This window comes from Paenibacillus sp. FSL P2-0136 (assembly GCF_037975325.1).
GTDB classification, from domain to species: domain Bacteria; phylum Bacillota; class Bacilli; order Paenibacillales; family Paenibacillaceae; genus Paenibacillus_AQ; species Paenibacillus_AQ silagei.
Map to the genome: position 1 here is coordinate 7,605,758 of NZ_CP150244.1, position 57,671 is coordinate 7,663,428.

Genomic DNA, 57,671 nt, shown 5'->3' on the forward strand with positions numbered 1-57,671 from the left:
TCAGGGTCAGGTGCAAAATCAGAATCAGGGGTATGACGGCAAGTGGGCGGTCACTTATATGACTCCGCAGTGGAGCATGGGCTCCTTCACCCATAGTGATCTGTGGAACCAAAGACGGCCGCTGCTGATCTATGCCAATAATAACGGACAGCCCTCATATCTCCGGCTCCGCTGCCTGCATGACGGCTATGACTACTGCTCCGCACGCTTCCAATCGCTGCAGGAAGCAGGCCGTGTGCTGTTCGGGATCGATTTCATGACAGATGGCGGGGATACCCATCCGAATCTGGACCGGACCGGCGGTGTGATTGCGGCTTCGGACCTGCGGCTGCGGCTGGAGGTTGGCGGCGCTCTGGAGGGAGTTACAGCCACATTAACAGAAGAAGGTACGGTTATCACCATTGCAGGGACGGAGTTTGGCCTGACAACCTGGTTCGCGGCATTCAGCGGGCAAGCGGATACAGGCAACCGATTGGTGTGGGAACTTCATAAGGCAGACGGCCAGATGAATATCGATATGATTCTCTACGCCGGTCCGCGCAGGATGCTGGACTTCACCTCCATGCAGCAGGCTGCGCTGGTGTTCTCTCTGGCGGCTGGGGAGGAGGGGAGATTGAACTCTGCCCCGCTTCTGGAGCTGACGGATGAGGGCGGCCTGCGGGTTAGCAGTGGAAGCGAGCACGAAGGGGGCAGAGCGCAGGGAGTTGCAGGAGGGAAGGCGGCGGGAGCGAATAAAGTCAACGAATGGAATGAAGCGAATGAAGTGAATGAAGTGAATGAAGTGAATGAAGTGAATGAAAATGATGAAACGAATGCTGCGAAGGGAGAGCGGGGTGTAAGAGTCGTGAACAGCATGAACAGCGCGAACAGCATGAATAGTATGAAGGGAGGTTTCGTACTTAACCTGCGGCCCGCTCCGGGAGAGTAGCTGACATCACCGCTCAAAGGCTGAATATATGCGAAATACCGAACACCATTTGTGGCTACAACGGCCGATGACCGAATGTATGCGGAAAACAGCATACATTATGCTCGCAAGCAGGCAGACGGGCCAAATGTATGTGGAAAACAGCATACATTATGCTCGCAAGCAGGCACACGGACCAAATGTATGCGGAAAACAGCATACATTATGCTCGCAAGCAGGCACATGGGCCAAATGTATGTGAAAAACAGTATACATTATACTCGCAAGCAGGCCCACGGGCCGAATGTATGTGGAAAACAGCATACATTATGCTCGCAAGCAGACCGGGCCAAATGTATGTGAAAAACAGCATACATTATACTCGCAAGCAGACCCACAGGCCAAATGTATGTGAAAAACAGCATACATTATACTCGCAAGCAGGCACACGGGCCAACAATGTATGTGGAAAACAGCATACATTATACTCGCAGGCAGGCCCAAGGGCCAAATGTATGTGGAAAACAGCATACATTCAATAGGCAGCGTGCCGCACATGCACCAAATGTATGCGAAGAGTCGAATACAATCGCTGCAGCAGCGTGAGGGATTGGCCCCACGCTCCGCAGCCCGTAACATCGTAGAGGAATCCTGCAAAATGTGCAACAATGCTATCCATACAAGCGGTCGGTGAGAGAGATTACTCAGAATGGGCAAGAGATAGGCGGAGCACCGCCTGGAAAGGAAGAAGCACTTCAGAACGAATGCGATAACCGGTTACAAGGTGTGGCCAAAAAGGCATATGACTGGAGGTATGTCGCCAGAAAGCGATGAGGCACCAGTATCGTTCACCCGCAGGGTAATTTGATCCTATAACCTCATGGACAACACAAGGAGCTGGCCCCGTAATGCGGGGACCAGCTCCTGTGACTTTCAGCGATTTTATTGTGGCAGCTCTACAAAATCATCTCTGAACCGCTCGTAATCGGCGGTCCGGCATTCCAGCTTCAGGCGTGTGCCCTGCTCTTCGTAGCTGACGGACTGCACATCGGCATGTTCGTTGAAATAGGAGACAATGCTGCCCCGGTCGAAGGGGACCAGGATCTCACACTGTACATAGTCGGTGAAGATGCGGCTGCGGATCAGAGTGACCAGCTCGGCGATCCCGCGGTTTTTCTTAGCAGACAGGGTTACAGAGTTCTCCTCCACCTCCGGGTAAGGGTCCTCCCTCAGATCAGCCTTGTTGTAGGCGTACAGGGTAGGGATTCCGTCAGCGCCCAGCGCCTTCAAGGTCTCATTCGTTACCGCCATATGCTGCTCATGCTGCGGATCGGCAATATCGACGACATGAATCAGCAGATCGGCTTCCGTTACCTCCTCCAGGGTCGAGCGGAACGCCTTCACCAGATGATGAGGCAGCTGGCTGACGAAGCCTACGGTGTCGGTTAACAGGAAGGTCTTGTGATCGGGCAGCACAATGCTGCGCACTGAGGTCTCAAGCGTCGCGAACAGCATATCCTTGGCGAGCACGCCTTTGCCCGAACCGGGATGATAGGTCTCCACCAGGGTGTTCATTAAGCTGGACTTGCCGGTGTTGGTGTAGCCGACCAGACAGACCACAGGCACCTCATTCTTATGCCGCTGCTTACGCTGGATCTGACGCCTTGCGACCTGCGTCTGCAGCTCTAACTGAAGCGCCGAGATCCGCTCTTCAATCCGTCTGCGGTCCAGCTCCAGCTTCGTTTCCCCAGCTCCCCGGTTCTTCAAGCCGGCCCCGCCGCCCTGTCTGCCGAGAGATTCGCGCAGGCCGCTCAGGCGGGGAAGCATATATTGCAGCTGTGCGACCTCTACCTGCAGCTGGGCTTCCTTGGTCTTCGCCCGTGAGGCGAAGATATTCAGAATCAGAATGGTCCGGTCAATAACCTGGCGGTCCAGGGCGGACTCCAGATTGCGGATCTGGGAGGGGGACAGCTCATCGTTGAAAATAACGATCGGTGCTTCATGCTGCTCCATCAGCAGCGCAAGCTCCTGGATTTTGCCGGTTCCGATGTAATGCGAGGGGTTCACCCGGCTGGATTTCTGGCTAAGCTCAGCCACGACCTCAATCTCGCAGGCGGCTGCCAGATTGCGCAGCTCCTCCATCGAATAAGCGAAGTTCGTGTCGTTCTGCAGCTGCATGCCGACGATAACGGCTTTCTGTAGTATGGGTTCCATATATAGATCAACCTCCATAGTGTAATTTGAGCATCAAAAAAGCACAGGCAGTCTGCCTGTGCTAACAGTAGTTGGAGGAACAACAGAATAAAGTCTGGTATAGCCCGCTGCGCGGGAGCAGCTATACGGCCATGCTTGCCATAGACACCATGAAGGTTCAAGCGGCAAGGGCGAGGGCCCCGGCAACTTCAAAAGATATAGAGCTAATCCTCCCGGTAAACACAGAATCTGGCGGAGCGGATACAGGCCTTATTGGGCACAGGGTACCGGTTCCGGGAATCAGTGTACGGGTTGCGGATTAACGGGTGTATGCTATGGGTTACGTGTTATGGACAGACTTATCCTGAGTCCTCTGCACAAGGCAGAGCTTTCGCGCTATGGGAAAATAATTAGCCGCGCAAAGTGCGAATCCGGATATAGTCTATCACACGCAACCCTCCGTTCTAAAAAAGTTACATTGATTTTAGCACAGTGTCTGTGAATTGACAACTGCCATGGTCTGTCAATCGACCAGAAACTTCCAATTATATCTGCATATCCTATTGAATACAGCTCTAACGGAGGGTGATAACTATGCCTATACTGACAACCAATATGTTAACAAAGAACCCTACCCCGGGAGCAGGACTCATCAATCAGGCAGTAGTGAAGGTAGTAAACAATGGGATGGCCCAGGGATCGGTCTATTTGACTGGTTACAACAACGATGTAAGTCCCTCCACGCTGTTCGCGCAGGAGTTGTTCGAGTCGAACTATCGGGAGGTTGTGACCAAAACGTATAATATTACGCAGAATTTTTTCCAATTCAATATCTCCTACTCCCAGGAGCAGGTACGGGTGCGGATCTTCCTTGTGGACAGCAGCGGGCTCTGGAGTCCTGTTACCCTGCAGCCCACGGCGCTTAGCCGGATTACCTCAGAGTTTCGTAACAATATCCCCGTAACGAGCAGCGACACCGCAGCCATCAGCTTCCGCAGAAGCACCACGATCGCCGTTCCTGAAGCAGTGGCTGCCGAGATCGTTCCAGACGGGCTGGAGATTCTGGCCTCTACCCCTATCCGCTATAAGGTGATAGCCGGGGGGACTGTGAATGGAGCTTTTGTGAATTACCCTACGCCGACTACGGCTATTCCAGTCACTGAAACAGCGCTGCTGGTGAACTATACCTGTACAACAGTCACCGGCGGACGGGTGCTGACTCAAGGCATCGGCTCCGGCATATCCGGAGCCTACCAGAATGTGGCGGTGAATCTGCTGAATCAGCGGCTCGCCTACGATCTTCAGCAAGTGCCGGTCACGCTGGTGGTCAGCTCGCTTGCCGGTGAGGACAATGTGGCGGCTACCTTCAGAATGTCCGAGCAATGGTGAAGGCCGAAGGGTGAAGGTCCAGTAATGCCACGCTGGCTGACAGGTAATAGACCGATGCCAGACTGATGCCAGACTGATGCCAGACCTGTAGCAGATAAAAGATAGCCGGAATAGGCGGTATCCACAGTGGCGGGTTATCCCACCCATTCCCGGCGCAGCGTGAACAGATCCTTCAGCGCGTCTGTGGACAGCTCGGTGATCCAGCCCTCGGAGCCGGAGATGACGTCGTCGCTGAGCTGCTGCTTGCTCTCCAGCATCTCGTCAATCTTCTCCTCCAGCGTGCCGAGCGAGATGAACTTATGCACCTGTACATCCCGGGTCTGGCCCATACGGTAGGCACGGTCAGTGGCCTGGTTCTCCACCGCCGGATTCCACCAGCGGTCGAAATGGAACACATGGTTGGCGGCCGTCAGGTTGAGGCCGACTCCGCCCGCTTTGAGTGAGAGGATGAATACATTCGGCTGATCGGACGGCTGCGCACCGGCAGCTGCATCTGCATCTGCAGTGGCTTCGCCCGCAGGCAGCGGGGGAGCCTGGAACCGCTCAATCATGCGGTCGCGCGTGCTCTTCGGCGTGCTGCCGTTCAGGTACAGCACCGGTTCCTGAAGCTCCTGCTGAAGTACGGCCTGGAGCATTTTACCCATGCCTACATACTGGGTGAAGATCAGGCAGCGCTCGTTCTCCTCGCGCAGCTCGCGCACCATCGCGAGCAGCCGTTCCAGCTTGGCGGAGCGTTCGATCAAGGAGGTGGTGTCCAGAGCGCTGCCGTCTTCCTGCTCAGGCAGTGCCTCCTTGGTTAGCAGCATCGGATGGTCACAGAGCTGCTTCAGGCTGGTCAAGGCGGCGAGAATGGCCCCCTTGCGTTCGATGCCCTCCAGCTTCTGCATCCGTTCAAGCAGGCTGTTCACGTTCTGATCGTAGAGTGCGGCCTGCTCGGCCGTCAGGTTAATGTAGGTCTTCATCTCATTTTTATCCGGGAGATCAAGCTGGATCGCCGGGTCCTTCTTCTTGCGGCGCAGCATGAACGGCTTGACCAGCCGCTGCAAATCAGCGGTCCGCTCGGCATTGCGCTCCTTCTCAATGGCATTTGCGAACCGGTCCTGGAACCCCTTCGGGCTGCCGAGATAACCCGGTGTGATGAAATCGTAGATCGACCACAGCTCGGACAGCCTGTTCTCAATCGGCGTACCAGTCAGGGCGATCCGGTGCAAGGCCGGGAAGCTGCGCACGGCGGCGGACTGCTTCGTTCCGGCGTTCTTGATATTCTGTGCTTCATCCAGGCATACGGTTGCCCAGGTGAACTGCTTCAGCAGCTCCTGGTCCAGTGCAGCGGTAGCGTAAGAGGTAAGCACAACATCCGCCTGCGAAGCCGCGCCATAGAAATATCCGGCATCCAGCCGCCGGCTTCCGTAATGAAGCATCACATTCAGGGAAGGCGCAAAGCGCTGCAGCTCCTTCTGCCAGTTGCCCAGCACGGAGGTCGGACAGATGATCAGCGAAGGCCAGCCGGCCGGCTCGGTCTGCCGCCGGGCCACGGGTGCGCCGGAAGCTGCGGCTTCCTCCTCCTGCTCCTTCAGATGGAGCAGGTAGGAGATCAGCTGCACCGTCTTGCCAAGCCCCATGTCATCGGCCAGGCAAGCGCCCAGCCCGAAGCGGCGGAGGAAGACCAGCCAGGCGAAGCCCTCATGCTGGTAGCTTCGAAGCTCGGCATGCAGACCGGCCGGCACCTCCGGCTTCGGCCACTGGCTACGCTGCCCGAGCTGTCCGATCAGCTTCAAGAGGTGCTCGTTCAGTTCGACCTCCAGCCGGACGCGGACCGCTTCTTCCTCGGCACGCTGCGCTTCCGCTTCCTCCGAATCGCCGTCTGCACCTTCGTTCAGCAGGTGCAGCTGCAACACATCCTGGAAGGACAAGCCACGCGACTTGTCCATCCCGGCCATGGCCCGCTGAATCTGCGCCAGCAGCGCAGGGTCCAGCGGAATCCACTTGCCGCGGAACTGGACGAGGCGTTCCCCGCGCGCTACGAGGTCGGCGAACTCCGCCTCGGTCAGGTCGGCGTCGCCGATGGAGATGCGCCAGTCGAAATCAACGAGCGCATCCAGGCCGAACAGCGACTGCCCGCGGCTGCCCTCAGCCGTGCCGGAGCTGATCTTCGCGCGCAGGCGCGGCTTCCTGCGGCTGGCGGCTTCCCACCACGCCGGCAGCAGCACCTGCCAGCCCGCCTCCAGCAGAGCGCGGCTGTCGGCCGTAAGGAACCGCCACGCGACCTCGTCGCCGAGCGGCTCTGCCAGCACATCGGCGCCGCGCCCGATGTGCTCCGGAAGGCTGTCACGCAGCCGTGACAGCCACCCGCCCGCGCGCTCGTGGACATGCGCTGTCCACGCTGCGGGCCAAGTGCCCTGCGGCTCGCCGTCCCCGGTGAGCCGCAGCGGCACAAGCGCGGACTCGTCGCGCTTGTCCTGGAGGAGCAGCTGGAGCCGCCAGTGCGGCAGCTCATCGTCAGGCTCAAGCAGCTGCAGCACCGGCCGGAACGGCGCGGTGTCTGCCTTCCAGCCGATGGACATCAGCCAGCTGTCCTCGTCCATACCGGCTGCGCTTCTCCCGCCTGCGCTGAACAGCAGCGGGAATTCACTGCGCAGATCACCGGCCTGCGCCTCGGTGCTGTAGTGCCGCTGGAAGACTGCCGCCGAGAAGGCGGCCTGCAGCCCTTCGGCGAACCCGCTGCGCTCCTGAAGACGATGCAGCGCGGCCGCATCGTCCCAGTCTGCCTCGGCGGCTTCCGCAAGCACTTGCTCCGTCCAGGCCCAGCGGAGCTGGCCTTCACGGTAGGCTGCGAAGCTCGGGGCATACTGACGGGCCTCCAGCATTCCGGCCAGCAACGGGGCCAGCCGGGTCAGCAGCTGGGCATCGCCCTGCCAGCTCCAGCCGACATGCCGGAGCAGCCGCAGGTCCGCAAAGAACGGCAGGACCTGCTCGGCAGGCAGCACCACCAGCTCGACCTCATCGGCCTTCGAGGTGCTGAGCTCCGTGCCGTAGAAGGATTCCTCGTGCCAGGCGAACAGCTTCTGCTTGAGCTGGACACCGGGCATATAATCATCCCGGTCATCCACACCATAGATCAGCGCATCGCCATACTGGGTAAGGGCGAGCTGGACGGTAATATTGCGCATCTTCATATTCATGGGATCAGTTTTCCTTTCCGCAGCTCCTCCTGTAGGGCGCGCAGGCGGCTGTGTCTATCTGTGAAGCCGTCCAGGAACACTTCCCAGCGTGCTTCGCGTTTCAGTTTTTTATACAGCTTGGCGAGCCGCTTCAGCAGCTTCACGGCCGCTTTGTAGCTGTGCCGGTTCTTCTCCAGCACGAAGCGCTCCACCGCCTGATGATAGAACGGCAGGAGCAGCTCCGGCGCATTCTTCTCAATCGGCTGCAGGTCGCTCACCCGGAAGTCGGAAGGCTGATGGCCGGAGGAGATCTGCATATCCATCCATTCCTGCCATTTGCCGTAGGCAAGTAGCTGGGCTTCATAGATCTCGCGGGACAGCGGCAGCATACCGGACAGCGTATCCCACATCTGCGGCTCCGCTTCGGGCAGGCGGCGCACCGCCTCATCCCAGTAGCCCGCATAATCCAGCAGATTGTACATTCGGCTGTTCAGCAGCGGGCCGAGCGCGGCCAGCCACAGGGCCAGGCGTCTCCACTGGCCGGCTTCGGCCAGCGGAGGCAGGAAGCTCATCAGCTCCTCCGGGTGCAGCCCGGGCCGTTCGGACGCTGTGTGCAGCTTCTCTATAGCCGCAGCATCCTCATGAAGCAGAGCGTACATCCGGCTCTCGGCCAGCAGCAGGGCGTGGCGGGGAGCAGCGGCGCTTAGCCCTTCTCCGGCTTGTTGCAGCTCCTTCAGCTCTTTGGTGTACAGCTCCGGTCCGCTTAGATTCGGGGTAATCCAGTTGATCCACAGCAGGCTGTAACAAGCAGAGAAATAAGGCTGTTCTCTGGCGCGGTCGCGGGCCTCCGTCAGCATCTCGCTCCGCAGATAGGCAATCGTATCGTAGACTCTCGGCCACTCCTCAGGGGCCTCTGCCAGCGGCAGCGCCCGCTGCATCAGGTCTGTAATATGCTTTTGCAGCTCGGAAATCGCAATAGAAGTGTAGTAGCCCACAGAATAACCAAGGGAGGAGAGGTTGGCCGAGAGCGGCTGTCCGCCAGGCCGGATCAGGCTCTCCAGCACACAGAGATGAGCATGGAGCTTGAACAGCATGGCGGCAGCGGGAGGCAGCTTGGGCTGGCCCCCTGTGATGGCGGCGAGCGCCCGGTCGGCATACTGCGGGTTGCGTACCGTATGGGCAAGCGGCTCCACCAGCAGCGCCATGTATTCACGCCACTGCTGCACCGTAGCCTCAGGAATCAGGGCGGCCAGCTTCTTCAGTTGTTCCCCGCGCCGTCCCGGAACAGCGGATGCCGGAGCAGAATGAAGCTTGGGCTGGTCAATCAGCGCCTTGGCGTTCGCGATGGAATGCACAGGCCGCTCCTGTTCCTCGGCGTATTGCATCAGCACAGCCGCCATATGCTTGCACATCCCGGATACAGGGCAATCGCAATGGCTCTCCTGCAGATCGTCCAGGTCAATGGAGACCGCATAATCCTCCCGCCCTTCGACCAGCGCCATGATTCTGTACGGCGTGACCATTCTGAAGGCCTGCACGCGCTGCTGCTTATAATATTGAAATCCCCGTTTCAGGGTCAGATCATCGAAAGAATGGGCAACCTCCGAGATGAGCTTATCCCACCCGGCAGCATCCATGATATAGTTTGACTGCATCGCTATCGTTCTCCTGTAGCAGATTGGGTGAATCCATCGTTCCATTATATCATTATTGTATAGCGTATCCCGGAAAAGTCTGAAATCCTGGCAGGTATGATATGCCCCATATTGAAAAATTAGGGGAACATGCTAATCTGAAATCTAAACCTATGAGCAACCGCTGGAAGGATGAAGCTTAAGCAATGCTGCGATTTAAAATGAAATACCTGCTGCACAACAAACAGAACCGTCTAATCCTGATGCTGACAGCCGGGGTATCCCTTCTGATTACTATGATTGGTCTATTCTCCTATAGAGAGTACCGTAATGCACTGGACACCGAGCTGAATACACCGAATATTGAACTGCTGCAGATTAATGTAGATGTTACGAACCGGGCCTTCCGGGAATCCGACAACAAGGCAGTGGATCTGTCCTTCCATCCCGCTGTACTGAGCTATATCGATGCGTCTGAGGCGGATAACCGAGGCAGAGCCGCAACGGCGCAGGAATACCTTAAGGCGCTGGCGACAGAGCCGGATGTACACGCGATCAGCGTGGTCAAATTCAAGGACCGGTCTGTGCTCTCCAGCCGCTACGGCTATGTTCCATCCTGGGGGGAGGCGCCTGAGCATGAGTGGGAGTCCTGGATCGGGGGAATGAAGGAGAAGCCGCTTTTGATCAAAAGAAGGCTGTATACCGGCCCCGGCTCCCGCCCCGGTGATACTGAGCTGTTATCGCTCGCCCGGCCGGTGGTGGTGAACGGCGAAGTGGCCGGTGCCGTGCTGATTGATCTGGATTACGATACGCTGTTCTCCAAAATGTACACCCATCTCTCCAGCTACCAGCTCGTCTATAACCTGGAAGGAGAGCTGATCTACCCCAAGCTGAATCTTCCGTTCCCGCAGGCGGAGCTGGGAAAGGTGCTGGAGGACATCGATGTCAGTCCCTTTGCCCATGTCACCATCGGAGGCCAAGCCTACATGGCGAATCAGACCTTCTCCAATGTGACCGGCTGGCGCCTGCTCTCGCTCGTACCCATGGAGCAGCTGCTCAAAAATGTGAAGATTGCGCGGAATATGATGCTGATGCTGTCACTGATCTCCATCGCCGTAGGTCTCGCTGCCATGTATTATTACAATTTTGCAGCCTTCCGGCCGCTCAAACGGATTAACAAGCTGCTGCTTCCTGAGCAGAAGGCAGCCGGGCAGGGCGGACTGTACGATCTGGAGCCGGTCATCGGCAAGCTGGTCGGTGATTTCCGCAGTAAATCGCTGGTGGCGGACTGGAGTCTCCCGGAGCTGCGCTCCAAATTCCTGCAGGACCTGATCACGCGGAGTATCGGCACACAGGAGACACAGACCCGGTTTGAGCACTACTTTACCGGCTGGAAGGAAGGTCCGTTCGAGCTGCTGGTCTTATCCATAGACCGGCATACCGAGTGGTCCGCGGGCTTTAAGGAAGAGGATCAAATGCTGCTCAAATACGCGATGATTAATATGGCCTATGAAATCTGCGAAGCTTCCTGGCGGACCGTGGTCGCTGCACCGCAGCAGGACAGTCTCGTCATCCTGTTACAGGCGGCAGGCGGAGAGGAGCAGGAGCTGTATGCAGATGCCCGGCGGCTGGCGGCTGCCATGCTCGATGTGCTGAAGATTCCGGTGTCCGTTGGCATCGGTGAACAAGCGGGCTCAATTACCCATATCGCCCAGTCCTACTTAGAGGCGCAGACTGCGCTCTCCTACCGGTTATATGAAGGGTATTCCCATGTACGGGTCTATTCCCGCGCAGAGAACAAATATGAAGAGAGCAGCGGGGCGGCAGATGAGCTATGGAAGCAGGAAATGCTGAACGCCCTGAGAGTATCCGATGCCGCCGCTGCACAGGATTGGATCCGCAGAGGGATTGCCGAGACCCGCAAGCGGGGAATTCAGCCGCAAAAAGTATTCCGCTCGCTAAGTGACCTGCTGGAGGAGATTCTGCATATGGCGGCTGCCGGGGGATACCCGGTGCCTGCGGAGCTGGCTGACTACACCTGGCATCAGGTGACAACGATGGAGCTTAATGAGATTGAGCAGATGCTGTGCAGCATAGCGGTTCAGCTATCGGACGCCTTCGGGGCGCACCGGCAATCGAAGGAGTTCCTGCTGGTTCAGAATCTTATAGAGTATATGAAGGAGAATCTGCAATTCAATATCGGGCTGTCTGATATCGCCTCCCATGTGAACATGGGGGTATCCTCGGTGAGCACCATCTTCAAGGAAGAGACCGGAACTACCGTCTATGACTATCTGACCAACTTGAGAATCAATAGAGCCTGCGAGCTGCTGCAGGACAGCAGTCTGAGAATTGCCGAGATTGCCCAGCAGGTGGGTTATCAGAATGAGAACAGCTTCATCCGGGTCTTCCGCAAGATTAAATCGACCACACCCGGCAAGTTCAGGGAGAGCAGCAAATCTTCCAAGGAGTATGCAGATCGGCCAAAACCGCGCCATTCCGGCGTTTCTGAGGATTCAGAATAAGATTATGCGATTGAAGGCATACCCCCGGTTGCGATAAAGTTCTATTTGAGAAAACTTTCACATCCTCCATGGCAGGCTGCTGATACTCAAATAAAACGGGGGTGAGGGCACGGGCGCAAGGCTAGGCATCAAGCATCTGCAGGCTGCCCGATTACTTCTATATTAGAGAAGAGGGATGGATTTGAAACGATCGACTCAAATAGGACTCTGTACAGCGGCAGTAGCAGCTCTGGTCCTGTTGATGCTTAGAATCGGGATTCCCGGGGGAGGCGGCCCGGGCCAGGAGACTGCCGGCACAGATTATCCCGGACGGCCAATCACACTGCTTGTGCCCTATGCCGCTGGCGGGGGAACGGACGCCACCGCGCGAGCACTCGCCACCGCGACAGAGAAGGTGCTGGGCCAGCCGGTAATTGTGGTTAACCGCACCGGGGGCGGTGGCTCCGTAGGACTTATGGAAGGCGCGAATGCCAAGGGAGACGGCTATACCGTGACTTTTTTGCCGGCCGAGCTGACCATTCTTCCGCATCTGGGATTATTGCCGATTACCTATGAGAGATTCAAACCGATCGCTCAGACGAATTTTGATCCTTCCGCCATCACCGTAAGACAGGACGCGCCATGGCAGGACGTCAATGAATTTCTCGACTTTGCGAAAGCGCATCCAGAGGAATTGAAAATGGGAAACGCAGGAACGGGGAGCATTTGGCACTTGGCCGCCGTAACGTTGGAGCGGGAGACCGGTGTGAAGTTCGCGCATATTCCCTTTGAAGGTGCAGGGCCGGCCGTCTCCGCCTTAATGGACGGATTCGTGGATGCGGTACCGGTCAGTCCCGCCGAGGTGAAGAAGTATGTGGATGAAGGGAAGCTGCGGATTCTGGCAGTCAATGCCGATAAGCGCTCAGATGCGCTGCCGGATGTGCCGACCATGGAAGAGCAGACCGGAATCCATGTGAACTTCACGGGAACATGGAGAGGGCTGGCGGTGCCGAAGGATACGCCGGATGCGATTGCGGAGGTATTGGCCGGGGCATTTATCAAAGGGACCGAAGACAGGGAATTCCGCGAATATATGAATTCGAACGGGCTGGGGCTGCTGGTGAAGGACGGCAAAGCCTTTGCGAAGCAGCTCAAGGAGAGCGATGATCTGTTCGCCGCCATGATTCCCGAGCTTGGACTAAGCCGCAAGTAGAACATACACACTCATCACGAGTAAGAAAGGGTAGGGTAATCATATGAAAATCAAAAAGACACTGGACCGGATTCCCGGCGGAATGATGCTCATTCCACTATTTCTGGGAGCGATCATTCACACTGCTTTTCCTGATGCGGGCGAATATTTCGGAGGGTTCACCAAAGGCCTGATGACCGGCACCGTGCCGATTCTGGCCGTGTGGTTCTTCTGTATGGGAGCCGCGATCGATGTCAGAGCTACCGGAACCGTATTGCGCAAATCCGGTACGCTGGTATTGACCAAGATCGCCGTAGCTTGGGTCGTAGCTATGATCGCGATCCAGTTCCTGCCTGAGGGCGGGGTGCAAACCGGCTTCTTCGCCGGACTGTCGGTCCTCGCCATCATCTCCGCTATGGATATGACCAACGGCGGGCTGTACGCTTCCATTATGCAGCAGTATGGGACCAAGGAAGAATCCGGTGCCTTCGTGCTGATGTCACTAGAATCCGGGCCGCTCGTAACCATGCTCATTCTGGGCAGCACCGGTGTGGCTGTATTTGAACCGCATCTCTTCGTTGGCGCTGTCCTGCCGTTCCTCGTCGGGTTCATCCTGGGGAACCTGGATCATGATCTGCGCGCCTACTTCGGCCGAGCTACTCAGACGCTCATTCCCTTCTTCGGCTTCGCTCTGGGAAGCTCTATCGATCTTGGCGTTATCGTTGACACTGGCCTGCTCGGTATTCTGCTTGGTATTGTCGTTATCATTATTACCGGTATCCCGCTGATTCTGGCTGACAAGTTCATTGGCCGCGGCAACGGAACTGCCGGACTCGCCGCTTCCAGTACCGCAGGTGCTGCGGTCGCCAACCCTATGCTGGTAGCGAACATGAAGCCCGAATTCCTGCCGGCCGCCCAGTCCGCTACAGCGCTGGTAGCCGCATCCGTGATCGTTACATCCATTCTCGTCCCGGTCATCACCGCCTATTATTCCGACTACATGAAGAAAAAGAACCCTCCGGCAGCAGAGGGACCTATAGATGCTAAGGCTCAGAAGGCAGCGGGTTAAACATCGGATAACAACGTAATTAATTCATGTTAAGTGCGATTAAGTTCTATGTTAATTAGAACCTCCGGACAGCGTTAGGGCTGTTCCGGGGGCTTTTTTTGAATCATCTGAATGAAGGAAGAGTAGATGGAGAAATCCTGCAAGAAGTGCAGCAATACTGCCCCATAGAAGCGCCAGAAGCTGAAATCCTGCATAAAATGCAACAAAGCCAGCGCTAACTTGCTTTAAACACCGGAATTCCTGCAAATGATGCAACAATGTACCGTAGCACGTAACATTCTTAGAAGAATCCTGCAAAATGTGCAACAATGTGATCCATACATGCGATCGGTGAGAGAAAACGCTTAGAATGGGCAAGCGAAAACCGGAGCAAATAATTACATAATATTGATTTTATAGAAACAAATACGCTTGAGTGGCGTCTAAGATAGAAATCTATCATCCATGGGGAGATTAAAAATGAAAAAACTATTGAAAATTGGCCTATCAGGATTAGCCTTGACCCTAGTGTTTAGTGCAGGAGCCTTTGCCGCAACAGTAGCTCCCAAAATAATCGTAAATGGTAATCAAGTGAAAACTCAGACGCAGCCTAAGATTATTAATGGTACCGTATATGTCCCGATCCGGGCCGTTGCAGAAGGATTTGACGCCAGTATTCAGTGGGACAATAAAAGTAAGATTGTGTATGTGGATTCTGATCCGAATTTCGGACTGGAAGGCAGCAGCGTAGCTTATGTAGGGAACCGGAATTTGGCATACAGATGGATTATGGCGTATGACGAACGCAATCATCAGGGAGTGCTCGATGTAGTTACGCCTGATTTCAAGACGGACCTCTATAACGAAAGTTTCCCGGCGGGAACGTATAATATGGAAACCATTATTGATATGAAGCCTGTTGCAAGCACAGACAGCACCTTAACCGTGCGGATTGTTCAGAGAGTGACTGCAGAAGATGAGTACAAGGTGAAGGTGGAGCGGTGGAATTTTGTTTTTGGGCAGGGGGCAATCAAGTCCGTGAAAAGGGTACCGGATACTGCAAAATATCTGGACCGGTACACCCTTTTCCCGGGAGCTAACTTTGGCATATAAGTTCCTTACTCCGGGATTGCCCGGATCAGCTCAGTATAAGAGAGGCCGGGGAATTTAAAGGTTGTTACAGTACCGTCGCTAAGCGTGTGATAACCACTATATACACCTTTGTTGTAGCTAAAAGAATCCTGAAACAGATCGGAAATATACGCTGGCTGCACACCGCCGAATGTAGTAGCAGGATAACCGGGGATATCTGCCTCCGAAGCCTGCCATATGGCTGTGGCCGTTGTGCCTGCAATCTCAACCACTGTGGTTATTTCTCCATTGCTGTAGGCATAACGGGTGGCGTCCTTTGAGGCAAAGGAGTAGGTGAAGTATTGGGATTGATCACTTTGTACACTTGTACCGGGTTTAAAAGCGTAGCGCACCGGCAACGAAATGGCCGCCAGGCGGGCCTGCTTAAGGTCTGCTGAATGGACGGCCTGGGCATCAGGAGTGAAATTCTTGGATTGAATGAAGATGATTTCCCTTATCTTTTCATAGTACACACTGTATCCAAATGCTTCACTGACAAACTTTGCGGGAACCATGATTCGCCCGTTGTAATTATTGGCTTCACTGTCCATCTGTACAGGCTGGCCATTCTTATAAGCATTAGACTGTCCCTGAGTCATTTCAAAGAGGTCGTTAGAGGAATTCGTGATCGTGACCGTATGGCGGGTAGCGTCCCAAGAATAGTGGAGCCCCAGGGAAGCAATCGTGCGGATGGGAATCATCGTTCGGCCAGACTGTATAAAAGGACTGCTATCAGCAGAGATAAAAGCACCATTGATGTTGACTTGTATAGGTCTTGTGGTTGACCGGGCCGGGCTGGAAGCAGGGGCTGCCAGAATAACGTTGGGAAGCATAAGCATTAACAGCATAATGCAACAGGCAGGAAGCCACCTTTTTAATGAAGACATAGACCAATCATTCCCTTCCAGTAATTTGTATATATTGATTATAACGTGAGTATTGAGAGGTTAACAATCCGTTACCCTGGCCCTCAAAAAAGCCCTCCAGATGCCTTTATGGCTGGTAGAGGGCTTATCAGAAATGCTGTATTTTATTTCTTCGCCACAGGAATCCATACCTCGCAAATACATTCATCGTGCTCATCATTCGTCCAGAAGTATTTCTCAATGCACGGACCTTCTGCTTGTTCAAAGCCTGACGACGGGAACCATTCCGAATAGATCCGCCGCCAGACGTTCAGAATCCCCAGCCCCAGATCCTGGTCCTCAGGAAGCTTTTCCCGGCAATCGAATACAGCATACGTCTGGCCTTGTATAGTCAAATTAACCAGCTCTGCTGGTACCTGCTGACCTTCCGGCAGCTCGGTTCCCATCAGATAGCGTTTCGTCCCATCCTCACGGAAGTCATAGTAATAACCGAACAGCAGCGAACCGGAAGGCCTTCCGGCACATTCGTTAATAAGGTCATGCGTCCCATCGTTCCAGATTTTCTCTACGAATGCAGGGATTTCACTATAAGCATCCTGGTGGATAACAACCTCCTTACCCATGACGCCATAGCCCTTCTCTTCAACCATTCTGTAATTCATTTCGCTTTCCCCTTTGATCTGAATTTGAAAGGAGAGGCGGGAGAACGATTTGAGCTTCACGTTCTTTTTCTTCGCCATATTGGGGGTTACTCCATGCACCCGCTGAAACGCTCTGGCGAAGGCCTCCGGCGTCTCGTACCCATACTTCAGTGCAATGTCGATCACCTTGCCGTCCGTTCCCGCCAGCTCTTCCGCCGCCAGTGTGAGCCTCCGGTTACGTACATATTCGGTAATAGTGAACCCTGTCAAGGCATGGAACATCCGCTGAAAATGGTACTTCGAGGTCATCGCCGCTCCGGCAATATCCTCGACGCCAATGGCGTTATGCAGATTCTGCTCTACGTAATCAATCGCCTGCTGAAGCAGCCGTATCGTCTCCATTCCCTCACCTTCCTTTCATGATTCATTGTAGAGAAGCGGGCAGGGAAGGGCCTGACCGGGAATGCTCTGAGTTGTCCGGACTTTTTATCATATACTCCATTCGATGCGTTTCCTGAAATCCAAGGCTGTTATACAAATGTATGGCTTCGTTCCCAACGACGCAGCACAGGATAACACTTGTGTAGCCGCGCCGATGGATCTCATTGCACAAGTACTTCACGAAGGTTCGTCCGATTCCGCGTCCCTGAAGGTCAGAACGTACACTTACACTGCTGATTTCATTCCCGTGGATGTGGCTGTAAGCCGCAATTTCCCCGTCAAGCTCATAGACCAGCCGGTCCTGTGCATCTGCTGCCCAGGCTGTTCGTCTGCCTTCATTAGGCTCTGCAACCACAGAATCGGGGAAGCATCCGACGCGTACCCGCATTTCATGAAAAGCAGTAGCATACAGCGAATGGGCAGCCACAAAGTCCTCATCTCTATACAACCTTGCAGAGGATGTTTCCTGAGGAAAAGAACCGCCGGTTCGTTCCATATAAATAAGAGAATAGTATGGGGTATAGCCAAGGCTGCGGGCAAACGCAAGGGAAGGGGATACCCCGGACCAGACGGAAGTACTGATCTTACGGGTTCCGCCTGCCTGTAGTTGAGCTTCTGCCACCTGCATCAAAGCCCTGCCAATGCCTTGCCGGCGATACTGCGGGGCGACGAATACATTTAAATGAGACTGGAGTGCAGACGCTTCCATTTGGACTAATGCAATAAGCGTCTCTTGCACATAAGCGGCAATAAACACTTCCGGCTCCTCTTCCAGCACCTGCAGGAGGTCATGACCGGTGTCCGCGTCCAGGCTTAATAGTTTTGTGGCGGTGAGAGAATCCTTCTCGCGCAGGCGTTCGCAGCGGATGTCTGATAGTTTCATTGGGTTCTTAGTCCTCCGAATAAAGATTGTAGTTGGATACACCACTTAGAAGCCCTAATTATAATCCAAGTAGTCAATACTAGCATTAAAATAGCTACTGGTTTTCCACTTCTGCTTGGCGAGAAAAACCCTCTGCTTCACTGTCGTAATCTTGCTCTCCTATTGCAATAGGCTGCATATGTCAAAACGAATCGTTTATACTGGCGGTAAGAGGTGATGGGGATGGACCCGCAATTGTTCGAGCGTATCTATGAAACGGTGGTGCGGCGCGAGCCGACCTATGACGGGATCTACTATACGGCGGTGCAGACGACCCATATTGTCTGCCGTCCGTCCTGCCGGGCGAGAACGCCGAAGGCAGCAAATGTTGTATTCTATGGCTCCTTGCAGGAGGCTGTTTCGGCAGGCTTCCGTCCCTGCAAAAGATGCCGTCCCGAGGAAGGCGGCACCCTCCGTCCGGACGCAGTCCTGGCAGCGCAGGCGGATGCCATAATGGACGGAAGGTTCGGCAGCAAGCTGACTCTGAAGTCGATGGCTGAAGAGCTGAAGGTCAGCCCGTTCCACCTGCAGCGCACCTATAAGCGGGTAACCGGCCAGTCACCTGCTGCCAGATTGGACATGCTGCGCATGGAAGAAGCCCGCAGGCTGCTGACGGAGACAGCGGCGGAGATGGGTGAAATCGGCCGGGCTGTGGGGTTCCGTACGCCCTCTCATTTTGCCGCCTGGTTCGTGAAGAAGACGGGGCTGTCCCCTACAGAGTACCGTAGCAAGCATAACGAAGGAGGAAACCAACATGAACCCAAGCCCAAGCCGGAATAACAGCCGGAGTACAAATACGATCACGATTTATCATCATACCCTGAACCTCGGGAACGGGGAGTGGACCCTGTGGGCTAGCGATAAAGGCCTGATCCGGGTATCCTTCCCGCAGGACGAAGGGCAATTACCCGCCTCCTGGTTAAAAATGTACGCGCCTGCCCATGAGCTCATGGAGGATGCCGGGAGATTTGAGCAGCTTGGGGTGATCACGCTGCTGGAGCGGTATTTTGCCGGAGAGCCGGTGGATTTCAGCAATGTGGAGCTGGATCTGTGGGGCACCCCGTTTCAGCAGGAGGTGTGGCGGGGGCTGCTTACCATCCCGCATGGGGAGACGGCCAGCTACAAGCAATTGGCTGAGCGGATTGGCAGACCGCTGGCGGTTCGTGCTGTCGGTGCGGCCAACGGGCAGAACCCAGTGCCGGTCATTGTGCCTTGCCACCGGGTCATCGGCGCGAACGGCACCTTAACCGGCTTCCGGGGCGGACTCCAGATGAAGCAGGTGCTGCTCCAGTTGGAGGGAATTCTCAATGTAAAGGCGGCTGGTCATGAACGATTTGCTTTTTGAGCTGCCGCTGCCGGAAGACTTCGACCTGGGGGCCTGTCTGGAGTACATGAACCGCTCGCCGCTGGAATGCCTGTTCCGCACGGATGAAGCAGGCGTCAGCCGGATGTTCAGGATAGAGGGTGGCCCGCTGCTGGTGCGGCTCAGTGTGTCCGAGAATCACAAGCTGAGTGTAACCCGGCTGCATGGGGCGATTCCCGGTACATTGGAGCAGGAGGTGTTGGCCCGCTACATTGTGGAGTGGTTTGATCTGGATCGTGATCTTGCCCCGTTCTACTCGCTGGCGGCTGCGGACCCGCTGCTCGGGCCGCTGGCCAGCCAGCACCGGGGGCTACGGATCATCGGCATCCCAGATCTGTTTGAGGCGCTGTGCTGGGCGATTTTGGGCCAGCAGGTGAATCTGGCTTTTGCCTACAGGCTGAAGCAGCGCCTGACCGCAGAATACGGCGAAGCGCTGGAATGGGAAGGGCAGACCTACTACCGTTTCCCTGGACCTGAGGTGTTCACAGAGGTGCAGGTAGAGGAGTTATGCGCCTTGCAGCTAACCCGCAGCAAAGCACAGACAGTGCTCACCGTCGCCTCGCTGATCACAAGCGGGGAGCTAAGCCGGGAGGAGCTGCTGGCGCTACCGTCCCCGGCTGCTGCCGAGCAGCGGCTGTTGCAGATCCGCGGGATCGGCCCGTGGACCTCGCAATATGTCCGTATGCGCTGCCTGCGCGATGCGTCCTCTTATCCGGTCGGCGATGTCGGCCTGCAGAACGTGGTCAAGCATCTGACTGGCATGGACCGCAAGCCGACATCGGCGGAGCTGCTGGAGCTGGCCCGGCCTTGGCAAGGCTGGGAAGCATACGCCACCTTTTACTTGTGGCGGGCGTTATATTAGAACAAAGCCCTGTCTCGCCGGTTGTTTCGGGAGACAGGGCTTTTTAGGTGACATGTAGAGTGTTGTGGTGCCGAATGTAGCTGAAGGATCGCCGGGAGGAGCAGGAGTAGGTGCTTGGTTCCATTGGTCAAAGGCCGAATGTAAGCGAAAAACAGGCATGACAAGACAGAGGCCTTGTCACCCCCAGGAATGAAAATAAGTCGGGTGCATCAGTCGCATCCCGACTTTTATTTTCGTATTAAACCGAACACAATTCGAGTTGGGACGGCATATGGACCAAATGTATGCGAAAAACCGAACACATTTGCAGCCGTGTCCTATGATCAGCCAAAGGAGGGGGAAACAGGTGGATTCCTCCATCTGCTTGCCGCAAAGGCCAGCTCCTCCTTCCCCGCCAAGTCACTCCCTACTTTCCGCCTAATTCTACTTCCTATTATCCATAAAAATCTGGAAGCATACGCCGAACTTGTCGGTCACCATGCCGTAAGCGGGACTGTAATAGGCTGGGGCCAGCTCGATATCGACGGTGCCGCCAGCCTTCAGCGAGGTGAATAGCTGCTGTGCTTCGGCCTCGGTCTCCACCGTGAGACAGATGTTGATGCTGTTGCCCCGGCTGCGCGGCATACCCGGCTCATAATCCGCCACAAAAAACTTCGTTTCTCCCGCCAGCAGCACCGCATGGGCAATCTGCGCCTTCTCCTGCTCCGTCATCGGGGCGTCCGGGTTCTGCGGGCCTTCGCCCATCGTTTGCTTGAACAGCACCACAGCGCCAAGCGCCTCCTGATAAAAAGCTATCGCCTCCCGGGCAGATCCGTCCACCAGAATATAAGGGTTCATTTGCAGTTTCATGTCTTGTTCGCTCCTTGGAAGGTATATTTGCCTGTACTAACCGGCTATGGTTATAGTGTAGACTATAATAGTGACAGGTCTTGTCATAGTTAAAATATAATTGGAGTGAACCCTGTGTCGAAATCTAAAAGGCTGCTGGACCTCATGATGACCGTCAACCGCAAGCGTAAATTCACCGTCAGGGAGCTGGCTGACGAATTCCAAGTTTCTTCACGCACAATCCTCAGGGATTTGCAGGAGCTGGGGGAGCTGGGCGTACCGCTCTATTCCGAAGTGGGGCCGCATGGAGGGTATCAGGTGCTGAGCGAGAGAATCCTGCCGCCGATTGCGTTCACGGAGGAAGAGGCAGTGGCGATATTTTTTGCCAGCCATGCCCTGCGCCATTATAAATATCTTCCCTTCAAGGAAGAATCCTTATCCGCCCTGCACAAATTCTATAATTACATGTCTAGTGATGTCCGTGACCGGATTGATGAGATGAAGAACAGGATTGATTTCCTGACCCCGTCGCGGCAGGCGGAATTTCCTTATCTGCCCCAACTGCTGGAGGCGGCTACCGGGCAAAAAGTGCTGCTGATCGATTACCAATCGAAGGGCCGGCGGCAGCAAAGGTGGATTCAGCCCGTCGGCATCTATGCCAGTAACGGCCTGTGGTATTGTCCGGCGTATTGCTTCCTGCGGGGCGGCATCCGTACTTTCCGCTGCGACCGGATTCAGTCTGCCGGGTATGATGAAGCGGGACCGGCCGCGCTTGATCTGCGTCATATCCACTTGGACAATACGGAGCATTACGGCAGCCCGCCGCAGGAGCAGGCCGAACAAAGCCTTATCCGGCTGTACGTGGAGCTGGGGAATGAAGGGGTCCAGGCCTGCGAAGGGGAGGTATGGTCCCCGCAGCTGCTGCATATCCGTGCAGACGGCACAGGCTGGCTGGAGGGAGAGATTCGGGGAAGCGATCTGGGCTTCTTCGCGCGGTTTGTGATTGGCCTGTGCAGCGAGGCTACTGTGCAGGAGCCGCCGGAGCTGGTGGCCGAGGTGAAGCAGATGCTTGCGGATATGCTGGAGAAGTATAGCTGATCTAAAAGCCTGGACATGAACATTGAGAAGATATTAGGCAGATCCTGCACCTGCTACCGGCCTCAACTCTGGAAATAAAAGCAGCTGATTGTATTTCCTGCAATAGAAAACTTATATCTGAACGTGAAATGTTATTCTATTGTATTTCGTACATTGGAATGTTGCATTTTGGGCGAAAAATGTCCTTTGTTCAACATTCAATTGTACCGAATACAATAGAACCTATTTGGAAGCTATTTTGACATCATTCCATTGTACAAAATACAGTTACTGCCGTTCCAGCGCCTACAGCATCCGAATGACTGCGCGGGAGTGACGCGCTCTTAAACCTGATGCTGTACTAACCCAGCCATATCCCCGCCAATCTGCGGATGCCTTCATCGATCAGGTCCTCGGCGATCCCGCCGAAGCCCAGGATGAATTCCGGTTCATCGTAGTCCGGCTTGGCCCACCACGTATAGGACATGGGGGTAACGCGGATGCCTTCGGCTTCCGCTGCGGCAGAAAGCTCTCTGGCGCTTGTGCTATTGCTAACTCTGTTGCTAACTCTGGAGCCCGCTTCTGCTGAGGGCGGCTTAAAGGTCAGCAGCAGATGAAATCCGGCATCCGTTCCGCTGAGCACTGCGGCATCGCCGAAATGCTGCCTGACCGAACGCAGCAGCAGGTCATGCTTACGCTGGTAGAGCAGGCGCATCCGGCGCAGGTGCTTCTCAAAATGACCCCGCTCCATGAAATAATGCAGCGCAATCTGATGAAGCCGTGCGGCCGAATGCTCCAGGTACAGCTCGCTTCTCAGGCTGTGATAGTCCGGCAGCAGCTCCTCCGGCAGAACCATATAGTGAATACATAAGGCAGGGGTCACCGACTGTGCGAAGCTGCACATATAGATCACCGGACTGCCCTCAGCAAGCCCTTGCAGCGCGGGGATCGGCCGCCCGTGATAGCGGAATTCCCCGTCATAATCATCTTCGATGATATATCCGCCTGTGGATCGGGCCCACTCCAGCAATGCGAGGCGTTTGGTGATCGGCATGGTCATCCCCCGGGGAAACTGATGGGACGGCGAGATGTACACAGCATCTGCCCCGCTGCTGTACAGCTTGTCTATCTGCAATCCATCCTCCTCCAGCGGAATGGGCAGGATGCTGTATCCGCTGCGCCGGAATGCCGCAGGCAGCAGGTGGTACCCCGGATCTTCGATACCCAGCCCGCTCACCCGTCCTTTCAGCAGCAGACACAGCAAAGAACACAGCGTATACTGGTCACCGCCGACTACAATCTGCTTCTCCGTGCAGCGCAGCCCGCGGAATTGCCGCAGATGGGCGGCGATGCTCTCACGGAGGGCCGGCTCCCCCTGGGGATCGCCGTACTGGAGCAGGTCTGGATTCGCGAGCTGCTCCTGGTAGAGGCTGCGCCATATTTTGTGCGGGAACAGGGAGAAATCATTGCGCGACATATGGAAATCATATGTGTAGTGCCGTGGATCACGGGGCGTAATCGGGCGGGGTGCCGGACTGGGCCGTTCCCCGGCCGCAACAGGGCTGCCTTCCCGGCGGACGGGCAGGATGTAGTAGCCGCTGCGCGGCTTGCTGGCGATGAAGCCCTCTGCCAGAAGCTGCTGGTATGCAAGCTCCACCGGAGTGGCGCTGATTCCGCATAACACCGCCAGGCGGCGGATAGAGGGCAGGCGCGTCCCGCTCTGGAGGGTGCCGCCCAGGATTGCTTTTGCCAGATAATTATAGAGCTGTATGTAGTACGGGACCTCGCTGTGTTCATTCAGATCAGGGACAAGCAGCATCCTTCACCTTCAATCTGTCCTTTGAAATTAGACGTTTTTGTATATTTTATAGTATGCAGTACTGCATTACCATAAGAGCTATAACAACAGGTGGGAGATGACGGGAATGAACAGGCATTCAGAACTTGTAACAGGGGAAAAGGTATATCTGCGCCCGCTCAACGGGGAAGATGCAGAAATGTATTATCATATGTTCTACGGCACGGAAGTCCGCAGGCTTACAGGAACGAAGAAGCATATCACCAAAGAGCAGATTGAGAATTATATCGCGCGTAAATCCGGAGATGACAGCACGGTGCTGCTGCTCATCGCGCTGAAGGAGAATGATGAGGTTATCGGCGACATCGCTATTCAGGACATCGATGGGGATAACCGGAATGCCAATCTGCGGATCGCCATCGGGGACGAGCGGCATCAGGGACAAGGATATGGGCGTGAAGCGCTGCTGCTGATGCTGGATTATGGCTTCGGCATTCTGAATCTGCACAGGATTGAGCTGGAGGTCTACAGTTATAATGCCCGTGCTGCGCATGTATATGAGTCCATCGGGTTCGTGCAGGAGGGGGTGCGGCGTCAGACGCTGTTTTATAACCATGAGTATCATGATGTGATAATGATGGGCATGGTGGAGAGTGAATACCGGGAGCGTTATTTGAAGTAGAGCAGGAAGGTCAAATAAGGTCAAATCCTTAATAATGTTAAAATTTATTATAAAAAAAGAGCCGAAACGCCGGATTTTCCCGGATTTTCGGCTTATACCGGTTTTGTTTTCTCCGGGGGTGCAGGCTATAATAAAGCCATAGGTCAGACAAAGTCAAAGTCTTAGCAAGACCGAATTCAAAAAATCAAAAATCAAAAGTCAAATGAGAGGAGAATGAAAGATGTTTGATTTGGTTCCTTTTGGTAAACGCAGAGATGATGCTTTTGGTGTGCTGGCGAAGTCGCTGAACGAAATGTTTAATGATGATTTCTTCGCACCGCTGACAAGTAACGCGCTGTCTTTCCGGACCGACATCCGGGAGAGTGAAGGGGCATATCTGATCGAGGCCGAGCTTCCGGGCTTCCGCAAAGAAGAAATCGACATTGATTATTCCAGCCCTTACTTGACGATCAAGGCGGTTCGCACAGAAGAGAGCAATGAGGAGAACAAGGATCATCAGATGGTGCGCCGCGAACGGCGGTATGGTGAATATGTACGCCGGTTCTATGTCCAGGATATTGACGATGCGGGCATCCGCGCTTCGCTGAGAGACGGGGTATTGAGCCTGGAGGTCCCGAAGCGGCAGAAGCCGCAGGGCAAACGGATCGAAATTCAGGATGGCGGAAACGATAATTCAGACCGGAAAGAGCTACAGTAAGCGGAAGGACAGCCTTATGAGGAAGATGGACATCCAAGTCCGGCTGAAGCTGCCGCTTCCGCAGGAACTCCGGGCTTAGCGGCTGTAGCCGCTGGCCTATCCGGTTCACCGGGCGGCAACAGGATTTTACCGGGCTTTTCATATAGCACTTCATAATTAGACGCATTGTAGTGGGGGTTCCGGCTATAATGCGTCTTTTCCCGGGGGAAGGCAGAAGGTTCCCATTACACGAAAGGAGGAGGTTCCGGTGGCGGCAAATTATTATGAGCGTCTTGGGGTAGACAAGAAGGCCTCGAAGCAGGAGATCAAGAAGGCCTATCAGAGGCTGGCCAAAAAATGGCATCCCGATGTCAACAAGGCCCCGGAGGCAGAGGCGAAATTCAAGGAAGCAGCCGAGGCATATGAGGTGCTGGGCGATGAAGACAAGCGCAAAATCTATGATGAGGAGCTCCGCTATGGAGCCGGCGCAGGCTCACGGGGTCAGCGCAGCTACGGATCGGCCTCCTCTGCGTCATGGGAATCGCCGTTTGGCGCGGGCTGGAGCAGCGGAGCCGCTTCTTCCGGCGGTATACCGGAAGAGGATCTGTTCGGGATGTTCTTCGGCAGCCGGGGCGCGGCTGACCGCACCGGCTTCTTCTCGGGCAGCAGTGGTGCCCGTCCAGGCGGAAGCCCGTGGGGGGATGAGTTCAGTACGATGCAGGCCCAGCTTGAGATTACGCTGGAGCAGGCCTACAAAGGCGGCAATATCAGCGTTCAGGCGGCAGGCAAAGACCTGAATGTACAGATTCCGGCACGCTCGGCGGAAGGGACCGTCCTCCGGGTACCCGGCGGCGGAAGCGGAGCGGCGCAGGGCGGCGATCTGCTAATCTCGCTGCATCTCCTGCCGCATGAGATCTATGAGCCGGACGGCGGGGATCTGCTCGGCACGGTTGAGATCGCCCCTTGGCAGGCTGTGCTTGGCGGGGAAGCCAAGGTAGCACTGCCGGATGGCAGCAGCGTGAAGCTGAAGATCCCTGCCGGAATAGCAAGCGGCGGAACGCTGCGCCTCTCCGGCAAGGGGCTGAGACGTCCGGACGGAACGAATGGTGACATCCTGTTCCGGATGGAGATGGTCATTCCGTCTGATACATCGGAGGCAGAGAAGAAGCTGTACCGTCAGCTGGCGGAGTCCGGCAGCTTCCAAGCCGGTGCGAAACGGCGTACCACAGGCGGAGCGCAGCGGCGAAGAGCGGCAACACGGTAAAGAACATTTAAGTTCAGCATATATAACAGCCGGGCATCCGGTTGATTAACCTATACATTAGAAAGGCGATGATTTTATGGATTTCAATAAGCTTACCCAGAAGCTGCAGGAAGCGGTAGCAGAGGCGCAGTCGCTGGCGGCTTCCGGCGGGCATCAGGAGATTGACAATCTTCATCTGCTGAAAGCCTTACTTCAGCAGAATGAGGGCCTGCTGCCCCGGCTGCTGCAGAAGATGAATGTTCCCGCAGCCGAACTGCTGCAGGGAACCGATGCGCTGCTTCAGCGCAAGCCCAGCGTAAGCGGGAGCGGAGCGGGCACCATGCGGCGCTATGCATCGCCCGCGCTGATTGCCATGCTGGAACAGGCGGAGCAGGAAGCGGCCAAGATGCAGGACGAATTCGTCGCGGTGGAGCATGCCGTCCTGGCGATGGTCTCGGATGCGAGCAGCGGGAACCGCGAGCTGCGCGGGCTGTTCACCAGCCGGGGCGTTACCCGGGAGAAGCTGCTTGGAGTGTTAGCGGAGATTCGCGGACACCAGCGGGTGACCAGCCGGGAGCCGGAGGCCACCTATGAGGTGCTGGAGAAGTACGGCCGCGATCTCGTGGCTGAGGTGCGGGCCGGCAAGATCGATCCGGTCATCGGTCGCGATGCCGAGATTCGCCGGGTGATCCGCATCCTCTCCCGCAAGACCAAGAATAACCCTGTCCTGATCGGGGAGCCGGGTGTCGGCAAGACGGCGATTGTCGAAGGGCTGGCCCACCGGATTGTCCGCCGGGATGTGCCGGAGGGACTGAAGGACAAGACAATTTTCTCGCTGGATATGAGTGCGCTGATTGCCGGTGCGAAATACCGGGGGGAATTCGAGGAGCGGCTGCAGGCGGTGCTGAAGGAGATCCGCGAGAGTGACGGACGGATTATTCTGTTCATTGACGAGCTGCATACGATTGTCGGTGCGGGCAAGACGGAGGGGGCTATGGATGCGGGCAACATGCTGAAGCCGATGCTGGCCCGGGGTGAGCTGCACTGTATCGGGGCGACCACGCTGGATGAGTACCGCAAATATATCGAGAAGGACCCGGCGCTCGAACGCCGCTTCCAGCAGGTGCTGGTCAGCGAGCCGGATGTCGAGGATACCATTTCGATTCTGCGCGGCTTGAAGGAACGCTTCGAGGTGCATCACGGAGTCAAAATCTATGACAGCGCTCTGGTAGCAGCCGGTGTGCTGTCTAACCGTTATATCACGGACCGTTTCCTGCCGGATAAGGCGATTGACCTGGTCGATGAAGCCTGCGCAATGATTCGCACGGAGATTGACTCCATGCCCGGTGAGATGGATGAAGTAACCCGCCGCCTGATGCAGATGGAGATTGAAGAAGCCGCGCTCAAAAAAGAAACCGACGACGCCAGCGCCCGCCGCCTGGAGAACCTCCAGCGGGAGCTGGCTGACCTCAAGGAGAAGCATCTGGGGATGACGGCCCGCTGGGAGAAGGAGAAATCGGCCATTCAGGGCATCCGCGACCTGAAGAAGCGGCTGGAGCAGGCCCGCAAGGATCTGGTCGATGCGCAGGAGATCTATGATCTCAACAAATCGGCTGAATTAAGCTATGGCATTATTCCTGATCTGGAGCGGCAGCTTAAGGCGGCAGAGGAAACGGCGCAGCAGGACCAGGAGACCCGGCTGCTGCGTGAAGCCGTGACGGAGGAGGAAATCGCCGATATTGTCTCACGCTGGACGGGAGTTCCCGTAAGCAGACTGGTGGAAGGCGAACGGGATAAGCTGTTGCGGCTGGAGGAGACGCTGCATGAGCTGGTAGTCGGGCAGGATGAGGCGGTCCGGCTGGTAGCCGATGCGGTTCTTCGGGCTAGAGCCGGCATCAAGGACCCGAACCGTCCGATCGGCTCGTTCCTGTTCCTCGGGCCGACCGGGGTCGGGAAGACGGAGCTGGCCAAAGCACTGGCGGTCTCGCTGTTCGACCGCGAGGACGGCATGATCCGTATCGATATGTCGGAGTACATGGAGAAGCACAGTGTCTCCCGTCTCGTAGGTGCTCCTCCGGGATATGTCGGCTATGAAGAAGGCGGCCAGCTGACCGAAGCGGTCCGCCGCCAGCCATATACCGTCGTGCTGCTGGATGAGGTGGAGAAGGCGCACCCGGATGTGTTCAACATCCTCCTGCAGCTGTTGGATGACGGGCGGTTGACCGATTCGCAGGGCCGGATGGTCGACTTCAAGAACACTATTGTTATCATGACCTCCAATATTGGCTCACCGCATCTGATTCAGGGCACGGATGATAACGGCGAGCTGACCGAAGCCGTCAAGGATCGGGTCATGAAGGAGCTGAGCGGGCACTTCCGTCCGGAGTTCCTCAATCGTGTAGATGATATCGTAATGTTCAAGCCGCTGACCCTGAATGAGACGGAGCAGATTGTTGTGAAGCTGGTCGATGGCCTGCGTCTGCGCCTCTCAGAGCGGAATATCGGTCTTAAGCTGAGTGACCAGGCGGTCCGCTTCATTGCCGAGGAAGGCTTCGATTCCATCTATGGGGCCAGACCGCTGAAGCGGTTCATCCAGCGCAGTCTGGAGACCCGGGTAGCGCGCGCGCTGATTGCCGGAGAAGCGGAGGAAGGCTCAGTGATGACGGTGGACGAAGCGGACGGCGAGCTGACTGTTGCAATAGCGAAATCAGAGTCTGCGAAGCCAGTAGGATCGATGTGAAATGTAATGGGCCCCGGCGTCACCTCTTAGTACAGTGTCAGATTTAAAAGGGTGGATAAGCTTGTGAAACTCAGGGGTTCGTGTAATGAAACCCTATCATCCCAAAAAATCTAACGGACCGAAGAGACCTTATCCCCACGAGAACGCCACCTTTTGCAACGTAACGGACTCAGTGGACCTTATCGTCTTTCTGCGAGACGTTTTGGAGCTGAATTGCAGGGGATAAGGTCCTTGCGGTCCGCTAATCGCCTAAGTGACGACTTTCTTCCCGGATAAGAGCCCCTGTGTCCGTTACGCTAAGCCAAACGCCCCCAAATAACAACCATCTATTGAAAAAATATGTAATTTGAAGGGTAATTTATTCTACTCCACTATTTTAAATCTGATGAGGTACTAGGATAAATCTTATGTCAAATAAGGTTCGTTAGAAAGAGACAAAAGCATATCTTTGTAGATGATATAAATATGGACTGGAACTGCCGTTGGAAGCGGTGCGGGGCAAAGCGAACATGGGCCTTTGGCGCTTTTACAGACCTCCCGGCTAGGTCTTTGGTATGGTCCAACCAGCATCCGATTGAGACTATGCGACGATTTTTTGTAAATATGTGGTTGAAATGTTGTCATGGCGGGAGCTGCCGGGTAATAGAAATGATTAGAACTTTCGAATATGGCTGGATTTGCAGCAGAAGCCAAGGAAACGGAGGGAGAGATCATGGCGGCACAGACGGTATCCGGTATCAGCCCGGTACAGGCCACTACAGCTTACGGCAGCACACAGAGCGATGTCAGTTCTCTGGAGAAGCAGCGCAACCGGCTGCTGATGGAGCTGGACAAGGTGAACGCGGCGCAGGGCGGAGAGATGCAGACTCCTTATCGCCGGGAGCAGCTGCAGCGGCAAATACGGCAGCTGGAGGCCCATCTGGTGCAGAAAAGCGGGAGTACCGCTTCGGCTTCATTTGTACCTGCTCCCCCGCTTCAGGATCATACTCCGTCCTGGCGGACTGAGGGAAAGGGAGGCCTTAAGGGCATCGGTCTGACCGATCCCCGGACAGCGACGGTAGACGCAGAGGGCCATTTCGACGCGTTGATTTAGATAAGGGAGTAGTGAACCCAATCCTTCCCTTTGACCGCGTTCATGTTTTCAAAGAAGCTTTGAGCGCGTTTGTTGTTAGTAGAAGTAATCCAAGTCATGTTGGCATTATCCAAAATCTAAAGGATTCTCACTATATTGTTAGAAACGGCCGGATAGTGTTCGAATATTTGCAGATCATGGAATGGGAGCGGAATTAATCCGCTGTGATGAGCCTCATTTAGAAACCGTTCGTTATTTTCTGTACTGGAAAAAACCCCGTTCGGCCGATTGCTTAGCAAATTATCGCACCAGTAGCATTCATCGCCGGTGATTATATAGTTGGTATTAACCGATTCAAAGTAAACCACCGATGAACCAGGGCTATGCCCGCCGATCACCTTGAATCTGAACTGGTTGTCGTAAATATATTCGTTGTCTACGGTGACAACCGGGCCTTGAAGCAGCTTCTCCTTGATGGCCGGCGGGCACTGCTGTAGCGCAGTTTCATAGTCGGTTTTTGAAATAATGATTTCAGGCTTATCAAACAAGTCAAGATTCTCAATATGGTCAAAGTGACTATGCGTAATGATGACTGTATCTACGGAGCTTAGATTGCCAATGATGCCTCTTAACTCGTCTGCAACGTCTGTTAGTGTAATCCCCCATTGCTGTGCCACATTCTCATCGCGAAAGCCTGTATCGATACAGATTGTTTTATTATTATGCTTGGCAATATAAAATGACCACGCAATCTGGACTAATTCCTCCGAATGATGCATATCGCGGTATACGTTGCTTAAGCGAAATGAAGATTCACCAAATTTTACGGCGTAGAGTTCCATGGATGGGTTCAACCCCTTCTCGTGGCATCCGAGTTATGCAATGTACGATTCAATATTTAATGAGTTTACCCCATTTCTCCGTGCCCGGTCTAGAGTCTCGATGGAAGCCTCGATAATGATGCGGATATCTGTGCTGGCTCCGAACGGTCCGACCAGACCTCCGATGTAACATCCCGTGGGCCTCAAGCTGCGAACTCTCCGATCTTCAACGCATGAACACCCTTTCATAAGTTATTCCGGCCGGAACTTCTTATAGTAACCATAAACCTTACCCTAGCAGGAATGTCAATACCTAGGGTGCAGGCGGCATGAATGCTGGTCTTGCCTGATAGATTAGCTATTCCCAATGAATGACAAGCGGGCAGCGCCACGATAGGTCGGCGTTTGCCCGCTTGTTCATGTGCTATCCCCCGCCTGTATGAAGTTAAGAATCTCCGTCACAATATGTGAAATGGCATCCTCCCGCGGGAGGAGGATGCATTGACTGACTATTTCGATGTCCTCCTGAAATAGCTCAATGATCTGGAGCATGGCCTCCGGCTGTTTCTGGCGGACACCTGTCAGAAGGTCTGCGAATTCGCTGTCTGTGATAGCTGCTGGAGCATTTTTTGCTTCCATTTGTTAACCCCCTGTTGACTCATATGCAGCTGTGCCGCGACCTCAGCCTCTGTCATTTCCTGCAGATAAATCTTTTGCAGAATCACCTTTCCTTTGGCTGGAAGGGTATCTAATAGCTGCTCAACGGACAACCGGTTAATCATGTCCTCCGCTTCATCCCGCTGAGCCGGGCGGATATCCATGAAGGTACATTCATGCCGGCGGGTTCGCTTGCTGCGGTATTGTAAGCGCCAGCCGATTCGATAGATTTCCTGCCGGTAACGCTGTATCATTTGCTGTTCCATTGCCCTTACGCCTCCTCTTCTATATATCTTTCTAATAATAGGGAAATATTAGGATGTATTTTACAACCAAAATACGAACTTATGTTCTGTTATTTTAGCATATTTGCCTGCGGACCTATAGTGATATATTTCCTGAAGCTTATTTGCAAAAAAAGAAGAAGCTCCGATAAGGAGCTTCTTTCTCTCTTCTTATGACTTAGCCCTCCGCCTTATTCGCTCCAACTCACCAGCCGGGGCTTCGGGTCAAGGATAGACTGATACTGCTCCTTCCAGCCGTACTCAGCATCCGGGTCCAGCAGCATATAACGCAGATACTTCTCCAGCCGGAATTCCGGCTTCGACCAGCCAAGATGCTTCAGCCGCAGGTTGCTTAACTGATGGGGCAGCTCGAAGATATTCTCCGGCAGCCGCCCGCAGTGCTGCGGAAGATCATTCCAGGTATAGGTGAAGTCTTCCCGGTAACGGAGCAGGAACGGGCGGTAGCTCTGGTGGGCCTGCCAGTACATATCCTCGCGGTAGCTGGCCTCATCCCAGAAGTCGTAGAGCCGGAAGCAGAACAAGTCGCAATCCGCTGTCCGCAGCAGGGAGTCAACCTCCTCTGGAAAACAGGACTCGAACAGCTCATCCCCGTCCAGATTAAGAATCCACTCCGGACGGGTTGCAACCACCGCCTCCCACTGCTGCTTGCGCAGCTCTGATTCATTATGGAAGAGGGAGACAGGATTCTGTATCAGGTGGAGCGGAATCCCCTCAAGAGCCTCCCGGCAGATATCGGCTGTATCATCTGTGCTTGCGTCGTCGATAATGACGGCCTCATCAATATACTTGCGGTGCTCCTCGAGCACCTGGCGCAGGAATCTGGTGCCTTCATTCTTGACGATCATCGTGAGGGTCAGCTTGGGCCGGCGGGAAGCAGCTGCCGGAGTGACCGGGGACGCTGCAGAAGCGGATTGAGGCTTCTGCAGCCCTGCTCCTCCGTCCCCGCCTGTGCTGGCTCCTTCTGCCGTCTCGCCTGCGTCAGCAGGCAGAGGCTCCTTGGACAAGCGCTGCCGGGCTTCGGCTTCGGTCCACAGCACATCCCACTGCGCTGCTGCCTCTTGTACTCTTTTGTCAGCAGGGGACGGAGCCGTCTCTGCATGGCCCGGCAGATCAGCAGCGGCTGCTGTATCGCCGTCCTCCGGGACAGCTGCTTCAGTCCGGGCTCCGTATGCTTCATTGTCATCCCCGGTCCCGGGCACCCCTTCTGCTATAGGAGCAGCTTCCGCGCCCGAGGTGTGCCGGATGAACTCCGCGACCAGATCCAGATCACTGTCTCTGTAGAGGTGCAGCGCAGGGAAGTGGGTATCCACGAAGAGCGGAAGGCCGAGGGCCGCTGCACGGATGCAGAAATGACGGTCCTCTCCCCAGTAGGAGATGTTGTGTACCCGATCATAGCTGATCCCGGAGCTGAGGGCTGAGCTGCTGATCAGCGTGCAGGCGCCAAGTCCGCCAACCTCATAGATTCCAGGCTGCTGCATCTTCAGCAAAAAAGCATGGAAACGGCGCTGAATCTCCTCCGGCGAGAGCTGCTCCCCCGGATGAATCTCCCACTGGTTGTATTCGTCATGCATCCATACCTGCGGCTGCAGCAGTGTATTCGGCTGCCACTGTGTCCAGAAAATCTCGGAGATAATATCCTTGCCTGTACCGATCAGATGCAGCAGCGTATCCGGGTGCAGAATGAGGTCGGAATCAATCAGGAACAGGTAGTCATAGCCGAAGGCCTCCGCCCGCCGGATCATCAGATTCTTGAATCCGGCCACCTTCCAGACCAGATTGGAATGCCAGACATGAGTATGCTCATCTCGGATATAGTCATCATGGTAGCCGGAGGATTGCAGGAAGACGGATCTGCCGTTCCGGGCGAACTGCAGCAGCAGCTGGCTTGCGGCTTCATCCGGGTTATCGTCAATCAGATAGAAATCAAGATCGATATCCTTCAGGTTCAGACGCAGCAGAGAGTTCAGGAATTGCTCCAGGATCGCCGGTTTTTGATGGATCGGGCTGCCCAGCAGCACCCGGGTTCTATTCGGATTCATAGCAGCCACTCCAGAATAAGGTCAACATGATAGAACATCCCCTTGGATTCGCAAATAGTTGATATAAATTATATGTATTCGATATTTTTAGAGAAGTACCAGACTTTCCCCATTTCCCCGAAATAATCACCTGCATGTATAGAAGAGAGCCGTATTGCCGTTTGCCCTGAGCTATTGTACAATACCGCTAATATATATAATCCCCGGAAGAGGGCTGGCAGGAGTGAGAGGATGGACAAGCCAACGTTAAAAGTACAGCAATTGATCAATGTCCTCCTGGCGATGAATCCGCGCGCTGAGGTGTTCCTGCATATGGAGGGCGGAGTGCTAAGGCCGCTCGTGGACGAGGATATCGAGGAGATTTATGCGCCGCTGCATGCTGCCAAGACGGCCGTCTATATCGGTGTACCGGCAGATACTGCAGCCCGTGTAGAGGAGGAGGCGCCATGAAGCAGGCTCTGATCCGTCTGGAGCAGGGACCGGAGGTTCGGCTGGAGCTGTTCGATCAGGAAGCGCCGGGAACCGTAGCCAATTTTGAAAAGCTTGCGAACAGCGGCTTTTACAACGGTCTGGCCTTTCAGCGTGTGGTTCGCGGCTTTGTTGCCCAGGGCGGCTGCCCGGACGGCAACGGCAGAGGCGGCACAGATCCCATTCCCTGTGAGACGCAGGGGAATCCCCATAAGCATGTGCGCGGGGCGCTGTCTATGGCGCATTTTGGACCAGGCACGGGGTCCTGCCAGTTTTTTATCTGTTATGATACGTTCGATTATCTGGACGGCTGGCATACGGTATTCGGCAGGGTTACGGAAGGAATGGAGCATGTCGATGCCCTGCGGCGCGGAGCGGTCATGCAGGAGGTCCGCGTCTGGTAAAGCCCATGGTAAATTCATACATTGTAATTCCTAGTATTCCGATATATAATGACTCAACAACGAGTGGGAATGCTCATAGACATGGAGGAAGAGACAATGCGTAAAGGGATAACAGGGGTTGCTATTCTACTATTATTAACACTGATGATCAGTGCATGTTCGAGTGGGAATAACACTTCATCTACCAATGCCGCACAGACACCGGCTGCATCACAAGAGCCTGCTGCCGGCGAACCGAAGGATGGAGGCAGTCTGATTATAGGGGTAGCTTCTGATCCGGTGGTACTGAATCCGAACTATGCGGGTGACCGTGTCAGTCTGACGATTGACCAGGCGCTGTATGCTCCGCTGTTCCAGGTGAACAACGGCAAGAAGACCTTCTATCTGGCAGACAGCCTGACACCGTCAAGCGATAATCTGACATATACATTGAAGCTTAAGGATGGACTGACTTGGCATGATGGAGAGAAGCTGACGGCGGATGATGTGGTATTCACCATCGACAGCATTCTTGATGAGAAGCAGAACAGCTTCCTGCGGGCCAACTTCCTTGTCGGCGACAAGGCGATCAAGGCCGTCAAGGTCGATGACCTGACTGTGGAGTTCAAGCTGCCGCAGGTCAGCCCGGCTTTTGAAGCCACGCTGGTACAGGTATTCCCGATTCCGAAGCACATTTACGAGAATGAGACCAACATTGAGAAGAGCACGAAGAACGCTTCTCCTGTCGGCTCCGGTCCCTTCAAGTTCAAGGAATACAAGGCGGGCGAATATCTGACGCTGGAACGCTTCGACAACTACTTCGGCGGCAAGCCGCATCTGGATTCGGTCACTTACCGGATTGCCAAGGATACCAATGCTGCGAATCTGGCTCTGCAGAACGGCGAGATTAATGTACAGTATCTGGACCCGAAGGATGTTCCTACGATTCAAGCGACGAATAATTTTGAGATTCTCCCGTATAGCGAAGGCCGCCTCGCTTATCTGATGTTCAATGCGAACAGCGATACCGGCGCCCTCGCCAAAAAAGAAGTCCGGCAGGCCCTGTCTTTGGCCCTCAGCCGCGACGAGCTGATTCAGACGGCGTACACTTCCAGCGAATATGCTGATCCGGCAAAGTCCTTCCTGACTCCGGATGCACTGTACTTCACGAACGATGTCCCTACCTTTGACAATGATGCTGCCAAGGCGAAGGAACTGCTGGCCACTGCCGGTGAGAGCAACCTGAAGCTCCGGTATATCGTACAGAGCGGTAACAAGGCGCAGGAAGCCATCTCGCTGTATGTGCAGCAGAAGCTGAAGGCAATCGGCGTAGAGGTTGAATTGCAGAATATGGATTCCTCGGCCTGGGTGCAGAAATTCATTGATCTGAAGGCGACCGACTATGAGCTGGCTCTGACCGGCTATATCATGGGCTATGATCCGGATGCGTACCGTATCCTGTTCACTACGGACAGCTCGTCCAACTACTCGCATTATTCCAACAGTGAAGTCGATAAGCTGATGAATGACGGTGCAGGCGAAGCAGATCCGGCTAAGCGTGCAGAGATCTACAAGAAAGCACAGGAGCTGGTAGCCGAGGATGCACCGATCTATCCGATCGCTTATACGAAGACTGTTGTAGCTGTCTCTAAGAACTACGGCGGAGTTGATGAGGCTGTCCTGAAGCCAGTCGTTATCTTCGAAGACCTGTCCAAGATCTACAAGAAATAATCTGCCTCACAAAATAAGCAAGGCAAAAAAATAAGCTGGTTCTCCCAGCTTATTTTTGCCTGTTAAGAGCTGGGAGAAGCTGCGTATGAGACAACTCATCGTCCGAAGGTTGCTGCAAACATTGCCGATGCTGTTTTTTGTATCGGTGGTCTGTTTTACCATGATTAAGCTGGCTCCGGGAGATCCGGTGCTGTCTTTCGTGACGCCCAATATGCACGCTGATGATATTGAGCGCATCCGTCATAATCTGGGGCTGGATAAGCCTGCTTATATCCAATATTTCATCTGGATCAAAGAGATGGTCCAGGGCAATTTCGGGTACTCGCTGGTCAATCACCAGCCTGTGCTGGATCAGATTCTGGACCGCCTCCCCGCAACTGCGGGTCTGATGGGCAGCGCCATTGCCCTGGCCGTCCTTCTGGCCATTCCGCTGGGCCTCGTGGCCGGTGCGAACCGCAACCGCTGGGTAGACAAGCTAATCAATTTTATCGCTTATATCGGCATCTCCATCCCCTTATTCTGGCTGGCGATCCTGCTGATGTATCTGTTCGCGATCAAGCTGCACCTGCTTCCAAGCATGGGGATGCGCACCATTGGTGTGGAATCGCCGCTGGATGTGCTGAAGCACGGGATATTGCCGTGTACGGTGCTGGCCTTCAGTTTCCTGTCCGGGTACGTGCGCTATATCCGCTCCAGCACTATCGGACAGCTTAAGGAGGAGTATGTGCAGATCCAGTACGCTTTTGGCTCGAAGAAATCCACCATCCTGTTCCGGCATGTGCTGAAGCATGTGCTGCTGCCCGTGATCACGCTGATCGGTATGTCGATGGGAGATCTGGTGGCCGGGGCGATTGTTACGGAAACGGTGTTCTCTTGGCCGGGGATCGGCTCCCTGGGGATGACGGCGGTGAAGGGGATGGATTATCCTGTCATTATGGGGATTACCCTGTTCTCTTCCTTAATGCTGATCTTCGGTAATCTGGTAGCAGATATTCTCTACAGCGTTGTCGATCCAAGAATCAAACTGAAGGGGTGACCTCATGAATCGCAGTAAATGGAAAAATCTGCAGTCCGAGCTGTTTACGAACGGTCTGGGTGTCGCTGCTCTTGTCATATTGATGGTGTTTACACTGGGGGCGGTCTTTGCCTTCCTGTCCGGTCATGATCCGAATGCCATGGATGCCATGGCCCGCCTGACGAAGCCCGGCGCCGCGCATCTGTTCGGCACCGATGATTATGGCCGCGACTATCTGTCCAGAGCCTTATACGGAGGCCGGGTTTCGCTGCTGGTCGGGTTTGCCTCCATGGTCGTAGCAACCTTTGTGGGCGTGCTGGTTGGGGTGATCAGCGGATATTTCGGCGGCTGGATCGATAATCTGCTGATGCGGATGCTGGATATTATCATGTCGATCCCGTCCTTCCTGATCCTGCTGCTGCTCAGCGTCTATCTGAAGCCGAGCATCGGCAATCTGATCATTATTATTGCTCTCTTGATGTGGATGAATGTGGCACGTGTCGTCCGCGCGGAGACCCTGACGATCAAGGAACGGGAGTACGTGTTATATGCCAAAGCCTCGGGACAGAGTGCCTTCGGTATGATCTGGCGGCATATCCTTCCGGGGCTGATACCGGTGATTATTGTAGGGGCGACGAATAATATTGCCTCGGCCATTATGATGGAATCGTCGCTCAGCTTCCTCGGCTTCGGGGTACAGCCGCCGAATGCCACGTGGGGGAGTATGCTGAACAGCGCACAGGGGTATATTGCCCAGGCACCTTATCTGGCGCTGTTCCCCGGGCTGATGATCCTGTTTACGGTGCTGAGCTTTAATGTGCTGGGAGATATTTTGCGGGTCGGCTTTGAACCTAAGCTGATCCGAAGATAGGAGGGCTTAACATCATGACTGAACGGCTGCTGACTGTTGAGAATTTACAGGTTTCCTTCGCTACCCGGGACGGGGAGAATCAGGCCGTCCGTGGCGTTAGCTTCCATATTGATGCGGGTGAGACCGTAGGCATTGTCGGGGAATCCGGCAGCGGCAAAAGCGTTACAGCCAAGGCGGTCATGTCACTGATCACACCGCCGGGGCATATGACTGCCGGGAAGCTGGAGTTCCGCGGCAAGAGCCTGAAGGGGCTTACGGAGAAGCAGTGGCGGTCCTTGCGGGGCAACCGGATTGCGATGGTCTTCCAGGACCCGATGACCTCGCTGAATCCGGTCAAGCGAATCGGCCAGCAATTGACAGAGGTTATCCGCAGACACCGCGGACTGGATAAAGCGGCGGCGTATACCGAAGCGGCGGAGCTTCTCCGCCAGGTCGGCATCCGTGATCCGGAGCAGCGGCTGAAGCAATATCCCCATGAATTCAGCGGAGGGATGCGCCAGCGGGTGATGATCGCGATGGCGCTCTCCTGCCGCCCGGAGCTGCTGATTGCCGATGAGCCTACCACCGCGCTGGATGCGACCATCCAGGCGCAGATCCTCGATCTGTTCAAAGAGCTGAAGGAACGGGGAGATACAGCTGTTGCGCTTATTACTCATGATCTGGGAGTGGTAGCCCAGGTCTGCACGCGCGTCATTGTCATGTATGGCGGACTGGTGATGGAGGAGGGGACGGTGCAGGATATCTTCTACCGGCCTCAGCATCCGTATACGCAGGGCTTGCTGCGTTCCATACCGAAGCGCGGCGGCGGTGAACGTGAGCGGCTGATTCCGATCGAGGGCACACCGCCCGATCTGCTGAATCCCCCGCCCGGCTGCCCGTTCATGGACCGTTGTCCGCATGCCTTCGCCCGCTGCAGTGAACGTCCTCCGGTAGTCGAGTTTGCACCGGGGCACCGCTCGATGTGCTGGCTGACCGAAGGTACAGAAGAGAAGACAGCAGTTACAGCGGGGAGGGATTTCACTTGAGTGAGCGCAAGGTGCTTGTGGAGGTTAGCAATCTGAAGAAGCATTTCCCGAAGGGCAAGGATTTGCGCGGACGGGATAAGGGCGTACTTAAGGCTGTGGATGGGGTCAGCTTCCAGATCCGTCAGGGCGAGACCTTCGGACTGGTTGGTGAATCCGGGAGCGGCAAGTCCACGGTCGGACGCTGTCTGCTCCGTCTGTACGATTATACAGACGGCGAGGTGTTCTACGACGGGAAGCCGCTTGGCAAGCTGGGCGAGAAAGGGCTGAAGCCCTTCCGCAGGCGGATTCAATCGATTTTCCAGGACCCGTATTCCTCGCTTAATCCAAGCCTGAACGTACTGGAGCTGATCAGTGAGCCGATGCGGATTCACGGTCTCTATCCGGGCGAAGAGCGCAAGGAAGCGGTGGCAGAGCTGCTGGAGAAGGTGGGGCTGAAGCGGGAGCATCTGTACCGCTTCCCCCATGAATTCAGCGGCGGGCAACGCCAGCGGATCTCCATTGCACGGGCGCTGTCGGTCCGGCCTGAGTTCGTCGTCTGCGATGAGCCCATCTCTGCGCTGGATGTCTCTGTCCAGGCTCAGGTCGTTAATATGCTGGAGGATCTGCAAGCCGAGTTTGGACTGACCTATCTGTTCATCGCCCATGATCTGTCGATGGTCCGCCATATTGCTGACAGGATCGGCGTGATGTACGGCGGCCGGCTGGTGGAGGTGGCTCCAAGCGATGAGCTGTACGATAATCCGCTCCACCCCTACACCAGAGCCCTGCTGTCCTCCATTCTGGAGACAGACCCGATGAAGGCCAGCCGCAGAATCCAGCTGGAGGCTTACCCGGCTACGCGCGGGACAGAGGAAGCCGCTGCACTGCGGGAAGTGAGTCCCGGACATTATGTGGCCGGGGAATATGCAGACTAATATTATGAACGAATCTTTAGAAGATACACATCTGTGAATCAAGGAGGAGATACAATGACAATACCGACTAGCAAGGTCAAGCTATCACAATGGGATGCCCTTCTGCTGGAATCGCTGCGCGCGCTGTCCGGATCTGACGAAGAGCTGCTGCGCAGAGTCAGCGAAGGGGATCTGCCGGCCGATGAGAGTAAATACGAGTTCGATTACGGGCAGTTGTCTGCCCTTGCAGAGGAACAGCCGGAGGGATTCCGCCGGGCCGTTCTGGAAGGCTACCAGATTAAATACAATACCATCCGCGGAATCCGCAGCTGGATAGAGGTTGCGCTGGGTATTGAAGCGAAGCTGGAGCTTGAGGAGGGGCAGGAAGCGGTGGAAGCGGAATTAACGGAGGCTGAACGCGAACGGTTAGAGGATGTATTGTCTTACGGCTGGGCGGTCACTGGCGGGCCTGCTGGAGACGGCAGTACCGGAACGTACCGGATTGAGCCGATTCAGCGCTAGCATCTGATAAGGGAAAGCCAAAGACAGCCGCTCCAGGAATGGGAGCGGCTGTTTACATTTACATATTCAACTGAATTCTGCGCGTGCTTAGTACGCCTTCCAGTCCGGTAGGGTCAGTGCTGACCTTGCGGGCCACGAAGGCTTCGGCCCGCTCCGAGGTGCGCAGGCGCAGCGGCTTGGTCTCAAGCTGTACCAGCTCCCACATCACATCCGCAACAGAGTCTGCCGTCTGCGGCTCCACATTGCGCTCCAGGAAGGTCGCTCTATAAGCATCCAGAATCGGCTTGTACTCGTCTTCCAGAACGCCGCCGGTGCTGGCGACATGCCCCATGACGGTTGAATTGAACTCAGTAGCAATCGCTCCTGGCTCCAGCAGGGTGATATCGATATTGAACTGCGGCTTGTAATAGGTGGCCAGACTCTCCAGCAGCCCTTCCACTGCGAATTTGCTGGCGCAGTAGACCTCATTCATCGGTTGCCCGACCAGTCCGCCGACACTGGAGGTCGCCACAATCTGGGCGTAGCCAGTCTTTTGCAGCAGCGGCAGTGCAGCCCGGATCGTATGCATGACCCCGTACACGTTGGTATTGAAGACATCCTCGATCTCAGGGAACGGTGCCTGCCCAAGCGCTCTCAGATATCCGAATCCGGCATTACAGAATAATAGATCCAGCTTGCCTTGCTCTGCTTCTATCCGGTCTATAACCTGCTGAATACTCTCCGGCTGTGTCACCTCCAGCTCAACGAACTGCAGACCCTCCACATTCTGGTACAGCTCCTGTTCACGCTTCAGATGGCGGGTTCCGGCATAGACCGTCCAGCCCTCATGGGCGAACTTCAGTGCAGTGGCAAGGCCGATGCCGGAGGATGCTCCGGTGATACAGATTACTTTGTTCATACCAGCTTTCGCCTCCATTAGTTTGAACTTCATTGATTTGGACCTGTTGAAAAAGGTATATATGTTCCAGTTTTGCCCACATTATAGCATATAGCAATAGAGCTTCCTGTAAATCGACATAAAGTTCGCGGTTTCGCGGGAATTGGGCGATGCCAAAGTTGCTATATTTGTTTTCAGTACGGTACACTATAATAAAAATCTTATCTGCCAGCGAATGGAGAGGAACAAGGGAACAATGGAAGTATTCAAGCGTTATGTCGCCAATTTAACAGTCCGGCGCTTCTTGATTCTGGGATTGATTGGACTGCTGCTGTACAGTATCAGAGATATGCTGAATCTGGTGCTGCTGACCTTCCTGATCGCTTATGTGATGAACAGCTTTCAGGTGCTATTAAGCAAGCGGATCGGCAAATTTGTGAAGGTGAACAGCAAGGTCATCATCATTATACTGTATGTGGCGCTGATCAGCATGATCGTCATGGCACTCGTCAAATATATGCCCAAGGTATTCTCACAGATCAAGCAGTTAACCACTTTTCTCGGCACGCTGACCTCCGATGATATTCCGCAGAATGAAATTATGCAGTACTTGTTCCGAAAGGTCAGGGAGCTCAATTATCAGAGCTATTTGAATCAGGGGATCGAATATGTCTTCAAAATCAGCAACTGGGGCACCACCTTCGTCCTGTCCACGATTCTAAGCCTTGTCTTCATTCTGGAGAAGAACCGGATCGTCAGCTTCACCTCCCGTTTGAGAGACAGCAAGATCTCCTGGTTCTATGTGGAGCTGGAGTATTTCGGCAGAAAATTCATCTCCTCCTTCGGCAAGGTCATTGAAGCACAGATTCTGATTGCGCTGTTCAATACTTTGTTTACCGTGGTCGGGCTGTGGGTGCTTGGTTTCTTTTTCGAGCCATTCCCGTATCTGTTCGCCCTCTCCATTATGATCTTCATGCTCAGCTTGATTCCGGTCGTCGGCTTTGTCATTTCGCTGATTCCGCTGTGCATTATCGGTTATAACACGGGTGGACTGATGCTGACGGTCAACATTCTGGTGATGATTGCCCTGTTACATGTCATAGAGGGCTACTTCCTCAACCCGAAGCTGATGTCCTCCAAAATGAACCTGCCGATGTTCTACACGCTCGTAGTGCTTTTGTTCTCCGAGCATTATATCGGGGTATGGGGACTGATTCTCGGGATTCCAATCTTCGTCTTTTTCCTGGATATTCTGGATATCAGCCGGGACAATAAGCCTTCACTGGAATGACGCAGCCAATGATATAATCCGTAGTACGCATAGGGCGATATTCAACCTGCTCAAGGTTCGGGTATCGCCTTTTTTATAGAATTTATATGTTTTGGGGTCCCCGCAAAGTACCTGAGTCATCATCGAAGCTAAAGCCCCACTTGGTGGGGTTACCTTAGGAGGAATAACCGGATGATCAGATATCCCGTATTAGAAGCAGAAGCTGTTATTGGTGTAACTGCACCCTCATCAGGAGTGGGGGAGGAGCTTCGTGAACTGCTTGAGCTGGCTGTAGAACGGCTGCAAAAAAGAGGGTACGGCGTAGTCTGCGGACCCACAGCATGGACACAGGAAAAGGCTAAATCGGCTCCGGCTGCTGTACGTGCCGCTGAATTCAACGCGATGATGGCCGATGAGTCCATCGGACTCGTCGTGCCTCCCTGGGGCGGGGAGCTGCTGATTGAGATGCTGGAGCAGGTGGATTTCAGCAAGATGAAGTGTAAATGGATTCTCGGGTATTCCGATATCAGTGTGCTGCTGCTGGCTGTCACGCTGAAGACGGGGATTGCCACTGCTCATGGCACGAACTTCATTGATCTCCGGGGAGAAGAGACAGACCCGACAACCGCCATGTGGGACAAGGTGTTGTTTACGTCAAGCGGTGGTTCTGTACTCCAGCAATCCTCACAGCAGTATCAGCTGGAATGGGGAGGAGGCGAGCCGTCGCCCCATGTGTTCAACCTTACAGAAGCCACTAGCTGGAAGACGGTGGGCAATCAGGCCCTCGCCATGCAGGGCCGCCTGCTGGGCGGCTGCATTGACGTTATCCGTCATCTGATCGGCACGCCGTATGGAGAGGTGCGGCATTTCCAGCAGCACTATATCCATAATGAGCCTATTCTGTGGTACTTAGAGAACTGTGAGCTGTCCGTGGCCGACCTGCGCCGCTCCCTGGTGCAGATGAAGCTGGCGGGCTGGTTCGAGCATTGCAGCGGCCTTATGTTCGGCCGCAGCGCGGCTAACCGCCCTATGGACGGGTACACAGTAGAGGATGTCTACCAGGAGCTAGCCGATGAGCTGGGCCTGCCGGTCGCATACGATATCGACTGCGGACATCTGCCGCCGCAGGTTACTTTGGTGAACGGTGCTTTTGCAGAGGTGGTGGTTGGTGCAGGTAAGGGAAAGGTGACGCAGTACTTCCGGAAGTAGAGGAACTTAGTAGGATGCTCGTACGAACTCTATTTTCCGCCTTTTCTCATACCATAATCAAACCTCTCTTAAACAGGTATATTCGTCATATATAATGTGAATTTATGTCGAATTTAGTTGAAAAAAAGTGCTGGGATTATTCAAGGAATGCTCTACGCATGGCTGGTATCCTGTATAATTTATGAATATACAGACAGCCATAGCTGCTGATTCCTGAGCAGTGAATTCCTCACGAAAGAGAGTAATGACTATGAAATCCATCGCCTGGGTAACTGACAGCACCAGCACCATTGATTCTGAATTCGCCGAGAATAACCATGTGTATATCGTTCCCCTCCGTCTAATCGTTAATGATGAATGTTATAGAGAAAATATAGATATCAACGCCGATCAGTTCTATGAAAAAATGCGGCAGCATGACAAGTTAGGCAGCTCCCAGCCGCCGATTGGCGAGTTCGTTGAATTATACGAGCGCCTCAAGGAAGAGTATGACGAGATTATTGCGATCCACTGTTCCTCCGAGCTTAGCGGGACCTTCAACACCTCGATGCAGGCGGCAGACATTGCTGGAGTGAACGTAATTGGTATCGATTCCAAAGTAGGTGCATACCCCATCCGTGAGATGCTACTGCGCGGTATTCACTGGCAGCAGGCAGGCTGCTCTGCACAGGAGATCAAGAACAGAATTGATAATATAATCGAGGAAATGTCCTTCTATATTATTCCTGCCAGCCTGAGCCAGCTGCACCGCAGCGGACGGCTCTCCGGCTCTCAGTTCCTGCTGGGCCAGCTGATGCGGATTCATCTGCTTCTGCGGTTCGATGAGGGCAAAATTGTCGTCTCCGATAAAATCCGCACCTTCAAGAAGACGAAGCAAAAGCTGCTGGAGACCATCCAGCAGGAAATCGGCCGCTTCCAGGATGTATGTATTATGCACGCCAACAATAAAGAAGAGGCGCTGAGCCTGGAGTGGGCCATTAAGGCCATGTCCCCTTCGGTGCGTACAGAAATAATGACCTTTGTCCCGGTGGTAGGTGCTCATATGGGCGAGGGGACACTGGCGCTGTCTTGGATTAACCGTACGGCCTTGAATAGTATTGATGCTGAGGATGAAGTGCTGGAGTCTGTACTCTAGGCTGATTTGCGCCAGGTTTAACTGCCGCTCCCGTCCCTAATGAACCTGATAGACGCTTGGACTTCCGCATGTGGGAGGCAAGCGTCTTTTTGCTTTTGAGAAGACTCCGGTCAACCCGTGTTGACAGTACGAATCCTATTCGTTATGGTGATTAAAAACAGGATTCAATTGAGAATGATTATCTGTTCGATCATTTAGGGGGAGCTTGCGAATCAGCTATGGATGCTCTGAGAATTATACAATTATGGAATCAGGTGACGGTGCGCGTGCTTGATGTGCGGCTGAAGCAGGCCGGAACCGGCGGGGATTTGAAGCAGTACCGCTTACCGGCGAGTGCATTTTTATTTGTTTTCCAAGGGCAGGGTGAGTTGTGGGTTGATGAGGAGGTATGGCTATGCGACCGTTTTTACGTGCTGCACGCCGGTAAAGGTGCTCAGGTGACGATCCGGAGCCAGGAAGCACTAAGCGTATATATCGTACTGTACAAAGCTTCGCTGCCCGCTTCGGCCTCGTATGAATTTCATAGGATGATGCATGAATCCGAACCGTTTCTGGACAACTGGGGCTTCCCGCCCGTTGAACCGCTGGCTATGTTAGAGCTGCTTCAGACAATATGCGGCAGTTGGCTTCAATTGGATGACGGATTGACCCGGCTGTCGGTCAAGGGAGATTTCATCCGCTTCGTCCACGCAGTTCTAAGCGAGCGCTTGTTCAGACCCGGTGAGCTATCCTTGTCAGAGCAGGTCATCCGGTATTTGTCCAGAAATTACCGTAAGCACATCTCGCTAGAGGAGCTAGCGCGGCAACTGAATTACAGCCAGCAGTACATTTCGAGAAAATGTAAAGAACAGACAGGACTCAGTCCGCTGGATTATGTTATCCGTTTCCGGATGGAGGAAGCGAAGAATCTGCTGGCCGGTACGATGGCAACACAACAGGAGATTGCAACCCATGTCGGTTATCCAGATCTTATGTATTTCAACCGCATGTTCAAGAAATATACCGGCATAACGCCAGGCCAATATCGTAAACGATACGGACAGTCCGTTTCAGATTATGCAAGGAATAGGTCACAATCGTCCGTTGTTCCCAGCCGGTCATTACGCTATCCTTTTCATGTGAGTGATATTGATTATCAATTTCAATGGAATGAGGCGAATAGAATGACCAGAGCAACCAGAAGCTTGTATGCAGTGATGCTGTTATGCTTAACCGTGATGTTAACGGCTTGCGCTGGGCCGGTGAACAACGGGAGCGCAACGCACAGCCAGGTTGCCGTCAGCGCTTCTCCAACCGTAACCGGGGCTAAGGCCTCTTCGGGGACCAAGATGGTTAGTACCGCTTTTGGCGATGTCGAGGTTCCTGAGCACCCTCAGCGCATAGCGGCAATCTCTTATCTCGGTACTGTACTTGCGCTGGATGTTCAGCCGGTTGCAGCCGAATCGTTCCTGATGTCGAGCCCGTACCTGGAGGGAATGCTGGATGTTGTGACGGATGTCGGCGACTCGCTTGAGAAGCTGCTGGAGCTGAATCCGGATTTGATCATAACGCATAATCCACAGCCTGAGGTAGTTGAGAAATATCAGAAGATTGCGCCAACGGTATCTGTGCCTTACAATCAGTTCGCATCCATACAGGATGAGATGCTGTATTTCGGCAATTTGCTGGACCGGCGCGAGGCCGCGGAGCAATGGAACGAACAATTCGAGAAGGAAATTGCAGACATTCGGGCGAAGGTTAAACAAGCGGTTCCTGAAGGGAAGACGCTTTCGATTATGCAGGAGTATGACGGAAACGTGAGCCTGTTTGGTCCGAAGTCGGGCCGAGGCGGCCGGCTGATGTATGAAATCATGGGGCTGAAGCCGCCGGCTGCCGTTCCCGGATATATGCTGGAGGAATCCTATTACGAATTTTCACTGGAGAAGCTTTCAGAGTACATGGGGGATTATTTAATTCTGACTACAGAGTCCAGTTTAGAATCGTTGCAGGCTGATCCGATATGGGGGTCGCTGGGGCCCGTTGCCCACAATCGGGTGTTTATATGGACGGAGAACCAATCCTGGTACCGTGACCCGATCGCTGTGAAGAGTCAAATCAACGAACTGACTGACTGGATCATCGAGGTAGCTAGCCGGTAAGGATTTAGAGTTGGGTTGACATAAGCTACGCTGGGAGGGAGCGGAACGATGTTCTTATATCATTATTATGATGCAGCTGTGGGGCCGTTTGTCAGCATATCCGATTTACCGGGCGATCAGGCGAGGGCTGTGCTGGAGACGATTAAGCAGACCAAGCCCAAGGCCCAGAGCGCCCAAAGACATGATAAGTATGTGGAATATCGGCGGAACTGCGAGAGCATCATCCGGGCGGAATTTATACGTAAGGGCGGTGTGGTCCAGCGGTCCTCCCCGCATTATATGGTAGTTGAACACAGTCCGTGGCTAAGCACATGGTTCGAGAATGGCGCATCGCTCAAGATTCCGATTGAGGAATTTGATGTGAACACGATTTCTTTTACCTATGGGGACTCCATGCCCACCTTCAGCCCGCTGATTAATGATGGCAAAGAGTACAGGCACACTCTGTATACCTATCCCGAGATTGTGAGCATCATTGACAAGTACGGGTTACCGCAGAATTGGAACAATGACGGAAAGTACGGTCCCGAGCGGTACGTCGAAGCGCATGTCTGGAGCGATGGGGTGGTTGGCCGATATCTGAGTGAGCGAAGCTGGGCCCGATAATATGGTATCGAAATAACCAGAAAACGGCTGGATCAGGGGAACCTGACCAGCCGTTTTTAATGGAATAGTATTATTATCAAGACTTCAATCTAAATGATAACAGAATTCAAATGAATAGTCTAGTAATTTTTGGGCGAGATGTTAACATAAGGTTACCGGTAAAACAAAATGTGAGTGCGCACTGTTACATGAAATGGAGTCTGCAAATGAAGGGTTTAGACTTAAGCGAGGAGTTCTATTGGGAGATTGTGAGGCCGCTGATCGCCAGACGTTTCCCGCAACTAATGGAGAAGCATGCTGCCGGATTGATTGGATATGGCTCGGATGTTCTAGGGCATGATGACGACTTATCAAGAGATCATGAATGGGGAGCCAGATGCTACATTTGGCTGCAGGACTCGGACTACGATCAATATGCTGTAACCCTCGATCAAGCGTTGGATGAAGAAGTTCCGGCTTTATTCCAAGGGTATCCCGCCCGCTTTTCTGTAGATGAGTCTCACAAGGTGCTTATACCCTCTAATGGTAGTGGCAATCTGCATCATATTGCTATTACATGTGTCTCCCGGCATATGCGAATTCAACTGGGTCTGCATAGTGTGCAGCCTTCCTTACACGAGTGGCTAATGCTTCCTGAGCAGAAATTGCTCGAATGGACAAGAGGGAGAATCTTCACAGACCCTATAGGAAAAATAACAGAAGTGCGTAAGACCCTTGCTTATCTGCCAGATGATATCTGGCGCTATAAATTGAAATATGCCTGGAGTTCATTCTGTCATCTCTATGTGGTAAAGCTCGCTGAACTTCGGGGAGAAACGTTGTCAGCCCGGCTGCTGTTAAACCGGATGGTGGAGCAGGCGGTGCAATTGGTCTTTCTCTACAACAGAAGGTATCGGCCGGGGACCTACAAATGGCTGTCCAGGAAGCTGGCGCAGATCAGCCCTGTGATCAATGAGCATATTAAGCAACTTGAAGCGATGCTGATGGAGCCCTCTATTGCAAGAGCAGTGGAACAATTGGAAGGTCTATTAAGGAAATTGGCGTATCAACATAATGGATTGAAAATAACCGAATTTATTGAACTTCAGCCAGCGCCGTTCTACGCAAGAGGCAGGCCAGTATACAGTGCCAAGTCTGATATAACAAGAACCGGGATAGGGGATATGATTGTCTAGCTGACCGTGTTTAATAGTCACCGCCGAAACGATGAACATGATATTTTTAACAGTTTTTTTACCAGAAGATGAAATAATATATTTTATAACATCTGGGATTATATATCATAAATGAATCTTTATCACATAATTCTATTTCTCTTGAAATAGACCGTGAATGGAGGTGAAACTATGAAAAAGCCAGTAATGATCCATCCTTCGTCTGTTAAAACAAATTTAAACCCATTGACGACTAATCGTCCTTGCTAATCTAACCAGGGATATCTGTGGACCTTTTAGGGCACTCAGATATCCCTTATAACTTATAACGGAGGATAAATATGAAGGTTTTGTATAAGCTAGCCCCTAACTTAATCAGATATTCTATTACGGATGACTATTACTTTATCTACAATGCACTGTACGGAAATGGAAGAATAGTTTCTAAAGAATGTAATGACTTTTTTGATGGTCATACTATAATTTCGGAGCATGAAGTATTGGAGTATTTTGGCGATGAAATGTTCAATGATTTAATTGCTTTGAATTTTATCTATAAGGTTGAGGAAGATGAACGGGCCTTGTTGGAGAAAGAATTGGATCAACGGCAGCAGGAGTTACATACTGGTATTTATTTTGACAGGCTTCATCTTTCTACAACTAACAAATGTAATATGAGCTGTAGCTACTGTTTTTGTAGCACCTTTGACTATAGTGAAGCTAACCCGCAAGATGATAAGCTGAGATTTCCGCAGCAGGCAATGTCTTTTGAGGTTGCCAAGGAAGCTATTGAGAAATCGATTCAGGTCATTCAAATGAACGGAAAGAACAAACTGTCAATTGAGTTTTTTGGTGGAGAACCTTTTTTGAACAGTAAGCTGATTGAAGAAGTATTATTACACTTCGGCGATGGTACAAGCTTTGGCATGGATTTGGAATACGGAGTCACGACAAATGGTTCATATTTGCCATCCAGCATATTGGAGCTGTTGGCTAAGTATAAGGTGCGAGTGGCTGTAAGCATTGATTATATTGATTACCTTACAGGTGAGTTCCGTGGAGAAGGAAATAATCTGATTAAATGGGCTACACTGGACAAGAATATTGGCAAGCTTAGAGATCGCAATATCAATATTGAACTGCAGTCAGTGATGTCAGAAGAGACTTGGGATCATTTTAATTATGAGCTCATAGACTATGCTGCAGCAATGGGAATAAAAAGTATTGAGATTATCATGTCTTTTGATTTTGATTTTTATAGGAAGTTTGGTTCCAAAGAGATTGGTGACCGAATTCTGGATGCTTATGATTATGCTCAGACTAAAGGCGTGTTGTTATCAGGGTATTGGTATCAATCATTCTGGGGAATTGTTCATCCGGACGAATGGGTGGAAAGAAGAGCCTGGAAGACCTGTCCTACCATCGGGCGTCTAATAAGCATTGAGCCGGATGGCAGTGCCTATGCCTGTAAAACAACTTCAAAAAAATTAGGAAATACAGATTTATTTCAGGAGATTTTTGCCGGTGAAGCATACCGTTATTATGCGATGAGAGCGTATTCCAACTCCACGGGTTGTGTCGATTGCGAATTGGAGGGATTTTGTTCGGGGAACTGTACAGGCGCTGTAGAGAATGAATTTGATGATATCTATAACTATGATGAAGCATACTGCAAAACAATTAAACATATAGTTAAAGGATTGCTGGAACGTTATTTCGTGGGAATTAAAGCGCAACTGCCGGAGACCGAGAAAAAAGCAGATTATATATCAGGATAAAATATGTTAACCAGGCTCCGTCTTGTTATAGGATGGGGCTTTGTATAGTTTAACTATTTAATTTCGCAATAAGTGAAGGGATGAACAGTTTGACTAACCCGAATCAGAGCCGCTCTCTTGAAGAGATATCAAATCCTATTCAAAGGATATTTTTTACGTGGACACGTTCGTTTACTAAGCAAGCTATTCGTAAGGATCAGCCGTTAAGTACCATCCAAGAATCCATTCTCACTATTCCTTCCACATATGGAATCGGTCGGTTTCAAGAAGAATCAGCATCCGTACGCAGATCCAAAAAAGTGATGCCGCTGGTTATTCATATCGTACGCCAATTAAAATCCTCTTTCCTGGCCTATGCACTACTTTCGTTTCTGACCCTGGCCCTACAGTTCTCTATCCCGTATTTGTTTCCTGATATCCTTCGCGCCATTATTAACGATAGCTCACAGCCTCACGGGGCAACACTGGGAGCGATCTTTCTGTTTGTCGCCATTCAAATGGTGAAGGTGATCTCCAATTCTCAATTTCTGCATTTCCGCTGGAAGCTAATTATCTCCATTGAATTCAATTACCGCAATATCCTGTTTAAGAATATTCTGCGGAAAAAAGAATCCGCGCAGCGTGCAGGGCAACTGATAGATTTGTACGGAAATCAAATTAGCTGGTTCAGAGGAATAGTTTGGTTTATAGACGGCATAAGCAGCGCGCTCGGGATTCTATCTGGCGTTGCACTCCTGGTAATGTATTTAGGCGCCGGGGGTCTTATGGGGTGTATTTTGCTATTCGCAGCACCTATGTTTTCGAGGCTGCTTCATAAACTGAATCGGGTGGATACTGAGCTCAGCCGTGCAAACAGTAAGCGATTATTTGAAATCAACGATTACCTTAATAAATATAGAGAAGCTAAACAAATGAACTTCACCAATTACTTCATCCGCAAGATTAATAAAGCAAGATCGCGTCAATCGGAATTTTTACATAAAAAAAGTAAGATTCAAATTCTGCTAACTCTAATCAACTATTCTCTGGTTCCGTTGACGGCCATGATATGTATTGGCTTCTCCTCTCTAATGGGCTATCCGCTAAGTGTTGAGAAAACCATGGCATCCTTTATTGTATTTGGCCTGCTGGATCGGTGTATTAACGATTTCCTCGTCAGTATCAACACAGTTAGACAAGGGCTAAAGGCTGCCTCACTCGTAAAGGAATATGTTAGCCTGGATGAAGAAGAATGGGAGGGAAGCAGAGGGAATGTAGAGAAGGCAGGGACGATCTCACTGAAGAAAGCAACGTATAGCAGACCTAATGACCCTGGCCAGATTCTGCTTACAGATATAGATCTAACGGTCAATCCAGGACAGTTAGTTATCATTGTAGGTGAAACGGGGTCCGGGAAAACGAATCTGCTGCGAGCCCTTGCCGGATATCTGGAACGCGTTCAAGGAGAAGAATCTGCGGAGCTGCGCTGTGAGGAGGTCATGGATCATTCACCTTTATTCCCGGTAAGCATCAGAGATAATATCATCCTTGACAGGCCTTATGAGGAGGCGCGTTATCGTCAGATCATTCATTTATGCGAGTTAAGCAAGGATCTGGAACAGTGGACAAACGGGGATTCTACTGTTATCAATACCGATATGGTCAATCTATCAGGCGGGCAGAAAAAAAGAATTTTGCTGGCCCGGGCTGCATATCAGAATGCTAAGACCGTATTGCTGGATCAGATTCTGAATTCTTTGGATGCAAAGGTGCGAAAGAGAGTACTTAAAAATTTGATTCTGGATTATTGGAATGATACAACTAGAATTATGGTGGCAGCCACTATGGATCAGGAATTATTCGAACGGGCAGACCAAGTGATTGTAATGAAACAAGGCCGTATCAACAATGCTTTCCAAAAGAATGCATTCGATTACAATACACTTCGTGACTTTCTTCCTGATGAAAAAGTAATTCAAATGAATAACGAAAGTATCACCAAGGCATTGTCAGAAGAACAGAGCTTAAAGCGGGAAGAGCCGGGCCCTGAAGAACAGGAGAAGCTTAAACAATCTAGTCTTAGAGTACTGAAGCACTACTTTTTGGCATTAGGAAGCAGGCCGCTGCTGATTCTTTTCATAGCTTTATTTATATTAGCGCAGGTTATCGATGCTGCCTCTATCTATATTGTGCCGAGGTTTGGTGGAAATACTGCAAACCCTATGTTATTCGCCTCTATTTATTTTGGCATAGCTCTATTACTGGTTATTACCAATGTTGTGCGTATAAGTATAATCTACTTGGGGAATGTAAAAGCCGGTGAAGCCCTTCATCAGCAATTATTACAGCGGGTATCGAAACTCAGTTTTTTGCAGTTCAGTAAACAACAGAACGGGGCATTATCCGCGCGTTTTTCCAATGATATGAAGGTTATTGATATGGATATGAGCGGGTACACCAGCAATCTGCTGGAATCGTTTTTCAAAATTATTGCCGCAGCAATTCTAATTGCTTACTCGGATTTCTATATGGTGCTGGTGCTTGGTGTGTTCCTGATATTTTTTAATAAAATTCAGAAGGAAGTTCGGATCACAGGCAAAATTACATCCAGGCTAGCCAATGAAGCCCACGAGCCCTGCCTCGCTATTCTTAAATCTGTGGCTGCAGATTCTAATTATGTAAGGAAGCAAAGCCTGCAAACTTATTTTACGAATATCTGGGAAGGGAAGATTACAGACGCATTAAATGCAGAGTATACAAGACAGTCAGTGAATAGACTTTATCTGTTCTGGATAGAGGTGGCAGGGTATTTTACATTTTCTGTTTTCTTGATCCTTATGAGCTTGAGGGGCTTCTCGGGAGACTCCGTTATCATCTATGTGACTTTAACCTATACGTTAACGGCATTTTCCAATTTTGAAGTGCTGCTCAGAGATCTTCGTCATATGGAAATTGGGACGAATTCACTTGAAAGAATTTTGGGGCTTGAGCGCGGAAAATCCCCGGTAAGCGCAATGGAGGCTACACCTTCAGTTATGGATACAGCAGGCGGCCTGACAATCAGGAATTTGAGCGCCAAATATAGTGATTCAATACCAGTCATCTCCGGATTGACATTAAAACTTGAGCCCACTGAAAACCTGCTGGTCAAAGGAAGAACGGGAAGCGGTAAATCTACGTTATTATACTGCCTGACCCGATTTATGGAGTATGAAGGAGAGATTCTGCTCGGAGACACTAATGTTAAGTCCATTCCAGATCATCTGCTGATGAAAAAAATAGTCACCCTGCCGCAGCGTCCGGTGCTGTACCATGGAACGCTAAGAGATAATTTGGACCCCGAGCAGCAATGTACGGATCAGGAGATATGGTCAGTGCTTGAAAAGTTAAACCTTAGAGGGAGAGTAAGCTCACTTCAACAAGAAATTGATGAAGATCAGGGGAGCTTCAGCCAGGGTGAAAAGCAGCTTCTTAATTTGGGAAGATGTCTGTTACTCAAGCCGGAATTGTTATTAATTGATGAAGCAACCACCGATATTTATGGAGCACAAGAATCAGATTTGTACAGACTGATAAGCAGGGAATTGCCGAATACGATGGTCATTGGCATTTCACACAAAGAGACCCAGTCCAGCTTTTATCATAACATTCTGGATATGGAAGAGATGAAACTCCAAAAAATACGATAAGGGTCTCTTTGAATTAGATGCAGGAAACTGCAGGCAGCCTTTAGGCTATCAAGCTTATGCTTGATGGTCTTTTTTTAAATTTTCTTCCTCTAATATTCCAATTTATACAATTTCCTAGTATCAATATACATAGTAAATGTACATAGTCCTATTGTAGAATCAAGAAGTTGTCGAATTATGGAGCGATATTCCATCCTTGGAACTCTGTAGGGCGATGGTTTTTATGAATTTTTTTATACAGAAAGAGGGGGAAGAAATTTTGTTATTCCAAGCAGCACGTCGTAAACTCAGTCTGGTGATTGTAATTGCCCTGCTAATAAGCAGCCTTACGCCACATCTGGTGTTCGGGGAGTCCGCGCAATTAAAAGACATCGCGAGCTCTTATGCTCAAAAGGAGATTCAATCTTTAACTGAAGCAGGAATCATCTCGGGGTATGAAGATAACACCTTCAAACCGAATAAGGCTATGTCGCGCGCCGAACTGGCGAAAATTATAGTTCTGTCCTTAGGACTGGAAGTAAGCGGTGATCAGGCCGCAGCATTCAAAGACGTTGCCGCTACCAGCTGGTATCGTGGTTATGTAGGTGCGTTGGTGAAGGCAGGCATCACAGAGGGGACATCGGCGAGCACGTTCAGTCCTAATTCGAGTGTAACCCGGGAAGAGCTGGTTGTATTTTTCATCCGGGCCTTTGAATTAGATGAAACGGCGAAGAAGCTGCCGCTTGGCAGTAAGCTGTCGGATATGTCTGAGGTGTCTGAATGGGCAAAAGCTCAAGTATCCCTGGCCTTCAACAATGGGTTCGTTAACGGGGTTCAAGGCAGTGATGGCACGCTGAAATTCAAACCTAAAGAGCGCGCAGAGCGCCAGGCGCTGGCCCGTCTCGCATATGAGTTCAAGACGAATAAGGCACTATATGTTGAGAAGTCCAAGCAGCTCCTTGCTGAAGAGACGAACATTGTTAAGACTCCGGTGGTTACTCCGGCTCCCACAGCGACACAAGCTATCCGTGATACGTCTGTGAGCGCTCCGGCAGCCCCGGGTCCAGGAACGCCAGCATCGGCAACGCCTGCACCCGCAACACCGGCACCAGCGGAGCCGACTCCAGCACCCGCAACACCGGCACCAGTGGAGCCGACTCCAGCACCCGCAACACCGGCACCAGTGGAGCCAACTCCAGTACCGGCCAATGCTCTCCAGATTGTAGTGAAGGGGGAGAGTACCGATGCTATTTATGCAGAAGAGTCCACTGAAGTTATTTTCCGTACAACGCTTAATGCGGCAGAGACAGTAACTGCAAGTGTCTATCAGGTAGATGACAGCGGCAAAATGATGTCACAGATCACCCTGCTGTACGATGATGGTTTAGAAATTCATGGAGACAGCCTTGCGGCTGACGGACTCTATAGCGGCAAAGCAGCATTAACTGAAAATACAGAGGGCTACATAAATCTGCAGGCCTTTGTTGGAGAGGTGCCTAGCAGTGCAGTCCTTAAACTGTCTGTACTGAAGCATCTTACAGATGAACAGCTTGCACAAACAGAAATGATTGAAAATAATACACAGAGTAAGCTTGATCAACTGGCTGCTTCTACAGGTAATTTGCAACAGGCAAAGGAAGAGACAGTGGCTTGGCTTCAAGCCCAGGACGAAGTAGAGCATGCAGGAATTTCGGGTGAAGGAGGAAGCATCTGGTATTTGCTGGACAACGGGATTCTAGGCGGAATATCCTCGGCCCCTGAGAATACAAAAGGATTAAACAACACTGTAGAAGAGGCTGCGTCCAATAATGCATTGACGGCGCTCACGCAAGATGTGGAACAAACCGTAGCCACCATAGGAAGCCAGCGGGTTGCTGTGGTCTCTCCATTCTCCGGCACCCTTCCATCTTCGACGGTGTATGACGCTGTATATCAAAGCTTCGAGCAGTCGAATTACCCCTTCCTTGCGGAGAGAGTAAAGGACAGCGCAGCGGGCGTTAACTTCTTCAAAGGACTTAATCAGTATGGTGTTGTGGTCTTAGATTCCCATGGGGATACGTACTATGATGAGATTGTGCTCCAGACATTCCATGATAAATACGGTGTTGATTTCAAATATGCGGGGCCGCAAGTCATGTTCCTGACCGGAGAGAAGGCAACCGCAGAGAACAACAAGACCTATGAACTGGATTTGAAAAAGGGAAGATTGGCTATCATATCAGGTTATTATGCGATTACGCCTTCGTTCATTACACGGTACAATGATATGCTTCCCGGCACTATTGTATATAACGGCAGCTGCCGCAGCGCATACAACGATTCCATGTCGGATGCGTTCATCAACAATGGCGCCAGCACTTATTATGGTTACACCGATTATGTAAAGCTTGCTTATGATCAGGTCATTGCTCCATCCGTATTCAATGCCTTGAATAATGAGAATATGACAACCGGACAAGCTTTTGAGGCAGCAGTGGCTGCTCATGGAACCGATGATGGGTTGGCAGCATTCGTTATGAAGGGAAGCAGCATCGGTACGAAGACCGAAGGGATTATCAACGGAACCTTTGAGAACGGAAAATGGACCGGCTGGAATGGAAACGGAGATGTCCGGGTCATCTCAAAGCTGGGGCCGCTTAAGCCTACAGAGGGTAACTACATGGCGATTATCAGTACTGGCCTTGGGTTTGAAAACAATGACAAGGGAGGATATGACTACAATTCCGATAGTTATATCGAGCAGAGCTTCATTGTCCC

45 protein-coding genes (2 of these 45 running past the window's edge) are annotated in these 57,671 nt (G+C 52.7%); 32 read left to right on the top strand and 13 right to left on the bottom strand.

The annotated features are described in order from the left end of the window. Nucleotides 1-928, top strand: the 3' end of a protein-coding gene (locus tag NYE26_RS32695; RefSeq protein WP_339252965.1) for a hypothetical protein. Its footprint begins 1,154 nt before the window's first position; the window shows 928 of its 2,082 coding nt (coding positions 1,155-2,082); its start codon lies beyond the left edge, outside the window; the stop codon is at nt 926-928. 921 nt (nt 929-1,849) lie between these two features. On the opposite strand, the gene hflX is transcribed toward NYE26_RS32695, so the two are convergent. Further along, nucleotides 1,850-3,121 carry a GTPase HflX gene (gene hflX, locus NYE26_RS32700; RefSeq protein WP_339252967.1) on the bottom strand — a complete coding sequence of 424 codons (1,272 nt, stop codon included), beginning with the start codon at nt 3,119-3,121 and terminating at the stop codon, nt 1,850-1,852. 573 nt (nt 3,122-3,694) lie between these two features. Here hflX and NYE26_RS32705 point away from each other — a divergent pair. Beyond that, nucleotides 3,695-4,489, top strand: coding sequence for a hypothetical protein (locus tag NYE26_RS32705; protein ID WP_339252969.1), 795 nt, complete (start codon nt 3,695-3,697; stop codon nt 4,487-4,489). 134 nt (nt 4,490-4,623) lie between these two features. Here the strand turns inward: NYE26_RS32705 and NYE26_RS32710 are convergent, their stop codons facing one another. Continuing rightward, nucleotides 4,624-7,671, bottom strand: coding sequence for a DEAD/DEAH box helicase (locus NYE26_RS32710; RefSeq protein WP_339252971.1), 3,048 nt, complete (start codon nt 7,669-7,671; stop codon nt 4,624-4,626). Next, nucleotides 7,668-9,305 (bottom strand): SWIM zinc finger family protein, encoded by a 1,638-nt coding sequence (locus NYE26_RS32715; RefSeq protein ID WP_076077344.1) that lies wholly within the window; start codon nt 9,303-9,305, stop codon nt 7,668-7,670. Before NYE26_RS32715 ends, NYE26_RS32710 begins: the two co-directional genes overlap by 4 nt. A gap of 200 nt (nt 9,306-9,505) precedes the next feature. On the opposite strand from NYE26_RS32715, the gene NYE26_RS32720 reads away from it, so the two are divergent. From NYE26_RS32720 to NYE26_RS32735, 4 genes are all read left to right on the top strand, one after another. After that, nucleotides 9,506-11,809, top strand: a complete 2,304-nt coding sequence (locus NYE26_RS32720; protein ID WP_339252975.1) for a helix-turn-helix domain-containing protein — start codon at nt 9,506-9,508, stop codon at nt 11,807-11,809. A gap of 241 nt (nt 11,810-12,050) precedes the next feature. Continuing rightward, a complete protein-coding gene (locus NYE26_RS32725; protein ID WP_339257693.1) occupies nt 12,051-13,001 on the top strand; it encodes a tripartite tricarboxylate transporter substrate binding protein in 951 nt (316 codons plus the stop codon). A 43-nt stretch (nt 13,002-13,044) separates the two neighbouring features. Beyond that, nucleotides 13,045-14,049, top strand: coding sequence for a 2-keto-3-deoxygluconate transporter (kdgT, locus tag NYE26_RS32730; RefSeq protein WP_036723670.1), 1,005 nt, complete (start codon nt 13,045-13,047; stop codon nt 14,047-14,049). A 459-nt stretch (nt 14,050-14,508) separates the two neighbouring features. Beyond that, nucleotides 14,509-15,141, top strand: a complete 633-nt coding sequence (locus NYE26_RS32735; RefSeq protein WP_339252977.1) for a copper amine oxidase N-terminal domain-containing protein — start codon at nt 14,509-14,511, stop codon at nt 15,139-15,141. Nucleotides 15,142-15,146: 5 nt separating this feature from the next. Here NYE26_RS32735 and NYE26_RS32740 read toward each other — a convergent pair whose 3' ends face one another. The 3 genes from NYE26_RS32740 to NYE26_RS32750 form a co-directional block, all read right to left on the bottom strand. Further along, nucleotides 15,147-15,992: a copper amine oxidase N-terminal domain-containing protein gene (locus NYE26_RS32740; RefSeq protein ID WP_339252979.1), complete on the bottom strand. Its 846-nt coding sequence runs from the start codon at nt 15,990-15,992 to the stop codon at nt 15,147-15,149. 197 nt (nt 15,993-16,189) lie between these two features. Next, nucleotides 16,190-17,068, bottom strand: coding sequence for an AraC family transcriptional regulator (locus NYE26_RS32745; protein ID WP_339252981.1), 879 nt, complete (start codon nt 17,066-17,068; stop codon nt 16,190-16,192). Between the two features lie 22 nt (nt 17,069-17,090). Continuing rightward, a complete protein-coding gene (locus NYE26_RS32750; protein WP_339252983.1) occupies nt 17,091-17,990 on the bottom strand; it encodes a GNAT family N-acetyltransferase in 900 nt (299 codons plus the stop codon). A 222-nt stretch (nt 17,991-18,212) separates the two neighbouring features. Here NYE26_RS32750 and NYE26_RS32755 point away from each other — a divergent pair, with 222 nt between their 5' ends. From NYE26_RS32755 to NYE26_RS32765, 3 genes are read left to right on the top strand one after another with little or no spacing between them, the layout of a single operon-like run. Beyond that, nucleotides 18,213-18,809, top strand: a complete 597-nt coding sequence (locus NYE26_RS32755) for an Ada metal-binding domain-containing protein (RefSeq protein ID WP_339252985.1) — start codon at nt 18,213-18,215, stop codon at nt 18,807-18,809. Continuing rightward, nucleotides 18,784-19,374, top strand: coding sequence for a methylated-DNA--[protein]-cysteine S-methyltransferase (locus NYE26_RS32760; RefSeq protein ID WP_081751064.1), 591 nt, complete (start codon nt 18,784-18,786; stop codon nt 19,372-19,374). The genes NYE26_RS32755 and NYE26_RS32760 overlap by 26 nt, the downstream gene beginning before the upstream one ends. Beyond that, nucleotides 19,355-20,254, top strand: a complete 900-nt coding sequence (locus NYE26_RS32765; protein ID WP_339252989.1) for a DNA-3-methyladenine glycosylase 2 — start codon at nt 19,355-19,357, stop codon at nt 20,252-20,254. Before NYE26_RS32760 ends, NYE26_RS32765 begins: the two co-directional genes overlap by 20 nt. Before the next feature lie 423 nt (nt 20,255-20,677). Here NYE26_RS32765 and NYE26_RS32770 read toward each other — a convergent pair whose 3' ends face one another. Then, the gene (locus NYE26_RS32770; protein WP_339252991.1) at nt 20,678-21,103 is read right to left on the bottom strand and encodes a VOC family protein; all 426 of its coding nucleotides are present in this window, start codon (nt 21,101-21,103) and stop codon (nt 20,678-20,680) included. 114 nt (nt 21,104-21,217) lie between these two features. Between NYE26_RS32770 and NYE26_RS32775 the strand changes: the two genes are divergently transcribed. Then, entirely contained in the window at nt 21,218-22,180 is a 963-nt protein-coding gene (locus tag NYE26_RS32775) for a YafY family protein (protein ID WP_339252993.1), read from the top strand. A 340-nt stretch (nt 22,181-22,520) separates the two neighbouring features. On the opposite strand, the gene NYE26_RS32780 is transcribed toward NYE26_RS32775, so the two are convergent. Next, complete coding sequence (locus tag NYE26_RS32780; protein ID WP_339252995.1) at nt 22,521-23,978, bottom strand: PLP-dependent aminotransferase family protein; 1,458 nt, start codon at nt 23,976-23,978, stop codon at nt 22,521-22,523. 106 nt (nt 23,979-24,084) lie between these two features. Here NYE26_RS32780 and NYE26_RS32785 point away from each other — a divergent pair, with 106 nt between their 5' ends. The 5 genes from NYE26_RS32785 to NYE26_RS32805 all read left to right on the top strand — a co-directional run bounded on the left by NYE26_RS32785 (nt 24,085) and on the right by NYE26_RS32805 (nt 30,391). Further along, nucleotides 24,085-24,639 carry a GNAT family protein gene (locus tag NYE26_RS32785; protein ID WP_339252997.1) on the top strand — a complete coding sequence of 185 codons (555 nt, stop codon included), beginning with the start codon at nt 24,085-24,087 and terminating at the stop codon, nt 24,637-24,639. A gap of 220 nt (nt 24,640-24,859) precedes the next feature. Continuing rightward, the gene (locus NYE26_RS32790; RefSeq protein ID WP_339252999.1) at nt 24,860-25,336 is read left to right on the top strand and encodes an Hsp20/alpha crystallin family protein; all 477 of its coding nucleotides are present in this window, start codon (nt 24,860-24,862) and stop codon (nt 25,334-25,336) included. A gap of 247 nt (nt 25,337-25,583) precedes the next feature. Further along, nucleotides 25,584-26,579 (top strand): DnaJ C-terminal domain-containing protein, encoded by a 996-nt coding sequence (locus NYE26_RS32795; RefSeq protein WP_339253001.1) that lies wholly within the window; start codon nt 25,584-25,586, stop codon nt 26,577-26,579. A gap of 76 nt (nt 26,580-26,655) precedes the next feature. Beyond that, complete coding sequence (gene clpB, locus NYE26_RS32800) at nt 26,656-29,298, top strand: ATP-dependent chaperone ClpB (RefSeq protein WP_339253003.1); 2,643 nt, start codon at nt 26,656-26,658, stop codon at nt 29,296-29,298. 667 nt (nt 29,299-29,965) lie between these two features. Beyond that, nucleotides 29,966-30,391, top strand: a complete 426-nt coding sequence (locus tag NYE26_RS32805; protein WP_339253005.1) for a hypothetical protein — start codon at nt 29,966-29,968, stop codon at nt 30,389-30,391. A gap of 116 nt (nt 30,392-30,507) precedes the next feature. Here the strand turns inward: NYE26_RS32805 and NYE26_RS32810 are convergent, their stop codons facing one another. The 4 genes from NYE26_RS32810 to NYE26_RS32825 all read right to left on the bottom strand — a co-directional run bounded on the left by NYE26_RS32810 (nt 30,508) and on the right by NYE26_RS32825 (nt 34,192). Then, nucleotides 30,508-31,212 (bottom strand): MBL fold metallo-hydrolase, encoded by a 705-nt coding sequence (locus tag NYE26_RS32810; protein WP_339253007.1) that lies wholly within the window; start codon nt 31,210-31,212, stop codon nt 30,508-30,510. 396 nt (nt 31,213-31,608) lie between these two features. Beyond that, nucleotides 31,609-31,830, bottom strand: coding sequence for a hypothetical protein (locus NYE26_RS32815; protein WP_076077403.1), 222 nt, complete (start codon nt 31,828-31,830; stop codon nt 31,609-31,611). Next, nucleotides 31,773-32,114, bottom strand: coding sequence for a sigma factor-like helix-turn-helix DNA-binding protein (locus NYE26_RS32820; RefSeq protein ID WP_339253009.1), 342 nt, complete (start codon nt 32,112-32,114; stop codon nt 31,773-31,775). The genes NYE26_RS32815 and NYE26_RS32820 overlap by 58 nt, the downstream gene beginning before the upstream one ends. 209 nt (nt 32,115-32,323) lie before the next feature. Then, nucleotides 32,324-34,192 (bottom strand): glycosyltransferase, encoded by a 1,869-nt coding sequence (locus tag NYE26_RS32825; protein WP_339253011.1) that lies wholly within the window; start codon nt 34,190-34,192, stop codon nt 32,324-32,326. Between the two features lie 231 nt (nt 34,193-34,423). Here NYE26_RS32825 and NYE26_RS32830 point away from each other — a divergent pair, with 231 nt between their 5' ends. The 8 genes from NYE26_RS32830 to NYE26_RS32865 all read left to right on the top strand — a co-directional run bounded on the left by NYE26_RS32830 (nt 34,424) and on the right by NYE26_RS32865 (nt 41,100). Next, the gene (locus tag NYE26_RS32830; RefSeq protein ID WP_339253013.1) at nt 34,424-34,642 is read left to right on the top strand and encodes a hypothetical protein; all 219 of its coding nucleotides are present in this window, start codon (nt 34,424-34,426) and stop codon (nt 34,640-34,642) included. Then, on the top strand, nt 34,639-35,064 hold the full coding sequence (locus NYE26_RS32835) for a peptidylprolyl isomerase (protein WP_036723630.1): 426 nt from the start codon (nt 34,639-34,641) through the stop codon (nt 35,062-35,064). The genes NYE26_RS32830 and NYE26_RS32835 overlap by 4 nt, the downstream gene beginning before the upstream one ends. 96 nt (nt 35,065-35,160) lie before the next feature. After that, the gene (locus tag NYE26_RS32840) at nt 35,161-36,774 is read left to right on the top strand and encodes an ABC transporter substrate-binding protein (protein WP_339253016.1); all 1,614 of its coding nucleotides are present in this window, start codon (nt 35,161-35,163) and stop codon (nt 36,772-36,774) included. A gap of 85 nt (nt 36,775-36,859) precedes the next feature. Beyond that, nucleotides 36,860-37,810 carry an ABC transporter permease gene (locus tag NYE26_RS32845; RefSeq protein WP_036723626.1) on the top strand — a complete coding sequence of 317 codons (951 nt, stop codon included), beginning with the start codon at nt 36,860-36,862 and terminating at the stop codon, nt 37,808-37,810. A 4-nt stretch (nt 37,811-37,814) separates the two neighbouring features. After that, nucleotides 37,815-38,660, top strand: a complete 846-nt coding sequence (locus tag NYE26_RS32850; protein ID WP_036723623.1) for an ABC transporter permease — start codon at nt 37,815-37,817, stop codon at nt 38,658-38,660. 14 nt (nt 38,661-38,674) lie between these two features. Beyond that, nucleotides 38,675-39,685 carry an ABC transporter ATP-binding protein gene (locus tag NYE26_RS32855; RefSeq protein ID WP_036723621.1) on the top strand — a complete coding sequence of 337 codons (1,011 nt, stop codon included), beginning with the start codon at nt 38,675-38,677 and terminating at the stop codon, nt 39,683-39,685. Next, nucleotides 39,682-40,599: an ATP-binding cassette domain-containing protein gene (locus NYE26_RS32860; protein WP_339253020.1), complete on the top strand. Its 918-nt coding sequence runs from the start codon at nt 39,682-39,684 to the stop codon at nt 40,597-40,599. The genes NYE26_RS32855 and NYE26_RS32860 overlap by 4 nt, the downstream gene beginning before the upstream one ends. A 54-nt stretch (nt 40,600-40,653) precedes the next feature. Beyond that, nucleotides 40,654-41,100 (top strand): hypothetical protein, encoded by a 447-nt coding sequence (locus NYE26_RS32865; protein WP_076077440.1) that lies wholly within the window; start codon nt 40,654-40,656, stop codon nt 41,098-41,100. A 58-nt stretch (nt 41,101-41,158) separates the two neighbouring features. Here NYE26_RS32865 and NYE26_RS32870 read toward each other — a convergent pair whose 3' ends face one another. Further along, nucleotides 41,159-41,998, bottom strand: coding sequence for an SDR family oxidoreductase (locus tag NYE26_RS32870; RefSeq protein WP_339253022.1), 840 nt, complete (start codon nt 41,996-41,998; stop codon nt 41,159-41,161). Between the two features lie 235 nt (nt 41,999-42,233). Between NYE26_RS32870 and NYE26_RS32875 the strand changes: the two genes are divergently transcribed. The 9 genes from NYE26_RS32875 to NYE26_RS32915 all read left to right on the top strand — a co-directional run. Next, nucleotides 42,234-43,268, top strand: coding sequence for an AI-2E family transporter (locus NYE26_RS32875; RefSeq protein ID WP_339253024.1), 1,035 nt, complete (start codon nt 42,234-42,236; stop codon nt 43,266-43,268). 171 nt (nt 43,269-43,439) lie between these two features. Continuing rightward, nucleotides 43,440-44,456, top strand: coding sequence for a S66 peptidase family protein (locus NYE26_RS32880; RefSeq protein WP_339253026.1), 1,017 nt, complete (start codon nt 43,440-43,442; stop codon nt 44,454-44,456). Nucleotides 44,457-44,700: 244 nt separating this feature from the next. Next, nucleotides 44,701-45,591 carry a DegV family protein gene (locus NYE26_RS32885; RefSeq protein WP_339253028.1) on the top strand — a complete coding sequence of 297 codons (891 nt, stop codon included), beginning with the start codon at nt 44,701-44,703 and terminating at the stop codon, nt 45,589-45,591. A gap of 218 nt (nt 45,592-45,809) precedes the next feature. Then, nucleotides 45,810-47,729: an AraC family transcriptional regulator gene (locus NYE26_RS32890; RefSeq protein WP_339253030.1), complete on the top strand. Its 1,920-nt coding sequence runs from the start codon at nt 45,810-45,812 to the stop codon at nt 47,727-47,729. 48 nt (nt 47,730-47,777) lie between these two features. Then, nucleotides 47,778-48,335: a hypothetical protein gene (locus NYE26_RS32895; RefSeq protein ID WP_339253032.1), complete on the top strand. Its 558-nt coding sequence runs from the start codon at nt 47,778-47,780 to the stop codon at nt 48,333-48,335. Between the two features lie 206 nt (nt 48,336-48,541). Next, complete coding sequence (locus NYE26_RS32900) at nt 48,542-49,510, top strand: DUF4037 domain-containing protein (protein WP_339253034.1); 969 nt, start codon at nt 48,542-48,544, stop codon at nt 49,508-49,510. Between the two features lie 320 nt (nt 49,511-49,830). Further along, a complete protein-coding gene (locus tag NYE26_RS32905; RefSeq protein WP_339253036.1) occupies nt 49,831-51,267 on the top strand; it encodes a radical SAM protein in 1,437 nt (478 codons plus the stop codon). Nucleotides 51,268-51,356: 89 nt separating this feature from the next. Beyond that, nucleotides 51,357-54,935 (top strand): ATP-binding cassette domain-containing protein, encoded by a 3,579-nt coding sequence (locus NYE26_RS32910; protein WP_339253038.1) that lies wholly within the window; start codon nt 51,357-51,359, stop codon nt 54,933-54,935. 259 nt (nt 54,936-55,194) lie between these two features. Next, nucleotides 55,195-57,671: the 5' portion of an S-layer homology domain-containing protein gene (locus NYE26_RS32915; protein ID WP_339253040.1), read on the top strand. It continues 433 nt past the right edge of the window; only the first 2,477 of its 2,910 coding nucleotides appear in the window; its start codon is at nt 55,195-55,197; its stop codon lies off the right edge, out of view.

Coding starts and splice junctions, on each gene's coding strand:
- NYE26_RS32750 (WP_339252983.1), bottom strand. CDS start 17,990: ATGAAACTATCAGACATCCGCTGCGAACGCCTGCGCGAGAAGGATTCT.
- NYE26_RS32885 (WP_339253028.1), top strand. CDS start 44,701: ATGACTATGAAATCCATCGCCTGGGTAACTGACAGCACCAGCACCATT.
- NYE26_RS32810 (WP_339253007.1), bottom strand. CDS start 31,212: ATGGAACTCTACGCCGTAAAATTTGGTGAATCTTCATTTCGCTTAAGC.
- NYE26_RS32865 (WP_076077440.1), top strand. CDS start 40,654: ATGACAATACCGACTAGCAAGGTCAAGCTATCACAATGGGATGCCCTT.
- NYE26_RS32720 (WP_339252975.1), top strand. CDS start 9,506: ATGAAATACCTGCTGCACAACAAACAGAACCGTCTAATCCTGATGCTG.
- NYE26_RS32850 (WP_036723623.1), top strand. CDS start 37,815: ATGAATCGCAGTAAATGGAAAAATCTGCAGTCCGAGCTGTTTACGAAC.
- NYE26_RS32710 (WP_339252971.1), bottom strand. CDS start 7,671: ATGAATATGAAGATGCGCAATATTACCGTCCAGCTCGCCCTTACCCAG.
- NYE26_RS32735 (WP_339252977.1), top strand. CDS start 14,509: ATGAAAAAACTATTGAAAATTGGCCTATCAGGATTAGCCTTGACCCTA.
- NYE26_RS32805 (WP_339253005.1), top strand. CDS start 29,966: ATGGCTGGATTTGCAGCAGAAGCCAAGGAAACGGAGGGAGAGATCATG.
- NYE26_RS32880 (WP_339253026.1), top strand. CDS start 43,440: ATGATCAGATATCCCGTATTAGAAGCAGAAGCTGTTATTGGTGTAACT.
- NYE26_RS32755 (WP_339252985.1), top strand. CDS start 18,213: ATGGACCCGCAATTGTTCGAGCGTATCTATGAAACGGTGGTGCGGCGC.
- NYE26_RS32845 (WP_036723626.1), top strand. CDS start 36,860: ATGAGACAACTCATCGTCCGAAGGTTGCTGCAAACATTGCCGATGCTG.
- clpB (WP_339253003.1), top strand. CDS start 26,656: ATGGATTTCAATAAGCTTACCCAGAAGCTGCAGGAAGCGGTAGCAGAG.
- NYE26_RS32770 (WP_339252991.1), bottom strand. CDS start 21,103: ATGAAACTGCAAATGAACCCTTATATTCTGGTGGACGGATCTGCCCGG.
- NYE26_RS32830 (WP_339253013.1), top strand. CDS start 34,424: ATGGACAAGCCAACGTTAAAAGTACAGCAATTGATCAATGTCCTCCTG.
- NYE26_RS32745 (WP_339252981.1), bottom strand. CDS start 17,068: ATGGAGACGATACGGCTGCTTCAGCAGGCGATTGATTACGTAGAGCAG.
- NYE26_RS32725 (WP_339257693.1), top strand. CDS start 12,051: ATGCTTAGAATCGGGATTCCCGGGGGAGGCGGCCCGGGCCAGGAGACT.
- NYE26_RS32835 (WP_036723630.1), top strand. CDS start 34,639: ATGAAGCAGGCTCTGATCCGTCTGGAGCAGGGACCGGAGGTTCGGCTG.
- NYE26_RS32825 (WP_339253011.1), bottom strand. CDS start 34,192: ATGAATCCGAATAGAACCCGGGTGCTGCTGGGCAGCCCGATCCATCAA.
- NYE26_RS32760 (WP_081751064.1), top strand. CDS start 18,784: ATGAACCCAAGCCCAAGCCGGAATAACAGCCGGAGTACAAATACGATC.
- NYE26_RS32820 (WP_339253009.1), bottom strand. CDS start 32,114: ATGGAACAGCAAATGATACAGCGTTACCGGCAGGAAATCTATCGAATC.
- NYE26_RS32890 (WP_339253030.1), top strand. CDS start 45,810: ATGGATGCTCTGAGAATTATACAATTATGGAATCAGGTGACGGTGCGC.
- kdgT (WP_036723670.1), top strand. CDS start 13,045: ATGAAAATCAAAAAGACACTGGACCGGATTCCCGGCGGAATGATGCTC.
- NYE26_RS32840 (WP_339253016.1), top strand. CDS start 35,161: ATGCGTAAAGGGATAACAGGGGTTGCTATTCTACTATTATTAACACTG.
- NYE26_RS32895 (WP_339253032.1), top strand. CDS start 47,778: ATGTTCTTATATCATTATTATGATGCAGCTGTGGGGCCGTTTGTCAGC.
- NYE26_RS32765 (WP_339252989.1), top strand. CDS start 19,355: ATGAACGATTTGCTTTTTGAGCTGCCGCTGCCGGAAGACTTCGACCTG.
- NYE26_RS32785 (WP_339252997.1), top strand. CDS start 24,085: ATGAACAGGCATTCAGAACTTGTAACAGGGGAAAAGGTATATCTGCGC.
- NYE26_RS32815 (WP_076077403.1), bottom strand. CDS start 31,830: ATGGAAGCAAAAAATGCTCCAGCAGCTATCACAGACAGCGAATTCGCA.
- NYE26_RS32870 (WP_339253022.1), bottom strand. CDS start 41,998: ATGAACAAAGTAATCTGTATCACCGGAGCATCCTCCGGCATCGGCCTT.
- NYE26_RS32790 (WP_339252999.1), top strand. CDS start 24,860: ATGTTTGATTTGGTTCCTTTTGGTAAACGCAGAGATGATGCTTTTGGT.
- NYE26_RS32740 (WP_339252979.1), bottom strand. CDS start 15,992: ATGCTTCCCAACGTTATTCTGGCAGCCCCTGCTTCCAGCCCGGCCCGG.
- NYE26_RS32875 (WP_339253024.1), top strand. CDS start 42,234: ATGGAAGTATTCAAGCGTTATGTCGCCAATTTAACAGTCCGGCGCTTC.
- NYE26_RS32900 (WP_339253034.1), top strand. CDS start 48,542: ATGAAGGGTTTAGACTTAAGCGAGGAGTTCTATTGGGAGATTGTGAGG.
- NYE26_RS32855 (WP_036723621.1), top strand. CDS start 38,675: ATGACTGAACGGCTGCTGACTGTTGAGAATTTACAGGTTTCCTTCGCT.
- hflX (WP_339252967.1), bottom strand. CDS start 3,121: ATGGAACCCATACTACAGAAAGCCGTTATCGTCGGCATGCAGCTGCAG.
- NYE26_RS32780 (WP_339252995.1), bottom strand. CDS start 23,978: ATGCTGCTTGTCCCTGATCTGAATGAACACAGCGAGGTCCCGTACTAC.
- NYE26_RS32705 (WP_339252969.1), top strand. CDS start 3,695: ATGCCTATACTGACAACCAATATGTTAACAAAGAACCCTACCCCGGGA.
- NYE26_RS32715 (WP_076077344.1), bottom strand. CDS start 9,305: ATGCAGTCAAACTATATCATGGATGCTGCCGGGTGGGATAAGCTCATC.
- NYE26_RS32905 (WP_339253036.1), top strand. CDS start 49,831: ATGAAGGTTTTGTATAAGCTAGCCCCTAACTTAATCAGATATTCTATT.